Consider the following 57,671-nt stretch of genomic DNA (forward strand, 5'->3'; position numbering starts at 1 on the left):
CCGGAGGGGCTTTTTTTGTGTCCAAAGTCTATTACCCAATGACTTTAAAGGTCTTGCTATATACCCTTCATTCCACTCCGTTAAACTCCTTTAGAACCCTAAATCTGAATACCATAAGATCTCTGTTCTACACTACCAAATACACAAATTGAGGAAGAAATCCAAAGGGTCACAGCCTAAAGGCGATGTAGAAATGGGAAATACCTTTAGTACTTGGTCAATAAACTGAGTGGCTCCGCATCCGAGAGCCAGGACTAAGGCTACGTGCTCTTCCTGCTTATTCGTGAAGCACCTCCCTGAGCATTTTGAGTTTTGCAAGCAGGAGATCAATTTTCAAATCCATGCTGGTTCTGAGTACCACTAGTGAGAAACGTTTTAGCAAAGTGACTTACTGGAAACCAAGCTGGAGTACCAGACTCCAAACGCCTTCCTCTTTCTGAACCTTTTACTGACTGCAACAGTATAGCAAAAAATGAATAAATATTTGGTTTCCTTAATAGAGGCTTAGAAAAATATAGCTGCCGCTAACAATCCCTTTAGAGTCACCTCTTCTTAAAGAATTTACTTGAGGTAATTTACTTTATGTTGCAGCAATTGAATGGCAAATTTATATTGATTAAAAACCTTGTTTACTTCTGTTTAAAGAAAGCATAATAACCAAAAATGAAAAGTATAATGAAAAAAGCAGTTTTACTATTTTCAAGTGTGATTGCATTAAATGTGTTTACAATTCATGTGGCTTCTGCGCAAAGCAGTAAGTTCTGGAATAACATAAATTTTGGAGTAAAAGCAGGCTTCAACTGGACAAGTAGCAATGATGAAGATAGGGTGTCAGATAACAAGGTCAATCCCCGTCCAGGTTTCCACGTAGGTGGACTTGCCCATTATCATTTAACTGATAAATGGGCCCTACAAACAGAATTAATGTATTCTAAAGAAGGAGCATTATATGACTTTCCAGGATCTGCCACCATTGCACCTTATGAAGGCAAGACTGATTTGAATTTTATAAACATGCCTTTTTTAGTTCAATATATGATTTTGTCTGGCTTAAGAATACAGACTGGCGTGCAAATAGGATTAGTAAAAAGTGCCAAATACGAGGACCCCTATAACGATGAGTTTGAAAAAGATGATATCCAAAAAGGTAATGTTTCCTGGACTATTGGCTTTGGATACTTAACCAAATCTGGACTAGGTTTTGATGCTCGTTATAATGGAGGATTATCCAATATGTACAAAGAAGGGTTCTATCCAGGGCAATCTGCCCGTACCCGTGCGGGACAAATTGGGTTTTTCTACCAGTTTAAATAAGGACCTATTTTATTTCCTTTCATTAATCAAAAAAGGTATTGGTTATAAAACCAATACCTTTTTTGATTAATTGCCAATTCCTTTGAATCTTTTCATACCTATTCTTTAATATCCTTTTATTTCTTCATCCCGTAATTCTCGCCACTCCCCCGGCTCCAAATCTCCCACTTCCACATTCACCATGCGCACCCGTACCAACCGCTCTACTTCATACCCCAGCTTATAGCACATCCGCCGGATTTGCCGGTTAAGCCCCTGCGTGAGCACAATGGCAAACTGCTTCTCTCCTACTTTCTGTACTTGGGCTGGCCGCGTCTTCTGGCCCATGATCATCACCCCGGAGGCCAGTTGTTCTAAGGCTTCGGGGGTTAAGGGTTTGTCTACCCTCACCACGTATTCCTTTTCTTGGTGGCTTTCAGCGTGGCTGATGCGGTTGTAGAGGGCCCCGTCATCCGTGAGCAACATGAGTCCTTCAGATTCTTTGTCCAGCCGCCCTACCGGGAACACCCGCACGTTCATGTTCAGCGCTTGGGCCAGGTTGTTCTCAATAGCGGGGTTGAGGGTAGATTCCACGCCGCGGGGTTTGTAGTAGGCCAGGTACGTAAACGTTTGGGGTTCTTTGAGGACTTGTCCGTCCAGCTGCACCTCGTCTCCTGCGGATAGCGCCTGCTGGAGCAGGCCTTTCGCCCCGTTCACCAGCACCCTACCGGAGATGATGGCCTGAATGGCTTCTTTGTTAGACAGCCTCCCTTTCTGCACCACGAAATACTGAAGAGAAGAGGTAAGGGATTTCATGGGTAATGAACCGAAGGGTTGGCCACAAGTGCTGTTATAAAGAGACCGCAAAGGTAAAGGAACCGACCCATACTATTGACGAGAGGTGGAATGATTTGCAAGATCCCCGGCCGGGCGAAAGAAAGGAAGCCCCCCCACTCAGGCACCAGTTACACCTACCCTGCCCAGGAAGATGAAGGAGCAGGAAAAGGCAAAGCCTTGAGCCCTCCTGAAATTGCGTAGCTTCTAAGAACAAACCTCCGTTTACAGGGTTTATAGAAAGACCAACCTTTCCCGTCTGTGAAAAAGCTTACTCTACGTCCGCTTCTTTCCGCCACTTCCCTGCTTTTGGCGGTGTTGCCCCTGCTTTTCTCCGCCTGCGATGCGCAACCGGTGAAAAGCCAGGCGAAAAGTGCCGCTGTCTACACGTCCAAAACCCCGCACCCGGATGGCACCGGCAAGGTGTACCTGGGCCGCGAGATTGCGCATGGCATGTCCACGAGCGGTGGGGAGTGGCTGGAGCGGGATACCCGGCAGGAAGAAGAAAACGTGGCGCTGGCCATCTCCAAACTACAGCTCCAACCCAACAGCGTGGTCGCTGATGTGGGCGCCGGCACAGGCTACTACACCTTCCGGATCGCGCCCAAGGTTCCGCAGGGAAAGGTGTACGCCGTGGAAGTGCAGGAGGCATTCGTGAAGGCCTTGGAGGCCCGCAAAAAGGAACTGGGCCTGAGCAATGTAACGGTGGTCAAAGGCAGCGCCCAGTCGCCTAACCTACCCGAGGTTTCGGTGGACCTGGCCATTATGGTGGATGTGTACCATGAACTGGAATACCCCCGCGAGATGCTGCAGGCCCTGCACCGGGCCCTGAAACCCACCGGCAAGCTGCTCCTGCTGGAATACCGCGCCGAGGACCCGTCGGTACCCATCAAAGCCCTCCACAAGATGAGCGCGGCCCAGGCCAACAAAGAACTTTCCGCCAACGGCTTTACCCTCTCCCGCCGCGAGGATTTCTTACCCATCCAGCATTTCCTGCTGTATGAGAAAGCCAAGGAGTAAACGGCTCTTACACAAAGCCTTGGACTTACCACTCGGGAGACGCCAGAGGTTGTATTTGAATGGCAGACTCCGGTACAAGTCCGGTTTCATATTCAGATTACTAAAGCATGGAAGAATTATAACCAATTGACCGAATCTCCAGGGGTGATTATTGGTGCTTATCTTCATCAAGGCGGGCTCCTTTGCAAGGCTTTTGCCGGAATTTCCTATAGTTGATTTTGGCTTGTTTTTGATATAATGAGCCAAAAGGAGGAACCCACCCCAACCCCTACCAGGTGGGGAATTCTGGAATGCGTCATGTAGGTATTTGAGCCGTAATTTTGGTCCTTGGTGATAACACCAACAACGGCGGGCAGGGCGGGTGAGGCTTGTAGGAGAACGACGAGGAGAATGTAGGGGCACCTCTTGTGGGTGCCCTTTCCCGTTGCTCCCGGTTAATTCCTATAGTTGCTGGCTATTGCGGAGGACCCGTGGGAGACAAGGCATGCCTTGTCTCTACATTCAAAAACCAAATATTACAAGATGAGAACAGCTGGATTTCCAACCCGTCCGGCAGGACGATGCAGGCATTGCAGCGGCTCTAAAACCAAAGCAGGACCATGCAGGGAGGCGGAGGTTGGGCGCATGCGTAACCCAACCACCGCCGAGCGTAAGTAGTGGCTTCACCAACGGCAGTGGCGTAAGCCAACTATGCAACAAAGGACGGTAGCGAGGTGGTACTGGATTGAAGCCTCACTGTCCGAGCGTCAGCGAGTTTGAGGCTTCTTGATTCTTTTGGTTACTTTTCTCATCAAGGAGAAAAGTGACAAACGTCCGCAGACCGCGGCTGCAGTTCTGATACTTGGTAATGGAGGAATTAGGAAGCATAGGCCCATATTACTTAAGAAGGGAATGCCATTACCGGCAGGTGTAAACACCCCTCTTTAGAGCTGCGCTCGCTGCCTTAAACTCTCGTTTGGGCAATCCTCAAGGGGAGAATCTCTGCCATGCTAGAAACTGAGGAAAAAGCAGTGAATTACCAGCTAGGCAGAGGAAAATATGATTTTGAGGCTCACGCCTCACTGAAGTTGCAAACTGCAGACCATGTGAAGTCCAAGTTGAAAACTTGAACCATGGAGAGAGATGAACCAGGGAAAGAGATTAGAATAGGATGGCAAAAACTCCTTAGCAAACCAACAAACAGAAAAGCTAAAACATAAAAAAGCCGTCCCGCTTTGCAGCAGGACGGCCTTCCATTTAAACAAACAACTCTCTAAAATCCGCTCACGTTCAGGCGACCGCCGGTGGTGCATTTACCGGCCAGCGAGGAGGTTGGAACCACGCTGTTCAGGATGGCCGCTCTGATGGCTTCGGCTGTGGAACCTGGGTGCGAGGCTGCGTACAGGGCCACACCTCCGGTTACGTGCGGCGTAGCCATAGACGTACCGTTGTAAGAAGAATAGGTGTTATAGGCAGTAGAAGAGTAGATGCCTGAGCCTGGGGCCCCGATGTCTACCGTAGTAGCGCCATAGTTAGAGAAAGAAGATCTTCCGCCGGTGGAGGTAATGGCCGCTACCGCGATGACGTTGTCATATCCGGCGGCAGACGCAGTGTTGTAGTTAGAAGGGTAGCTTCCTACGGCATCATTGTCATCACCCACGCCGTCTGAGCCACCGTTACCGGCTGCGGCCACAAACAGGATCTGGGCTTTGGCTGCACGTACTACAGCATCAGACAGGGCTTGGGAGAAGCCACCGCCACCCCAGGAGTTATTGCTCGCCACGATGTTCATGTTGTGGCGGGTTTTCAGGTCGGTTAAGTAGTCAACGGCTTTGATGGCGTTGGCGGTGGTACCGCCTCTGCGGCCCAGGAATTTCAACGAGATCATGGTCACGTTCCAGTTCACGCCTACTACGCCTTTTCCGTCATTTTTAGCGCCGATGGTACCGGCCACGTGGGTAGCGTGGTCGTCATAGGCACCACGGGTACCGCCGTCATAGACAGAGTTGTCGTTGGCGTCAAAGTCCCAGCCGTTCACATCGTCAATGTAACCGTTTCCGTCATCATCCACGCCATTCACCGGATCAAACGGATTTTTCCATACCTGGCCCACCAAATCAGGATGGTCGGTCTGCACGCCTTCGTCAATGATGCCCACCACTACCGAGGCAGAACCGGTGTGACCGGCAGCCCAGGCTTCACCGGCCTGGCTACCATACTGGTTAGCGGGGGTGGTAGCGTCGCCGTACATACCCCACAGGGAACCGTTGGTGTAGTACGGGTCTGAAGAAGCCGCTTGGTGGGTGTAGATGAAGTTAGGCTCCGCGAATTCAATGGCGCCCTCTCCTTTGATTTTGCTCAAGGCTTCCAGTGCGGCCATGGGGGTATGCACCAGCACTACGCCTTCTTTGTCCCCGAACCGAGCCATGGTTTTGGTGAGAATCTTTTCTTTTACTTTACCGCTGATGCGCGCGAGCACCGCGGCCCGGGCCTCAGCGGCGGCTCCGGCTCTGAATTTAACAAGCACCTCATTAGGGACAATCTGTTGTCCACCGGCAATTCCCGCATCGGCTTGGGCAGTAGCCGACAATTCCTGATCTTCTGTTAACTGGTCTGTGTTACAGGCCGTCAATAACGTCGCCGACAACATGGCTGCCGCTACGGCAGACTTTCCAAAGGCAAGGTACTTTTTCTTCATGTTTGTTAGATTGGGTTAGGGTTAATATTAAATCTTGGTCTAATTGACTAAAATAAAAGACCATTACAAAGGAAAAATCCTGCTTTTACTTAACATAAATAATTCTATATTAGAATTGTACTTTCCTTGTGAATTAGGCGTGATATGGGCCTTTTCTAAAGAACATTTCTAATTTACAGGCCTATTTTGGCTTGTCTGTAACTATATACTTTTTCTATATTTAAGAATTGGGCTGTAAATTTTTCCAAGGATTCCAAAGGAGATACACATACCAGATCACCGCATCATTCAGGCCAGGCTTTTCCTGCTTAGAGGCTCCTTCCCAAAAAATGGCCTAAAAACGCATGTAGCTGAACAGGGCCAACAAAAAGGGCTGCTACAATCAAAACCAGAACCAGATTATAGCAGAGGAACTGGTTTAACCAACTCCAGAGATAACCGGCCTTACTTGGCTTGGCCTCAAACCTTTGAAGCTTGTCTGACGGATTTCATCTAGCTAATATATTTTGCTAACCAAATACCTTTATATTTATCTCATGACTCCCCGCACCTTATAAAGAAACCACCAATGGTTAAAAAGATGACAACACTATTTGAGAAACGCACCCTTGGCCAGCGGCCTACCTGGCTTCTGTTGGTTAGCCTCCTGCTGTTCTGTTTGGCCTCCCCTCCCCTGATGGCACAGGAAGCGCCCTTCAAGAAGGGCGTGAACCTGACGGGTTGGTTCCAGGCTAACAGCGCCCGCGAGGTGCAGTTTTCGCGGTATACCCGCCAGGACTTTGCGCAGATCAAGAGCCTGGGCTGCGATGTCATCCGGTTGCCCATTAACCTGCACGCCATGACCAGCGGCGCGCCCGCCTACACCATTGACCCGCTGTTCTTCTCTTTCCTGGACGAGGCTGTGAACTGGGCCGAGGAACTGAACCTGCACCTTATCCTGGACAACCATTCTTTTGACCCCATCGCTGATACCCAGCCCCAGGTGGAAACCATTCTGGAGAAAGTCTGGCCCCAGATGGCGCAGCATTACAAAGACCGATCAGAACGCATCTACTATGAAATCCTGAATGAGCCCCACGGCATCTCAGACGCGCAGTGGAACGCCATCCAGGGCCGCATCATCCAGGCCATCCGCCGGCATGATACCCGCCATACCATTATAGTAGGCGCTACCAATTTCAACAGCTACCAGAACCTGGCCCAACTACCGGTGTACCCAGACAGCAAACTCATCTACACCTTCCATTTCTACGATCCGTTCCTGTTCACCCATCAGGGCGCCACCTGGGTAGCGCCTTCGCTGTTGCCGCTGGCCAATATGCCATTTCCTTACCGCGCCCAGGACATGCCACCCCTGCCTAATAGCCTGCGGGGCACCTGGATGGAGAGCGCCTACAATAATTACCGGCAAGATGGCACCGTAGCCAAAGTGAAACAGCTCATAGATATTGCGGCCCAGTTCAAGCAGACCCGCCAGGTGCCGGTGTTCTGCGGCGAGTTTGGGGTGCTCATGGACTATAGCCGCCCCGCCGACCGCGTGTTCTGGTACAACGAGGTGCGCCGCTACCTGGAGGAAAAAGGCATTGCCTGGACCAGTTGGGACTATCACTATGGTTTCGGGCTATTCAACCCGGGCGGGACCGATCTTTTTGAGCATGACCTGAACGTTCCGCTGCTGCAGGCCCTGGGCTTTACCGTGCCGCCGCAGACGCCTTATGTGAAACAACCCGAGGGCAGTGGCTTCGCGGTGTATTCTGATTTTATAGGTGCGCGCATTGTGAACGCCAGTTACGGCAGTGGTCCCCTGGATTTCTACGCTGCCCAGAAACCCAACAACGGCCGCTACAGCCTGGCCTGGACCGGGGCCGAGCGGTACAGCAGCATCGCATTCGACTTCAAGCCCGATAAAGACCTCTCCAAACTGAAACAGGAAGGCTACGCCGTGGATTTCCTGTTCCGGGGCACTGCCCCCGCCCTCAGTTTTGACCTCCGTTTCCTGGACTCTAAAACGGGACCAGAGGATCATCCCTGGCGGTCAGGCGTCACCATCACCTCAGATCAGGTTCCTTTTGATGGCCGCTGGCACCACGTACGCATTCCTTTGAGTTCTTTCACCGAGAAAGGCTCCTGGGACGGCGCCTGGTTTAACCCCGAAGGCAAGTTTGACTGGACCAGCGTGGACCGCTTGGAAATCACCGCCGAGCACGCCAACCTGGGCCAAACCAAACTCTGGTTCGATAACATCTACGTTTCAAACCAGGATACCGCAAAAGTGTATGAGACCTCGGTTTTCACCGGAGCCGTGACCGGCATCTCTCCCGCCATTAAAAGCGCAGACCTGAAGGTGTACCCCAATCCGGCCGCCGGGTATCTGCTCCTGGAAACCACCTTGCCCGGTAAACTCACCGCGGAGCTCAGCAACAGCGTGGGTACGGTGGTCCATCGGGAGGCTTTCACCCAAAAGTTAAAGCTTTCTACCTCCACGTTCCCTGCCGGCGCTTACTTCCTGAAAGTGACCCAACCCAACGGCCAGTCTACTACCCGAAAGGTCATGCTGCAACGGTGAGGCCGCTCTAAGAAGTAAATACAAGTACACATTTTTATCTACTTAGATAACTCGCTTTTATGACGTTAATTAGGCATCTGTACTTTAAGTAAATATCACCTTCACCAATGCTTTAAGCTTAGCGCCTACTCTTCCGCTGTAAAACAAAAAGGCCGCCCTGAAAAGAATCAGGACGGCCTTTGCGTTTAGGACCTGTTTTTACAGGAATAGCTTACATCTAGAAATTGCTCATGTTCAGGCGGCCGCCGGTCACGCATTTACCAGTCAGCGAAGACGTTGGGGTGGCGCTGCTCAGGATGGCATTCTTGATAGCCGCAGCAGTAGAGCCCGGATGAGAGGCCGCGTACAAAGCTGCGGCGCCGGTTACATGCGGGGTAGCCATAGACGTACCGCTGTAGCCTGAGTAAGTGTTATAGGCGGTGGTAGAGTAAATGGCAGCCCCCGGTGCCCCGATGTCTACCGTAGTGGCTCCGTAGTTAGAGAAAGAAGCCCGTCCGCCGGAAGAGGTGATGGCAGCCACCGCGATGACGTTAGGCAGGTTGTAGTTGGATGGGTAGTTAGCCACCGCATCATTGTTATCGCCTACGCCGTCTGAGCCACCGTTCCCGGATGCCGCTACAAACAGGATGTTCTTGGCGTTAGACCGGTTGATAGCATCATAAAGAGCTTGGGAGTAACCGCCGCCTCCCCAGGAGTTGTTGCTGGCCACGATGTTGATCCCGTGGCGGTTCTTCAGGTCGGTTAGGTAATCCAGGGCTTTGATGGCACCAACCGAGGTTCCCCCGTTCTGGCCCAGGAACTTGCAGGAGATCATCTTCACGTTCCAGTTCACGCCTACTACGCCTTTCCCGTCGTTTTTAGCGCCGATGGTACCGGCCACGTGCGTGCCGTGGTCATCTAAGCTGCCCCCGGTTCCGCCGTCATAAACTGTTTTGTTGTTGCCGGCAAAGTCCCAGCCGTTCACATCGTCAATGTAACCGTTGCCGTCGTTGTCAATGCCGTCTGCTTTGTCATAAGGGTTAACCCAAACCTGGCCCTGCAGATCGGGATGCGTATTTTGCACCCCTTCGTCAATAATGCCCACCACTACCGAGGTAGAACCAATATGCCCTTTGGCCCAGACTTCACCGGCCTGGCTGCCGTAGACGTTCTTAGGGTTGGTGGCATCGCCGTACAATCCCCAGAGATAGTTTTGGGTGTAGTAAGGCTCGGTGGTAGTAGCCTGGTGGGTATATATGTAGTTGGGCTCGGCGTACTCAATCATGTCAGCGCCTTTTACTTTGCTCAGGGCCTCCAGGGCAGCCAGCGGCGTGTGCACCAGTACCAGTCCTTCTTTGTCGCCGAGGCGTTCCATGGTCTTGGTCAGGATCTTCTCTTTCACTTTGCCTCCTATGCGGGCGAGCACGGCAGTTCTGGCTTCTTGAGAAGCACCGGCTTTGAACTTCACCAGCACCTCATTGGGCACCACGCGCTGCTCTCCGTCCATTCTGGCGTCCCCTTGCGTAGCAGTAGATACCTCCTGGTTTTCAATGAGTTGTTCTGTATCGCAGGCGGTAAGCATGGCAACTGAACATAGGCTTGCCGCCAAGGCGAACCTCCCGAGGGTAAAGGAATTTCTCTTCATGTTTGTTTATTGGATGAGGATTAGATAGGACAAATCAATTATCAGCCAAAGTAAAGATAGGCCGTTGTACTGTTTAAATACAAATTAAATATTGCCATTAATAAAAAATCGAGACCTCACACACAGTCTACAACAATCACACTAAAAGGTATTTACTTTATTTACCATCATTAAACTGCCTGTTTCACTCCTTTCTTCAAAATTGCCACCTTTATATATTTAGTTATATTATATCTTAATAAGCAATTACTCTCTTCAACACATCATTATTCTATTTATTTCCGCAAGGTTCCTCTTGAAGTTGTACAAACTGTTTCTTACCCTGGAATTTGCATTAAACAAATAGAAAACTACATCCTGATTTGGGAGCCATTTTTAGCCCGAATTATCAAATTGAGCCTCAAAACAGTTTCCTGCCAGAACAGATTCACCCGAAAATTGCCCGGCAGAAAGCCTAAGCTCCCATCAACCAAACCCTGGCGCAAACAGGACAGTTACCATCGAAAAATATTTTCACTCCCACGGTTGCCATAGGTCTCACTTTTCTGTTTTAGAGCCATTTTCAGGATTTAGGATACAAAACGACAGATGCTTCCCACGTGAAAGCCTCTCTGCTGGTGCAAGTGGGTATAAATACGGAACAGAATGGGTATAACTTCATTAGCCTGATCGCGTGAACAATAGGGCTGCGGGCAAGCCGCTGCGCCTTTTATTCATAACCGATTCTCCATCCCCCATGAAAATACCTTTACACCCCCCCTACCTGGCCACTCCTTCACCAAACTGGCACCATCCCGATTCACACCTTGCAGCAAGCTTCGCTGGTTCCACCTGGAAGAGCCAACCCGAGGTCTTCCAACAACCCTCCGCATTGGGCAAGCCGCTCATCAATGCGTTGCGGCCACGTCCTAGACAAGTCTTCGGTTTTATGTTTGTGCTGTTGCTTTGCCTGGCTCTGGGCGGATGCGCCACCTGGGAAATGGGTGCTTCGGGGCAGCGGAAAGTAGCGGGTAAAACCTTCGTGATTGTGGGGGCTTCCAGCGGATTCGGGCGCGGGGTGGCCGAGCAACTGGGAGCGTACAAAGCCAATGTGGTGCTGGCGGCCCGCCGCGGAGAGTTGCTGGAGGAGATTGCCACCAAGATACGGGCGGCGGGCGGCACGGCGCTGGTGGTGCCCATGGACATCAGCAAACCCGAGGATGTGCAGCGCCTGGCGGAGGCAGCGGTGCAGCAGTACGGCAAAATTGATGTGTGGGTGAACATGGCCGGCGTGGGCGCTATAGGAAGGTTTTGGGAAATTCCCATCGCAGACCAGGCCCGCATTGTGGACATCAACCTCAAAGGCTTCATCTACGGGAGCCACGCCGCCATCCGGCAGTTCCAGACCCAGGGCTACGGCACGCTCATCAACTTGGGCTCCATTGAAAGCGAGAACCCATTGGCCTACCATGCATCCTACGCCGCCACCAAAGGCGGGGTCCTCAATCTGGGGCAGGCCATCAACCAGGAACTGAGGCTCAGCGGGCACAAGAACATCAAAGTTGTCACCGTTGAGCCCTGGGCAGTGGACACGCCGTTCTGGCAGCACGCCGCCAACTACAGCGGCCACACCGCCCGCATGGCTGCCATGGACCCGCCCAGCAAAGTAGTGAATGCCGTGATCAGGATGTCTTTGCGGCCCCGGAAAGAACTGCCGGTGGGTTGGAAAGCCCGCGGCTCCTGGATTTCGCACCACCTGTTCCCGCATTTCACCGAGCGAATCTCGGCCAACGTGGCGCACAAGTCCCAGATGAAAAACGCCCCGCCCGCGCCACCCACTTCCGGATCGGCGTTCACGCCCATGCCCACCGGCCGAGGGGTGGATGACAATGTCCGCCAGCGGATGAAGGAGGAAAACCGGCAGCGCCGCCAGCAGAAGAAACAGAAGTAAGGATTCTTGCTTTCTTGCGAGGCCGTTTCAGCTGTTATTTTCTGGTTCAAGTTTCCAACTTGGACCTACTTTAGTCTGAAGTTTGCAACTTCAGTGAGGCGGCAGCCTCAAGGATCAAGTTTCCTCGTTCTTTTGCCAGGTAGAACAGCACGGGAAAAGAGTGAAACAGGTCAGCCCTTACCCAGCAGTACCATCCAGCAAACCACATTTTCCGTTTCGGGGCCGTTTTAAGAAAAACGGCCCCGAAACGGAAAATGCACCCGATTACTGCTTCTCAATACCGCGGATCTTTCTGGAACGGTAGCTTGGCCATTTTCTCCACCTCCATGCTGGGGAACCCGAACTCCTCTACCACTTTGCCATAGAGCAGGTACACGCCGTTGCCTTTGAAGGGCCAGGCCTTGAGCGAGGGCGGGAAGTGCACAGTATCAAAGAAATCGCCGGCGCTGTCCAGGAAGGTGCCAAACTGCATGACCTCGCCGCGTACGGTACGCACGTACTTGGTGGTCACCAGCAGACCCATCATGCGCACCTTCTGCCCCAGGAACGCCAGCAGGTCTTTGGCGGGCACATCACCCCGCGCGGAGGTCTGCAGCAGGTCAAAGTACGAGCAGGTCACCGGAAAACCCAGCAGCTCCATCTCATCATAGGCGTCTTCCACTAGCGTGTGGGTGAGCGCGGGCAACATGAAGGTTTTGACCGGCGTCTGGAACAGCAACTCCTGGCCGGGCGCGGCCACCTTGTGGCCCAGGTGCATATGGGCCTCCCAGAGCAGCGTCTTCTTGTCCTGGCCCGTGAACCGTAGCGCCTGCACTCGCACCAGAATGAGCAACTGCTCCAGCGTGATTTGGCTGCGCCGGATGAACTCCTCCAGCGAGGCGTAAGGCCCGTTCTCCTCCCGCTCGCTTACCAGTTTGAAAGCCACTTTCTGCTCCAGGTTCTGCACGTGCACCAGGCCCAGGTAAATGTCCGTGCCCGTGATGGAGGTGTAGTACCCGCTATGGTTCACGCAGGGCAGATGGATGGTGCCGCCCGCTTTCTGGGCCTGCTGCACGTACACCCACGTCTTGTAGAAACCCCCGAAGTTGTTGATCACGGCCACCATGAACTCTAATGGATAATAGGTTTTCAGGAACAGGCTCTGGTAACTCTCCACGGCAAAGGAGGCCGAGTGCGCCTTAGAGAACGAATACCCCGCAAAGGACTCAATCTGCCGCCAGACCTCCTTGGTGATAGCCTCGGGGTAGCCACGCTCCCGGCAGTTGGCGAAGAACTTGTCCACCAGTTTCTGGAACTCGGCGCGGGAGCGGTACTTGCCGCTCATGGCCCGGCGCAGCACATCGGCATCCGCCAGATCCAACCCCGCGAAGTGGTGGCAGACCTTGAGCACGTCTTCCTGGTAGACCATCACGCCGTACGTCTCCCCTAGCTGCTCGCCCATGACCGGGTGGATGTGCTGAATCTGATCGGGGTGGTGGAACCGGTGGATGTAGGCTTTCATCATGCCGCTCTTGGCCACGCCCGGCCTGATGATGGAACTGGCCGCCACCAGTGACAGGTAATTGTCGCAGCGCAGCTTGGTCAAAAGCCCCCGCATGGCCGGACTCTCAATGTAAAAGCAGCCAATGGTGTCGCCGGACTTCAACTGTTCCTTCACTTTCTCGTCCTGCTTGAAACGGGCCACATCGTGCGCGTCTACCTTAATGCCCCGGTTCTGCTGCACCAGCTGCACGCATTCTTTAATGTGCCCAATGCCCCGCTGACTCAGGATGTCCAGTTTTTCAAACCCGATGCTCTCCGCTACATACATGTCCCACTGCACCGTGGGCAGGCCTTTGGGCGGCAAATCCAGGGCGGTGTAACTGCAGATGGGTTCCTCAGAGATGAGCACGCCCCCGGCGTGGATGGAGCGCACGTTGGGGAAATCGGTGAGCATCTTTCCGTACTGGAAGATCTTCTGGGTGATGCGGCTGGTGTTGGCATGCGCCAGCGGCTGCGCCACCAGCGCATCCAGCTCGGCTTTGGGCAGCCCGTAGACCTTGCCCAGCTCGCGCAGAATAGAGCTCTGCTGAAACGTGACCATGGCGCCCAGCAAGGCCGTGTGCTGCTTCCCGTATCGCTTGAAGATGTAGTCCAGCACCTCATCGCGCTCATCCCAGCTGTAATCAATATCGAAGTCAGGTGGCGAGCTTCGTTTGGGGTTGAGGAAGCGCTCAAAGTAAAGGTCCAGCTCAATGGGGTCAACATCGGTGATGTGCAGGCAGTAAGCCACCACGCTGTTGGCGCCGCTCCCCCGCCCCACGTGGTAAAAACCCCTGCTCATGGAGTACCGGATCACGTCCCAGGTGATGAGGAAGTAGGAACTGAAACCCAGCTTGTGGATGATGCCCAGTTCATGCGCCACCCGCTGTTTGGCCACTTTGTGCTGCGCGCCGTAGCGGTTCCGGAGCCCGTCCCAGGCCAGTTTCTCCAGCAGCAGCCGATCGTCCTCGTCAGAGCCGGTGAACGTGAGTTTATTCCTTCTTTTCTGAAAATCGAAGGTAAACGTAGCCTCCCGCGCCAGCTTCTCGGCGTTCTGCACCAGCTCCGGGAACTGCGCGTATTGTTTCAGGATGTCTGTGCAGGGCTTGAAACAGGCCTCCTCCCCGGTCACGCCGTGCGGAGTATCCAGCTGACTCAGCAGGATGTTGTTATCGATGGCCCGCAGATGCCGGTGCAGCGCCACGCCCTCCGCGTCCTTGCAGGTGAACTGCGGATACATAAGCAGCGGAGCCCCCTGCCGCCGCAACTCCGAGAACAGCAACTGGTTCACCTCACCGGGCGCCACCCCCACGTACTCATTCTCGCGGAGCGGCTGTTGCCCCGCCATCCCACTGGCCCGCGCGAACGGATAAATAATGAAAACGTGTGAGAAAACCGGCGGCACCTCGGGCAAAGGGTGGTGCTGCAGCAGGTAGTTGCTCAGGAACGCATTCAACTCCTGGAAGCCCTCCTGGTTTCTGGCGATACCCGTGTACAGCCACCGGTGATCACGCCGGAACTCAATGCCTACCAATGGCTGAAGGCCCTGCGCCTGGCAAGCCTTGATAAAAGGAAACACCCCCGAGGTGGTATTGATATCGGTCAAAGCCAGCGCCGCATACCCCCGCGCCTTCCCCTCCGCCGCCAACTCCTCCACCGACAGCGTGCCGTACCGCAGACTATAATAAGAATGGACAAAGGCTAACATACATTGGTATCAAGTAGCACGCAGCATGCAGCACGACTAATTAACATACTTATTCAGATTAAAGACCTCTCTTCCAACTTACCTCCTAGCATCCTGCAGATGCGGTTCTAGCCTGATTTCCGGAAAACAGCCTCTTAACGGCAACCTTGCCTGATTGCAGGATTCCGATTTTGGAGAACTGTTTCATGCTTTTTGATTTAGCCTTTGTTGACAGCCAATTCATTCTTCGAAGAACATGGTTCAAGTCTTGGACTTGGACCTAAAATGCCGGAAGTTTGCAACTTCCGTGAGGCCCAAGCCCCAAACTGGCTTTGCTGATTCAATCTAATTTTTCCTTTCGCTGGCGCGAGCCTCCGGCTCGTGTCCGCACGCATACCAAAAGCCTGACCAGATCAGCAATGTGAAGGCACGAGCCAGAGGCTCGCGCCAGCGTTCTACCTCAGGAAATGATGAGCTCTCGTTTCCTTGGCCTGTCCCCTGACAGGCCAACCCAGTGGTGGCTAACTTTTGGTTCTAGTTTTCGGTCTGTCAGGGGACAGACCGAGGAGAATAGGATAGACCAAGGAGCGTTTTTGAACTGCCGTCTTCCCCAGTGATTTTTGAGGCTGTCGCCTCACGGCAGTTGCAAACTGCCGGTCATGGTAGGTCCAAGTCGCAGACTTGAACCATGTGCTTTGTTTTGTTTTGCTTTGTTTAGCGGCTGTTTTCCCAAAAAGAGGCTGAAAACTGTTCCCCGCGAACCGTCAGCCAGTCAGCCAGATCTACTTTAAAGCGGACTATTCTCTCAAGTACACATTCCCCATTAGCACATCAGCACATTACCTCATTAGCACATTAACCCCAGCACATTACAACCCCACCGCCCGTTTCACCGCGCTGTCGCCGTAGCGGTGCCTGATTTTGTCCATGGCCTGGTAGAGGCTGGCCAGTTCGGCGGTATCCTCAAAGAGGTCTATCTGCTGGAAACCCTGCACCAGGTGACTCAGGCGCACGCCCAGCAGCCTGATGAGCAGGCGGCGGTTGTAGAGCTTCTGGAACAGTTCTTTCGCTTTCTTGATGAGGAGGTGGTCTGAGGCGGTATAAGGGATGGAGATCTGCTGGGTGTGCGTGTCAAAGTTGGCGTACCGGATCTTGACCGTGATGCAGCCGGTAAGCTTGCCCTGTTGGCGGAGGTCAAAGGCCAGCCCCTCAGTCATGGACACCAGCAGGTTGTTCAGGAAAGAGATATCGGTGGTATCAGAGGCGAAGGTCTTCTCCGTGCTGATGGATTTCTGCTCGGAGTACGGCACCACGGGCGCGCGGTCAATGCCGTTGGCTTTCTCCCAGATATGTACCCCGTCTTTGCCCAGCACCTTCTGGATCATCTCCACCGGCACCATGGTGAGCACCTCAATGGTAGGGATACCCATGTTGCGCAGCAGTTGGTAATTCTTCTGCCCCACCCCCGGGATTTTCCGGATAGACAGCGGTGCCAGGAACGGCTTTACCTCCTCCTGGCAGACCTGCAGCGCTCCGTTAGGCTTGGCCTGCCCCGTCGCGATTTTAGAGACCGTCTTGTTCACCGACAACCCGAAGGAAATAGGCAGGCCCGTTTCCTTCATGATGGTGCTGCGGAGCTCGTTTGTCCATTTCCAGGTCCCCACGAATTTGTCCATCCCGGTCACATCCAGGTAATGCTCGTCAATGGAGGCCTTTTCATAAACCGGTGCCTTATCGGCGATGATCTGGGTTACTTTGTGGGAATGCTGGCTATAGGCCTCCATGTCACCGCGCAGCACGATGGCCTCACTGCAGAGTTGCCGCGCCATTTTCATGGGCATGCCCGCGTGCACCCCGAAGAAGCGCGTCTCATAACTGCAACTGGCCACCACCCCTCTGTCTGAGAGGCCACCAATAATGATAGGTTTATGCTGGAGCTGGGTGTTGCGCAGGCGCTCCACCGACACAAAAAAGGTATCCAGATCTAAATGGGCAACGGTACGGTTCTCTGTTAACAACATACTTTTCCGGAAAAGCTAAAACCACAAGGCTTACAAATACTAAATATTTTAGCAATTACGGTATAGGCATATAGATAAGCTAAATATATGAGAAATATTTATTCACATATTTACTAACATAGTTAGCATAAAACTTGTCATAGAAGGAGGTAAAATCAACTACTATTGTGCCTTATGATGGCGATAGAGGGTTTTCAGAGAGGATATTCAGGTTGTTGGTGAGAACACCAACAACGGCGGACAGGTTGGTTATAGAGGAAAAGGATAGTGATTTACTAAAGAAGATAGCAGCGGCAAGGCACTGTCGTTTGTTGCGGAGGAGCCGTTGGAGACAAGGCGGTGCGTGGTCTCTACATCGGATAATAATTCAATTGAATGCCATGAACGGCAGGTGTAAACACCTCCCTCGCCCCCTCAAGGGGAAGTCTCTGCTTTAGGTAGATATGTACTAACGGCAGTTGCAAACTGCCGTTCATGGTAGGTCCAAGTCACAGACTTAAACCATATCCTATATAGAAGACGCTCGCAGGACCTCCGGACGCTGCGAGGTCTGAGCCGTCCCTGCCGGCGTATTCCTGTTTCCAGCCTTTCGGTGGAGCGCCTTGTGATTTTCCGGTGTTGGGCAAAGCCCAACATTCCGATGGCTTTAGCCGAGGAAAGGAAAAGAACACAGCGCGAGGCCGGAAGGCGGGGCCTCGCGGCCGTGAGCGCACGGAGCTTAGCGATGCAACAATCCAACTCGTATACCCACGCACACAGCGGTCCTTCGCTAGAACAAACAGACTACGAATTCATAAGAAAACCCATCAAAAAAGGAAGATACAAACCCTTCATCTTTCCCTTCACCTCTCCTATTTTTTACCTAATTTCGTCAAAACACCCCATAAACGCGGAGGGCTTAACCAAAGCCTCCACCTGACTTTACCCATGCCTGCATCCTTTAAAATATACTCCTCCTCAGCCGGTTCCGGCAAGACCTATCATCTTACCAAAGAATACCTGAAACTGGCGCTGCAGAGCGAGGATGTTTCTTATTACAAGAACATCCTGGCCATCACCTTCACCAATGATGCGGCGCAGGAGATGAAGACCCGGATTCTGGGCGCCATGCGGGGCTTCAATGATCCGTTGTTGCCGGTGAAGGAAAAAGCCAAGAGCGACTTATTGCTGCTGAACATATTAAACGAGATACAGCACGAGTATGATCAACCCAACCTGACGAAGGAAGCTTTGCGCGGGCGGGCGGCTAAGGTGTTTGATCACCTGCTGTTCCATTACTCTGAGTTCGCGGTGAGCACCATTGACTCGTTCGTGAACCGGGTGGTGAGCGCCTTTACCACGGAGCTGAAACTGCCGCACAATTTTGAGGTGGACATGGACGCGCAGACACTACTAAGTACGGCTGTGAGTCTGTTGCTGAACAAGGTGAACCTGCGCGAGGAAAACCGGTTACTGGCTGAGACCCTGCAGCAGTACGCCCTGGAGAAAGCCGAGGAAGGCCGCAGCTGGAACAACCTGCCCGAGGAACTTGCCGATTTTGCCCGCCACCTGCTGAACGAGCAGACCTATGAACACCTGCTTGACATAGGCACGCTTACCCTCCAGGACTTCAAGAAGATACGCATCTCGCTCTATACCCAGAAACAGGACATTGAGAAGCAGATCAAAGGCTGCGCCGAGGAAGCCATGCACCTCATTGGTTCCAGCGGCCTCTCCCCCGCCGACCTCTCCTACGGCGACCGCGGCATCTACTCCTACTTCCGGAAATGGACCCGCGACTTTGACATTACCACCGCTAACAGCAACGCCGCCAAAACGGTATCGGATGACAAGTGGCCCAGCGGCAAGGCCAGCGCCGGCGCCAAAGCCAGCATTGAGCAGATCAAGCATCGGTTGTCAGAGCTGTACCGGCAGATTGAGGAGCTGAAGGAGCGCGAGTCGCAGAACTACATCATCATCTCGGCCATGCTGCCGCACCTCTATAAACTGAGCGTGCTGAGTGAGTTGGAGCGCTGCATCCAGGAAATCAAGCTGGACAAGAACCTGGTGCACATCTCGGAGTTCAACAAGCGCATCACCGAGATTGTGCTGCAGGAGCCTATTCCGTTCATCTATGAGCGCCTGGGCGAACGCTACCAGCACATCCTCATTGACGAGTTTCAGGATACCTCGGTGCTGCAGTGGAACAACCTGTTGCCGCTGGTGGAGAACGCCCTGGCCAGCGATAACTTCAACATGGTGGTAGGCGATGCCAAGCAGGCCATCTACGGGTGGCGCGGCGGCGAGATGGAGCAGATCCTGCACCTGCACCGCAACCAGACGCAGCACCTGTACGCCAACTCGCGCTTTGAGGAGAACGTGGCGCCGCGCTATGACACCCTGCGCTGGACGCTCTCGCCGGAGCACCTGAACACCAATTACCGCAGCGCACCCGAAATCATCACCTTCAACAACGAGCTGTTCGGGTTCATCAGCCAGGCCAATCCGCAGTTCCCGTTGCTGCAGGCTATATATGATGATAAATTCCAGCAGGAATCGCCGGCCGGCAAGATTACTGGACAGGCCCACCTGCAGGTGCTGTTCACCTATGACGATGACAGCCCGCGGAAATATGACCTGGATTCCTGCACCCGCATCGAGGAAATCTACGAAGGCTACACTTCTGATGACCTGCTCTCTTACCAGGAAAGCACGCTGCAGTTAGTGTTGCAGATGGTACAGCAGGCCCAGGCCGATGGGTATGCGCCGCGCGACATCGCCATCCTGAGCCGCACGAACCGTAATAGCAAGCTGGTGGCCAATTTCCTGAAGCAGAAGAAATACGACATCATCTCGCAGGACTCGCTCTCGCTGCAGTTTGCCGAGGTCATCAACCTGATCATCTCGTTCTTCAAACTCCTGAACCAGCCGCAGGACAGCCTGGCCCGGTCACAGGCCTTGTACCTGGTCTACAAAGTGGTGCACCAGCAAATGCCGGACAACGTGACTACCGGCAAGATCGCGGAACTGGCTACCGATCCCAGCATTGAGCCGTTCTTCCGGTTTCTGCAGGGCCAGGGCTTCGACATAGATTATAAATACGCGGGCAACCTGTCTATTTATGAACTCACTGAGAAGCTCATCAGGGTATTTGACCTACTTGGCAAGAACAATGAGTGCGAGTACCTGTTCCGGTTCCTGGACCTGGTGCTGGAGTACACGCTCAAGTACAGCAACAACCTCAACAACTTCCTGCAGTATTGGGACCTGCATAAGGAGCACCTGAGCATCAACACGCCCAAAGACCGCGATGCCATCACCATCACCAGCATCCACAAGTCAAAAGGCCTGGATTACCCCGTGGTGATTGTGCCGTTCTGTGACTGGAGCCTGGAGCCGCAGACCTCCTCGCTCCTCTGGGGCACGCTGCCCGAGAGTGTGGCCGGGGACAGCAAACTGCGCACCGCCGTGGTGACCCTGAACAAGAAGCTGGAACAGACGGCGCTGCAGGAACAGTATGCCCAGAAGCTGGAGAAGACTTTTATTGAGAACCTGAACATGCTTTACGTGGCCCTTACCCGTCCCGTGGACCGGCTCTACCTCATTGCCAAGGCGCAGGATTTCAAAAAGGCCAATTACCAGAAAAACGTGAGCTACTGGCTCTACCGCTACCTGGAGCAGAAAGAGCTATGGCAGGAAGGGAAATACTGCTATCAATTGGCCAAAGGCGCACAGCAGGCCGTGAGTCACAAACCTCTTACCGAGGAAGTCTACGTGCTGGACAAATTCACCTCGGCGGACTGGGCCCGCAACCTGAAACTGAAACAGCACGCCAACAACGTATTCGATTTTGAGACCCAGCAGGAACACCGCCGCTGGAACCGCAAGCTGCACTACGCCCTGGCCCGCATCACCTACGCCGAAGAAGCGCCCAAAGCCCTGCGCCAACTGGTACACCAGGGCATCATCTCGCAGCGTGAACTACCTACCCTCACCCAGATGGTGCAGCACGTGCTCAACCATCCGCAGATGAAGCGCTATTTCAGCCGCGCTATGACCGTGGAGAACGAGCGCGAAGTCCTGGACGTGCGCACCAACCGCTACAAACCAGACCGCATCGTGTTCGGGGAGGCCGGCGACGTCACGCTCATTGACTACAAACTCCCGCCCGCTAAGCAGGAATACATTGACAACCTGAACTCCTACGCCGCCCTGTTCCGCGAGCTGGTGTTCAGCAAAATCACCTGCGTGGTCTACTACTTTGAAGAGGAACGCGTGGAAGAATGGGAGTATGTGGGTGAGGTTTTAAAATAAACTAATATTATTTAATTGAACCACTGATCTTATAAATTAAGAAGTAACATGCGACAAAACGAAATTGATAACATCCTTACACAAATAGAAGCTTTCAAGAAATTAGAATTAGAGGAAATACTTTCAAAAGCAAACCCCAATGAAACAGATTTAGGAAATTCTATAATCAGCAGGATGTCGGTTCTGGAATTCGTAAGTTTGAGCAAACGACTAATAAAGCAACTTGAGTTAGCTTTAAACGGACCAAACAAGTTGATTCTACCGAGCAGTTTTTCTACTGCGGAATTTGGCCAATATGATGTTAATACATGCATCACCTATCTGATAAACTACATCAATTCCAACCAGTTATCAGCAGCTGAAAACATGTTATTATGGCTAGCCCACTATGAATTGCAGAATAGCATTTTAGAAAAAACAAATTCTAAGCCTAACTTAAATGAATTAGAAAACCTACAACAGAAATCAGACTCTATAAGATTAATAGAAACAGATATTAAAAAGCTTAAAGAACAATATAACAATTTAATAAAAGACATTAAAGAAAGTCTCACTTCATTAAACAACTTTAGAAATCAAAAAGAAGTTGAGCTCCAACAAATTACAAATAATCTCAATTCTTCAAACACAAATACAAACCAAATCCAAAATCTATTAAACACATCAACTCAATATGATACAAGAATAAACTCCATTCTAGGTGAAGTAGAAAAATCGCAATCTAAGATTGAAAGCACGGAGGAAAATATAAATTCAAGCTTTTCTAAGTTTAAATCAGAATTTTCTGATTTGATAAGTAAGCTTAATAAAACAGAGAAAAACTACTTAGGCTTATACACGGACTTTGAAGAAAAACTTTCTTTTGTAGAATCAAAGCATCAATATTTCACTGATAGAAACTCTTACTTAGACAATCTAATAGGCAGAGAGGTTGGAGCATCTTTATTTGAGACTTTCAAACAAAGAAAAAGCGAGCTTAACGGTCCTTTAGAATTCTGGAGGTATGCTGTTGGTGTTATGGGAGTGTTAACATTCCTTGCAATTCTGGGAATATTTACCAACTTCTTTGGTTTGATAGGAGAAATGCATGGCATTGAAGCTTCTTTAAAATGGGAAAGCATTTTAATCAACTCTTTAAAATCTTTACCATTTTTCTTTTTACTCTACTACTCAATATCTCAGTATAATAAAGAAAGGAACTTTCAAGAAGAATACGCATTTAAATCAGCTGCTGCATTAACGATAAAGGCATATGCAGACATCTTAAATGATGACAAAAACAAGGATGAGCTGATACTTCATGCAGTTTACGGCATCTACCGTAGCCCAATTAGTGAAAACTCGAAAAGTATAAAAGATGTTAATTCAGCTTTAGATATAGCTAGAGATGTAATTGACAAAGGTTCAACTTTATTACAAAGAAAAGAGTAACACCTCATTTTACGTTAACTTGAGTATCAAGCGCTTCTCAACAGAAAACTAGAACATGTCTATTAAGCTTTTGGCCGTGTTTTAGCCTAAGTAAAATACAAAGCATATAACTGAAGTCAACAAAATAGCCTCCTCTAGGTTTTCAACCCAATTTTCAAAAATGGGCCTAAAACCAGAGGAGGTAAACACGCTACTTTACTCCTGCACACTCACTTTCCGCTTCATCACATAATGGCGGAAATCTGTTTTTTCTTCCCGCACAACGTAGACGTGCACCAATTCCCAACCCTGTCGGTTCATATAATTTAAGGCATCTATGGGCGAGATAAATTCCAGGGGGTTACCGGAGGCGTCCAGCAGTTTTTCACCGCGTTTCTGCTGGGCATTGCCGAAGTCTACAGACATGTAAAACTGTTTCCCGAAGGTCTTTTCCCACATAAAGGCATCGCAATATTCCTCGGTTCTTTTGGCGGGTTGGTCCTGGGCAACAGAGATACTGGTGAAGCATAAGGTGAACAGGAGCGGCATCAATAGCTTTTTCATAGTAGTTTGGGTTAAGGTGAATTGAATGGATAGGTGAAAGAAGTAGTTTGTTCGCCGGACAGCCCTTTCCACAGCTTTCTACCTTTTAAGCCTCTTTTCTTTAAAACAGGGTAAAAACAGCAAGAGCGACCACTTTAAAGCGCCGCAAATATTAAGCCAATCATATATAAAGAAATGCTATCCTTTAGGCTAGGAGAAAGATTCATACAGCTGCACCTCGCCAGGATTTTGAACAACTCCTTTAACAAGGGCAAATTCAGCCTATAAAGCCCGTCAGGAACCTACTTTCCCCGAGTATACCGGCCTGAAATAACCTATTGCTCCTATCATGGTGATAGACAAGAACTAAAGCATGACCTGGCCCCAGCGTGCAAAAGCCCTCACCTCTTTGATATTCAATTCACAACTTCCTTATTTGGGCAAAACACTTTCTGTTGGTTTCTTCGTACTCTAGGAAGTATATAACCTAATACCATGGACAAAATAGTAACCGAGCCAGATGTAGTGTTGATTGGCGCTGGCATTATGAGCGCCACCCTGGGCGTGATGCTGAAGCAACTGCAACCGGATTTGACCATAGAAATATATGAGCGGCTAGACGAAGTGGCCGCCGAAAGTTCCGATGCCTGGAACAACGCCGGTACCGGCCACTCCGCTTTCTGCGAACTCAACTATACCCCTGAGAAACCCGATGGCTCCATTGATATCTCCAAAGCCGATGTCATTGCCGAATGGTTTGAGCAGTCGCGCCAGTTCTGGGCGTACCTGGTAGAGCGCGGCATTCTCGCAGACCCCAAGATGTTCATCCGCAGCGTACCGCACATGAGCTTTGTCTGGGGAGACAAAAACGTGAACTTCCTGCGCAAGCGCTATGACGCCATGACCAAGTCACCGCTCTTCCAGGGCATGCAGTACTCAGAGGATTTCAGCCAACTGGAAGAATGGATGCCGCTTATCATGAACGGCCGGAACAAAAACATGAAAGTGGCCGCCACCCGCATGGAAGTAGGTACCGATGTAAACTTCGGATGCCTTACCCGACAGCTCTTCAAACACCTCAAAGAAATGGGCGGCGTAGAACTCTACCGTAACCATGAGGTGCGCTCCTTCCGGCACAAGGACGATGGCAAGTGGCGCGTACGGGTCAAAGACCTGACCACCGGCCAGAAACGCCGCGCCCGCACCAAATTCGTCTTCATTGGCGCCGGTGGCGGATCACTGCCCCTCCTGCTGGCCTCCGGCATCCCCGAAGGAAAAGGCTTCGGCGGGTTCCCGGTAAGCGGCCAGTGGCTCAAATGCACCAACCCAGACGTAATCGCGCAGCACCAGGCCAAAGTCTATGGGAAAGCCGCCGTGGGCTCGCCGCCAATGTCGGTGCCTCACCTGGATACCCGCGTGATCAACGGGGAAAAAGCCCTGCTTTTTGGTCCATACGCTGGTTTCACGACCAAATTCCTGAAGAAAGGCTCTTTCTTTGACTTGCCTTTCTCCATCAAGATGAATAACCTGCGTCCTATGCTGGCGGCGGGCTACACCAACATTCCACTCACCAAATACCTCATCAACCAGGTAAGACAGTCGCCGGAAGACCGTTTGGATGCCCTGCGCGAATACGTGCCTACTGCCCGTGCTGAGGACTGGGAGCTGGAAGTAGCCGGACAACGCGTGCAGGTGATTAAGAAAGATCCAGTAAAAGGCGGTGTCCTGGAGTTCGGAACCGAGGTGGTAAGCGCCGCCGATGGCTCTATCGCCGCGCTGCTGGGTGCCTCCCCGGGTGCCTCTACCGCGGTATCCATCATGGTGAACCTCATCCACAAGTGCTTCCCGCAAAAAGCAAACACCCCTGAGTGGCAGAACAAGATCAAGGAAATGATCCCCTCCTTCGGCATCTCCCTGGACGACAACCCGCAGCTTTGCGAGGAACTAAGGGCGCACACTGGTCGGGTGCTCCAATTGCAGGAGCCGCAGCCGGTACAACGATAAATTTAGAGTAGGAAAAGCCTCAGAAGATGTTCTGAGGCTTTTTTGATGAGGTTTAGAAAGTGACGGTACCTTGATGGCTTACTTTGTTCTCTTCTGCTTGAATTAACGTAGTCTTGGGCAATTCCACGTGATTTCTTAGGAGGGCGTAGTCCGCTTGTCCTGGCGAAGGGCTGTTGTTTGCGTAGGCTCATGAGCTGGGTTGTTCCATGGCTGGGCTCCGAGCGCTCACGGCCGCGAGGCCCCGCCTTCCGGCCTCGCGCTGCGCCAGCTTCCTTTGCTCCCTTACGGTCGCAATGCCTTCGGCACCGGAACCTGACAAGGCGCTCCACCGAAAGGCTGGAAAAGGAAATGCGCCGGTAAGAACGCCGCAGACCTCGCAGCGTCCGGAGGTCCTGCGAGCGTCTTCTCTGCTGAGAGATTCTCCCCTTGAGGGGAGCGAAGAGGGGTGTTTACATTTACTGATCATGGCGTCTGCTCTCCACTTACCATGGTTCTAGTCTGTGACTTGGACCTACAATGACAGGCAGTTTGCAACTGCCGTGAGGCGCTAGCCTCAAAACCTGGTTTTAGTCTGCTTTAAGCTAATCCGCTACTATCACCTGCCCTTCTTTCTTTCCTGAAATTCCCACCTTTTCAAGGAGGTGAAGGAGGATGTTCACACCTGCCGATCCATGCATTCCAACATTTGCAAAAATGGTAGAGATCAGGCTATGCCTTGTCTCCTACGTTTACCACCGCAATTTCAACGACTTCCAACAAACCCTTCAATCCTCCCTATTTGCCACGGTGTGCAGTTCCAGGGTATCCAGGTTTAGAGCGGTGAGGTAGCCCATTCTGCCTTTGAAGACGCAGCCGCCGTCAATGTTGATCACATCAGGGACGGGTTTTACTAGGGAAGCTTTCATTTGGTCCAGGGTGATGGGTGTATGGCCGTGAACGATTTTCCGGTTGCCAAGTTTGCGTTTGTCTACTTCAAAATCGCGGGACCAGAGCAAGGTGTGCCGGTCAGAGGCGGGGTCTGCGATGGAGAAGTTGTAGCCGGCATGGACCAGCAGGTAATCGTCAAGTTCAATGTAGAGCTCCAGCTGGGTCATGAACTCCCAGTACACAGGCCTAATGTCCTCAATCTTCTGGGCCCGGAAACTCTTCAGGGCCTCTTTTCCGCCGTTGAACATCCAGGAGGTATGGTAAATAGAATTGTCGCGGGCTTTCATGGCCATGTCCTCGTGGTTTCCGCAGAGCGCTTGCACCCGGAAGTTGTCCTGCAGTTTCATGATGTAGTCCAGCACGCCTTTGGAATCCGGCCCCCGGTCAATGTAGTCGCCCAGCAAATAGAGCCGGTCCCGGTACTTTAGCTTGATCACCTCTTCCACCAGATACCGGAAAGTTTTAAGGCATCCGTGGATGTCTGAAATGGCGTAACGACTCATAACCTGCGAATTAGTGGTAAAAGTCATTTTACGGATTCTGGGCGGGCACAGCTTTCCAGTTTACTGATTTAATGGTTCTGGAATTTGCCTGAAAACTGTTTCAAGCGTGTTTTTGGAATAAAGGCACTGAAACGAAGATAAGCGCTTAGGCGAAGGTGTCTGCGTCTTCCCGGTTCTTCAGGGCGTGCAGTTCCAGGGTGTCCAGGTTGAGGGCCGTAAGGTAACCTAAGCGGGAGGTGAAGACGCAGCCGCCGTCAATGTTGATGACATCAGGAGCCGGCTTTTTAACTGAGGCCGCAATCTCGGTTAAATAAGTGGGTGTATGCCCGTGCACAATGCGTCTCCCTCCCATCATCTTGAGATCAGGTTCAAAGTCCCGGATCCAGAGCATGGAATAGGTGTCATCAAACGGATAATCATGGGAGAAGTCAAATCCGGCGTGTACCAGCAGGTAATCGTCCAGCTCCACATACATCTGCAGTTCATTCAAAAAGGTCCAGTACTTCTCGGGGATTGCTTCAAGCGAGAGCGTATCGAAGCTTTTCAAGGTCTGTACGCCTCCGTTATACAACCAATCCTCGGGGTACTCCGGATCTTTGCGGGCGTCCAGCATCATGTCTTCGTGGTTTCCGCAGAGGGTAATGACCTGGTAGCCGTCTTCCCGCAGATCCAGAATGAAGTCAATGACGCCTTTGGAATCGGGGCCGCGGTCAATATAATCGCCCAGGAGGTAAAGGGTATCAGTTTTCTGCAGTTTCAGTTCTTTCTCCACCATGTACCTGAAGGTCTTGCAACATCCGTGAATATCTGAAATGGCGAATCGGCTCATAGTCTTAGCTTCCTTGTTCCCTTGCCTTTTACGAGTGCATTCGGTTTCAATCCACCATCGGCATTAGTATTTATCCTGATGAGGTACCCGCGGCCATGTTTCTGGCTTGTTTTGAGAAATTCGGGCTGAAAACGTCGTATCTTGCTTCTTTATCCAGACCAGATACTGCCCCGCTCCATGCAATCTTTCCTGCGGCAAACCGCTGAACATATTTACCAGACCTACACCGATCAACTGAGCGAGCTGTGCATCGTGCTTCCCACCCGCCGTGCCACGTTGTACTTCAAAAACGCTTTGGCCCAGGCTGCCCCTACCGGTATCTGGTCGCCGCAGATTTACTCTATGGAGGAGTTTGTCTGCAATATGGCCAACGTGGAGGTGCTGGAGCCACTGCACCTGCAACTGGATCTGTATGACCTTATGCTGCGCTTTGACCCGCACCTGGACTTTGACCAGTTCGTGGGCTGGAGCGCCACCCTGCTAGAGGATTTCTCGCGCATGGACATGGAGCTGGTCAACGCCCACGAGGTGTTTGAATACGTGAGCGAGGCCAAGGCGCTGGAGCGCTGGGACCCGGCCAAGCCGGGCAGCAGCGTGCCCACGGCCAACGTGAAGCAGTACTTCCAGCTCTGGAGCAACCTGGAACGCACCTACCATGCCCTGCAGGATAAACTAAAAAAAGACAAACAGGCCTATACTGGCATGGCTTTCAGGATGGTAGCCGACCGCATCAAAGACATTGCTAGAAGTGAGAAAGGTTGTTTCCGGTACATCTTCGTGGGCTTGAACGCGCTCTCCAAAGCCGAGCAGAAGATTATCCAGACGCTGCTGGAAGCCGGCAAAGCCGAGGTTTTCTTCGACTCCGATGACTACTACATGAGTCCGGAGGCTGAGAAACGCGCCGGTCATTTCCTGAAACGCTATAAAGCCAAATGGCCGCTTCCTGAGTGGAACTGGCAGCAGAACCTCCTCTTAACTGATACCAAGGAGATCAACGCCATCGGGGTGGCCAACGCCAGCATGCAGGGCAAGATTGCTGGCCAGCTGCTCCGCGAGATCCGTCAGCAGGACCCCACCGCCGAGATCGCGATTGTGATGCCCGATGAGACCCTGCTCCTGCCCGTGCTGCACTCCATCTCAGACGAAGTCACCGATTACAACGTAACCATGGGTTTGTCCTTCAAAGGCACGCCGCTGTTCAACCTCATAGACCTGCTCTTCGAGGTACACCTCACGGGCGTGGTGCAGCCCACCGATACCGGCTACAAGGTGAACCGCTACCATCACCTGGCGGTCACCAAACTGCTGCAGCACCCGTTCCTGCGGCGTTATGAACAGTACCTGAACAGCATCGCGGAGCGCGAGGTGGACCTGGACCTTTTCCAGCACGTTCTGAACGAGATGGTGGCCCGCAACAGCGTGCTGCTCACCGCTGAGGAGATCATTCGGCTGGGCCGCGAGCATCCCATGTTCATCACCCTCTTCCGGACCTGGAACGACTGCAACGATCTCATTGACTCGCTTTATCATCTGGTGGACGCGCTGGGTCGCATTTACCGCGTGGAGTCTGAAAATCCCATTGAGACCGAGTACCTCTTTATTCTCTACACCATTGTCAAGCGCCTGGACACCTTGTTTGACTGCCGCGAGCACAAGATCTCGGTGCGCAGTTTCAAGAAGTTCCTGTATGAGCAGATCGGCAATACCAAGCTCCCGTTCAGCGGCGAACCCATCTCGCCCACGCAGGTGATGGGGATGCTGGAGACCCGCGCCCTGGATTTTGAGAACCTTATCATCCTGAGCGTAAACGAGAACGTGCTGCCTCAGCCCAAGAAGCAGCATTCGCTTTTTCCGTATGATGTGCTGCGTACCTTCGGGTTGCCTACCTACGCTGAACAAGAGAGCATTACCTCTTATTACTTCTACCGTTTGTTGCAGCGGGCCAAACGCGTAAACCTGCTGTACGTGCTGCCATCAGACACCTACGGGTCGGGCGAACGGAGCCGCTTTATCCTGCAGCTGCAGCATGATTTGGCACCGCGCAACCCCAACATCACCTTCCGGGAGATGACGGCCGTGGTGGAACAGCTGGACACGAAGGAGTATGAGCCGGACATCATCATCCAGAAAGACGGCGAAGTGCTGGAGAAACTAAAAGAGCAGCTCAAACGCGGCCTCTACCCTTCGCACCTGAACCAGTACGTGAACTGCTCTTTGCAGTATTATTTCAGCCGCATCGCCAAGCTGGAGGAAGTAGACGAGATAGACGAACTGGTGGGCGCCGATACCTTCGGGACGATTGTGCACCAGGTGCTGGAGGATTATTTCCGGCCCTTTGCCGAGGAGGCGCGGCCCATTGAAGTAGCCGATGTAAACCAGATGCTGGCGGGTCTGCCCAAGAAAGTGCAACTGGAATTCAAGCGCGGGACACTGGGCAACCTGCCCGAACAGGGCATGAACCTGATCCTGTACCAGGTGGCCGTACAGTTGCTCACCCGCTACCTGGAAGGCCTCCGGGACTCTGAGGAACTGCCGCTCTACATCCTGCAACTGGAAGAAACCCTTCTTACCGAGCTGGAGGTGAAACTCCCATCGGGAGAGAAAGTGCCCGTGCGCATCGCCGGGAAGGCCGACCGCATTGACCTCAGTGGCCACACCCTGCGCGTAATTGACTATAAGACGGGTAAAGTGGAGGCCCGCAATCTCAAAGTAAACCACGAGGACCTGGAAAGCACCCTCCTGCATGACCGGCACCTGGACAAAGTACGCCAGCTTTGGCTCTACCGCTACATTCTCGCCAAAGAGATTCAGAAAGGCAGTTTGCTGGAAAGCAAAGTCCTGAACCTGCCCAAAGCCAGCTATGATTTCGAGGCGGGCATTATCTCGTTCCGGAACCTGGGTGCCGGGGTGCTCACCTCAGAACTCCCGTTTGTGGATGCCTTAGGCGAGCCCGCCGATTTCATGGAGACCTCTGAGCGCCTGCTCAAGGACCTGGTGCGACACATGCTCAACCCCGAGGAACCCATCAGGAAAACCAATGACCTGGAAACCTGCCAATACTGCGCCTATAAAAGCATCTGCGCCCGAGGCTAGTTAAGATTGCGATATTCTGGTGGCTGGTTCCTGGTAGGCTGGCGCATAATAGTCTTTGATGGCCTGAATCTGTTTCCGGCGCTGGAGGGCCATTGCCAAGCCCATGGCTATCCACAGTAAGCCCGATGGTAGGAAGTGCATCTCAAAGGAGGCATAGGTAGGCAGCATTGAAAGTACTTTGGGCAGTGCGAAACCCAGTGGCGCGGTGAACAACCCAAAAGCCATGAGACCGAACTGAACCCAGGTGGGCAGCAGGCGCGCCTTCAAGGTGGCAATGCCCAGCAGAATGGCGCTGATGAACATGGTAAGGCAGGCTATGGGCATCACGTACGGGATCATGTGCCAGAAAGTAACGGCCACAAAACCGGTCATGGCCCCCAGGAGCGCCACAATCCCGAAGAACAGCACGCCAAACTTAAGCCCGTTCAACTGCCGGTAATAGGCCATGGCCAGCGCAATCAGGGTCAGGTCAATGGTGGCAAAGGCAGCCGTGAACAGAGACCCGTCAATAACACCTAACGGACTGCCCATGTCATCCCAGAGGATTTTGCCGGTTTCCACCCCGTACGCCAGGTGTAAAAAGTAGTGAATGGCCAGGAGCGTCCCTCCCAACACCCCGATCATTGGAACCGGCTTTGACAAAATGGTTTTCTGCAATTGCATTTGGTTTCTGTTAAGGATAAATACTGTACACTTTTCCGCTCTCACACGCTACCCAGGAAGTAGCTTAGCACCGGTGATTTCAACTTGGCAGAAGCTTTGGGTGTAGAAAACCAAAACTTCTTATAAATATCTTTTCTCTAGCCTTTTACCTCTCATTCCCTGCAAGTTCAGTTGAAGCAAAGATCCACACTCTCCTTTCTAAGACTTGTAAGATTAAGACAGAGCACGCTTGCCTTTACCCTATGCCAATTGAAAAATTAGTTTTGGCCCTTCCTTCTGGAAAATAGTCTAAAAACAATTTCAGGTCGGAAACCAGTGAAAAGGAAAAATGGAGGTGGAGAAATCTACCTGTAAAGGATTAGAAGTTTTTCTTAAGTGACCAGCCTATAATCAGGGAGGGCAAATCTATCATAAGAAAATGGGCCATAAGGGCAAGCCGGGAAGTCCTTGGTTCAGGTTTAAGGGCGAGCCGTTTCAATGCTGATTTAGCTAAAACTAGCTTAAAACAAAGAGCTCCTGCCAGGAGGGCGGCAGGAGCTCTTCGGGTAAATATGTACGGGCAATCTACACGTGGTGGAAGGGGCACTTGGAAAGCCGGTTCACATCTCCCTCCTCGGCATGTTCTACGGCGCTTACGTTGTGCATGATGAACTTGCTGTTGGGGTAGGTGGGCATGCGCTCCAGGCTGAAGCTCAGGTCCTGGGGCGGCACCTCGTACTCCATGTACCTGGAGAGGAAAACCATGGACACTTTCATGGCCTCAATGGTCACCCATTCGCCGGCACAGCGGTGGCCCGTGAAATGGTCGCCTCCGCCCTGAGGGATGAGGTTAAACGCACTTCCGTCCCAATCGCGGAACCGGTACGGGTAGAACTCATCGGGGTTTTCCCAGATCTGCTCATCATGCAGGGTGCCGTAGATATCCAGGAAGACCAGGGTGCCTTTCTTGAACTTGTGTCCACCCCAGGTGAAATCCTTTTTGACCAGATTTCCCAAAAACGGCCCGAAAGGATAATACCGGCGCACCTCCTGCACAAACATTTCCACGTAGCCTTCTTCGCCCTCGGCGATTTTGCGGCGTGTCACCGGGTGCTCATGCAGCGCCACCGCACCAAAGGTGATGTACCAGGCAATAGCCACAATAGGCCGTAACAGGTTGATCAACTCCACGGCCGCCATGTGCACGTCCAGGGGTTTGTCTTCAATATCACGGTGGAAGGCAATGACATGGGCCGGTGAATTTTCCGGTACCTTCAGTTTCCCGTTCCTGATTCTTTCGATGACGTCTTCTATCCAGGCCTCGGCCCTTTTACGGGCTATTCTGCCGCGCATATGCCGGGGACCAACCGCCCCGAAGGCATCTACCATGGCGGCAAAATCGCTGGCCCGGCGCCGCACATCCTCCTGAATCAACGGAACGCCGGTCCAGGCGCAGGCCACGCGGCAAAGCAGGTCCTGAGTTTCCTCAAACAAAACTACCTCTTCCATGTGCTCCCACCGGTGAATGGCCGCCTGCCATTGCTGCGTCAGAAGTCGGTTGAGCTTATACAGGCTGTCAGGTGTCATCAGAGACATGAACATGGCTTTGCGGTGCAGATGCCCTTCCTCGTCCATGGTCTGGATGGCATCTTTGCCCATCAGCGTCCGCTGGATGCGGTTTGGGATGGCCTGATACCGCATGAACTTATCCGGGTCATAGAACACCTTGGCGGCTTCCTCACCGTGGAGGCAGATCACGTTCTGGAACATGATCCTGGTCTTGAAGATGTTGGAGTTGAAGCGCTTCACCCGGTTATGAATGAACGGGAAGCCTTCCAGCAGAAGATTGAGGGAGTTATCAAGTACTTTTTCGTGCGGAATAGCGCTCATGACCTTGCTTTTTATGGAACGATGGCCCCTGCCGGAGAAAGAAGAGGAATTTTCCTCCGGACAGGGATTTAGCCTTGGTAAAGCGTACGCACAGAAAGCCCCGGTGTTCCTGATGAAAAAGCCCGGAGCTGAAATAGGGTATAAACCACCAGCCTTCCATTGAAAAGCCAGGTGCTTATAGGTAAGCGGAAAGCAAAATGATTAAAGCCCGATTGGCAGAAAACAGGCGCTAAATGCTACGCCACCTGCCGTACCGGCAGCAAGCGGTGCAATACCGTGCGGCTAGAGAAATACATGGCCAGCCCGAAGGGAATAAAGCAAAGAAGCCAGGCCAGAATACCTACCAGGTTCGCAATCCAGAGCTGCTGCAGGGCAGTAACCCAATCTGCCTGGAACATGGTGGTGAGTTTTTCCAGAGAGAAAGGAATGGGCGTTACCGGGAAAATAGACTGACCCAGATCCACGAATGGCACATACAAAGCCAGCTGCACCGGTTGCATGACGTAGCCAATGAAAATAGTAAAAGCCACGTTGAGCCGGAACCTGATAGCCCAGAAAGTACACAGAACGGTGGTCAGCCCCAGAAAAGGAACCATGCCAAACCCGGCGCCCAAGGTAATGGTCAACGCAAGCTGGTGCGGGGTAATGCCTTGCTTCACCAGATTGAGCATGGGTTCCCACAGCTTGCGCCGGATAAAATGCTTTATTCCTCCTCTTTTGAATAGTAACACGTTCATTCAATAATTTTCGACTTTAGCGTTAAGTGTTCTGCCTTACGTTGGTAACGGCAAAAGTTGTGCTAAAATCCCCGGTTCCGGAAAATATATCACTTTCCTCCAAGAAACCAGTTCCCTCTCCCTGTGGGGAAGCAACTTTGGCGTGTCATACGCACAAAACCTTCTAGTCACAGGAAGAGGAACCGGTACATTCGTTAATACCGGAAACGCCCGGAAGTAACCACTCTATTACAGCTTAAAAAGAGAAAATCTTCTGCTGTTTCTTTAAAGACAGCCAAAACGCTTGCTAACCCTATTACTAATTGCGAAAAATTTTAGGCTTGGGCACTATTGTCATATCTTTAGGTGTTGATTCTGCTGACTTACCCTTCACTCCTATGGATATAACCCTCTCTCTGCTCACCTTTGTTGTAGGCGGCATCATTACCTATTTCCTGGTCCAGGGGAAACTTTCTGCGCTGAAAACCACCCTGCAGAACCAGGAAGCCGACCGCGTCTTTGCCCTTAAACAGCAGGAGGCCGCCCAGGCCGAGATGCAAAAGCTGCAGGAGCAGTTGCGCCGGGAGAACAGCAAGGTGATGGAACTGCACGCCGAGGTAACTCGGGCCGAGAACGACATCTACCACCTGAAACAGAAACTCTCTGATGAAAGGGCCGAGCTGGCGCACCTGCGCGAAACCTTCATGCAACAATTCACGCAGGTTTCAAATCAGGTACTGGTGACTAACGCCGAACATTTCAGGAAAGCCTCTGCCGAGAACCTGGAGCAGGTTTTGTCTCCTTTGAAGGAACGCATCAAGGAATTTGAGCACAAGGTGGAGGAAACCTATGAGAAAACGCTGAAAGACAGCACCTCGCTCAAAGAACAGATCACCTACATGGCCAGCCTGAACCAACAGATGAGCCAGGATACCATCAACTTGACCAAAGCCCTGCGGGGTGAAAAGAAAGCCCAGGGAAACTGGGGCGAATACCTCTTGGAAAACCTACTGGAAAAATCTGGCCTGGAGCGCGATGTCCATTACCGCCGCGAGCAGGTGCTGCAGCACGATGAATCCAAGATCTTCCGCCCTGATGTGATCATTGACCTGCCTGACAACAAACACCTCATCATTGACTCCAAGGTGAGTCTGGTCGCCTATGATGCGTACTGCAACTGCGAGGATGAAATCCAGCAGCAACTGCACCTGAAGAGCCACATCCAGGCACTCCGCACCCACTTCACTGATCTGGGCCGCAAAAACTACCAACACCTGCACGGCATCCAGTCACCTGACTTTGTGCTGATGTACATTCCTATTGAGCCGGCCTTTAACCTGGCCATTCAGCAGGACCGCGACCTTTTCCTGGAGGCCCTTGACCGCAACATCGTGTTTGTAACCACCTCTACCTTATTGGCCACCCTGCGCACCGTGGCCAGTGTCTGGAAACAGGAAAACCAGAAGCGCAACGTACTGCGCATAGCGGAGGAAAGCGGCAAACTCTACGATAAATTCGCCAATTTCCTGGAAGACCTGAAAGACATTGGGGTGAACTTGGACAGGAGCCAGCAGAAGTACCACGCCGCCATGAACAAACTGTCTGAAGGCAACGGAAACCTGCTGAAGAAAGTGGAATTACTTAAAAAACTGGGCGCCCGCACCAGCAAGACCATGGAAACGCAATGGCTGCAAAATGCCCCTAACGTGGCCACCAGCTTATTTGAGGCTCAGCCTCTGCTCAATGCCCAGCCTCTGGAAGAAGAAAATCTGGAGGAATTGTAACCAGGAGACTGTAGCCATCAACTTACAATAGGAATCTTTCCAGTATTCTAAAACAGAAGAGGCAGAAATGTGGGTGGCTGCCTCTTCTGTTCTGCCTCTGAAGTTAAGAACCAAATAAATCAGGTGGTACTAGTAGTATAGGTTGTACTGGTAGTTGAACCTGTGGTCGTGGCTGTGGTAGTACCGGTGGTTGTGCCTGTAGTGGTAGTTCCAGTGGTAGTACCTGTTGTTGTTCCTGAAGAATCGTCGTCGTCATTGTCGCATGAAGGTGCCAAAGACACACCAGCTACAAAAACGGGGGCAATCAGGAATGAAATCCATTTCTTTTTCATGATCCTTCCCAATTTACATTTGAACGCTTATCCTTATAGATATACGAGTTTAAAGTACCAACCGGGAAGGTCTATGAATAGAAAAGCACGGATCTTACCCGCATCCTCCTTATCAATGAGAATGCGGGTAAGGTATTAACCAAAGAGGACTCAACCACTATTCTACCTATGGGTTACTATTTACCTCTGCTTAGCATGAGTAAATCGTCCAGAGAAAAAACAGCAATTGAATCAGGTAGTACCAGTAGTGGTGCCCGTGGTAGTTCCCGTTGTGGTTCCGGTAGTAGTTCCCGTGGTGGTTCCGGTAGTAGTACCCGTGGTGGTTCCGGTAGTAGTACCTGTTGTTCCAGTGGTGGTACCTGTGGTTCCGGTGGTGGTACCTGTGGTTCCGCTGGTAGTACCAGTGCTGCCGGTAGTGGTACCTGAGGTGGTACCTGTGGTTGTACCGCTTGTAGTTCCGGTAGTACCAGTAGTAGTTCCTGTGGTTCCTGAAGTAGTGCTTGTTGTTCCGGTTGAACCGGTAGTGGTGCCAGTGGTGGTTCCTGTAGTGGTACCCGTTGTCGTGCCCGTCGTAGTGCCGGTAGTGGTAGAACCTGAGGTGGTTCCGTTGGTAGTACCTGTTGTTGTTCCTGAAGTGTCGCTGTCATCGTCATCATCGCAAGAGGATGCCAGGGACACCCCCGCTACAAACACGGGAGCCATCAGGAATGAAATCCATTTCTTCTTCATAATCCTACCTTATTAAATTTTAAAAAGTTAACAAGTAAGATTATACGGGCTTAGACAATTAATTAAGCGCCTATGTTTTACAATTTAAATACGGAATTTAACACGTACAAATTTTTACATTTTTAAAGTATTTATTACCATTCAGGTTAAATACTCATGTGGCTATTAACCACATATAAATATTTATTACTATATACCAAGAGATTAATAAGCAATACTTTACGAGGTTTTAATTTTTATACAAGCTATTGCTAAGCCAAACAAATTCTTTTATATCTAAATAACCGCAAATTATCAATCACAATATTGAATTATAAATCAACATAAACAACCCCATTTAACATTTATCCATTTTTAATTTATTATAAATAAAAGCAGGTAAAGAAGCCATTTAACCACCATTTATATTTCAATACAAATAGTATAAATTCACCTCTTTTATCAATTCACTTGTTGACCTTTTAGTTTAGCCAACAACTCCTGGGTTTGTTCCCATTCCTCTATTGCTTTTTTATCCGAGGTCTGAGGATTCTTGGCTTTGGCATAGAAGGCTAATAGGTTTTGTTTCAATTCTGGTCTTAGGGAGGCAAAGCCTTCCTTATCCAGTTTCCTGAGCCATTCAGCGTAGGTTTTGTCGGCTTTTCCGTATTTGCCAACGGCACTGCGGTCTCCGGTGTCAAGGTCTGTGTTAAGGAGTGTGGAAGTTGTTATAGGTAAGTTCTGCAACCCCTGGCTGTAGTGTTTAGAGGTAGCATTGAAACTCTCCATGAAAAACTTCTCGGCCTCTGGGGTAGGCGGCTTGAAAGCGAAAGTGCGGTTAGGCCCAATTTTGGGCAGCATCCGCAGGAGCCAACTCAGGAACTTCTGAAACAGATTGGGTTCTTGGTATTCCCGGCCCCAGCGCTGGTGATAATCTGTTTTCCTGATGCGGTACAAATACTGCTTACGGGTAACGCTTGGTTTGCTGGCTCTGATATCTGATTCCTTCAGGTTCCAGGCGGCTTTTGTAAGGCTAGGAATCAAAGTGCTCACCGACCTCCTAAAGGTCCCGATGGTAAGCTTCAGGCTTACAAACAAGCTGCTCAACTCCAATCCGTAAGTTTTTTTGAAAGCCCGCTCCAGGGACTCCTGACTTACTTCAAACCCGATGAAATCATGGTAGGCTTCTGGAGCGTAATTTCCCCTGGCCACCTGCAGAACATCAAAGCCAAACTCCATTTTTATGTGCGCGACAGGGTTTTCCTCATAGGTAACGGAATTGCCATACTGCGCCTTCATCTCGGGGTACACCAGCGGCACGGACCGGTTCGTGCCTATGGGATGACCATAGTTATCGGCGTAGTAATGGGCCAGGGCGCCTAAGGCGAAGGCGTATTCCTCTAGGGTATGCGCCTCTTCCAGCAGGGCAATGATAAAATCACCGCTGCGTACATAGTGGGTTAGGTCAGTGAAAAAGGTGTTCCCGAAAGGGTAATACCCCATGTCCTGGATAATGGCCCCACCGTAGGCATGGGCGTGGGCTTTTCGCAAATTTTCCTCTGTAACCCCGGGAAACCGTTTCTTTAAGATGGGCACAATGGAAGGCTCCCACGCCACATCAATAATGGCCTGGTGCGTTAACACACCATAGGCCTTTCCCTCTTTTGGGCTGGCCAGGAGCAATAGAAAAAGAAAAGATAAAAAGAAGCCGTATCGGTTATGTTGCATAGAAAGAAGGCTACAGCAGGCAACCAGATCATTGGTGCTGGCATGCCTTCTTACGTGAAATACGGATATAAGGTAATGAGCATAAAGATGGTTCTACCTTCCTGTTCATTGCCATCCATTTTAGAGACTATTTTTGCAAAAGCCAGCCAAAAACAAAAAGTATATTGAACAGGATAAACTACTATCAATCTTTGGAAAGCAACCTTGGTGAGTGTCTATAAACAGCAAAGGCGCTCATTTTCTGAGCGCCTTTGCTGTTCGTTTATATTGAATTCTATTAGTAGTTTGCCTCTACGCCCGGTAAGTCAATAAGGATGAAAGTACTGTCTGCGGTGGCTTTTATCCGGAGGGCGTCCACGTCGGCAGATCTTACCTGGTCATTTTTCTGCACCTGTACCCCGTTCACGAACAGTTCTCCGGTGGTCACGTAGATGAATCCCTTCCGGATGGGGAAAGTCTTGAAGTCGATTTCCTTTCCTTCTTTGAGGTTGGCGTAATAGATGGTGGAATTGGAGTTGATGTACACCACGTCTTCCAACACTTTCTGTCCAGTTACCAGGGGCACCAGCTCGTTTTTCTCATCGGTGAAATCAATGGCCTTTTGCTCATAGCTGGGGGCAAGCCCTTTCTTGTTGGGGAAGAACCACAGTTGATACAGGTGGAGATCTTTGTCTGAACTGTTGTGCTCTGAATGGCGCACGCCGGTACCCGTGGTCATGCGCTGCACTTCCCCGGCCCTGATCACGGTGTTGTTGCCCAGACTGTCTTTATGGGTTACCTCCCCTTCCAGCACAATGGTCACGATCTCCATTTCAGAGTGCGGATGCTCTGGGAACCCGCTGTTCCCTTTGATGTAATCGTCATTGAAGACCCGCAAAGGCCCCCACTGCACATTGTTCATATCATAGTAGTCTGAAAAGGAAAACAGAAAGTAAGAATCAAGCCATCCGTGGGAGGCATGGTGTCTATCTAAGGCAGGAATCACTTTGATCATGGGAAAAGGTCTTGATGTTCCTTCGTAAATACGTACCCAGGCTCCGGAGGTTTATTATGGGTTTACTATATAAAAAAAGGGTCCGTTTAGAAGCCGATTTCTGAAAAACAGCTTCTAAACGGACCCTGATAAAAAATTGCCTTGAAATTACTTAGTGGTCTTCAATTTCTTCACCTCCTGCTGCAGGTCAAGCACCAGGGAAGTCAGTTTGTCCAGGGAGATCTCAGCCATCGGGAAAGTGGTGCTGATGTAGGCCTTGGCTTCCCACAGTTCCACAATATCATCCAGAGACACATCGTAAGGTTCGTAGCTCGGGTTGTCTGAGTGCAGGCGAAGCGCCGTTTGCTTCTGCTGGTGGTAAATGCGCTTGAACACAATCCCTTCCTGCAGGCTCACCACAATACAAGGAGTACCGTCTTTTATTTCCTGCCACTGCTCTACGTAACGCCCCACAATCACCGTACCCGATGGGATAGGCAACATGGAGTCTCCTTTTATCTCAAACGCCCGGTAGGTGCCGGGGCTCTGGATCATAGGCAAGCGGAACTTGGGAAGTTCCTCCATGAACTCTGGGTCTGAGTAGCCATTGAGGTAACCAGCACTGGCTTTGTAAGGCACCAGTTCAATATTCTCGCGGTCCTGGGCATCCACGGTGATGGAAAGCACCTTTACGTTGGCGTTGCGCTTAGAAGAACCGTTTTTAGAGACGTTGGGCAGGTCCGGGTTGATCAACTCATCTACTGATAAGTTGAACACCTGCGCCATTTTCACTAAAGTGGCCAATTTAGGCTCGGCCCGCCCTTCTTCATAGGCACCAATCAAGGACCGTTTAATCTCCAGCTTCTCCGCAAGTTGTACTTGGGTGAGGTTAAGCTGCTTTCTAAGATATTTTAGGTTCGTGCTAAGCATAGGAAGGTCCGTTGAATGTTTAATAAAGTAAAAGTACTAATTCTTTAGCAAACAACTAAAATTTTTGGCATCTGTTTTTTTTCATTTGGCTATTCTTCTGCAAAACACAAGATGGCAAAGCCCAAATCATTAATTCTCAAGGGAATAAAGACTAGATTTTACCTTTACAAAGCACTATATTAATATATATAAAGTATTTAATATCAAGCTTTTATTTATTTATCGTTTTGGATACTAATTGGATTATTTACTACATTTGAAAAAATGCATCAGTATTCACAACATTGAAGGTGTTTTACTTAGCTCATCTCTATGCGTAATTTTTACTAACCAAAAGTGTATGAATTCAACTACGTTTAAGAAAGCAGTGTCCTTTTTTGCACTGGCCTCCGTGTTTTCAATGTCTGGTTGCCAACAAGATGAATTAATGGAAGAAACGGCCAAGGTGCCCGTTGAACCCACCGCAACCTCCAAAGCCGTAGCCGGTAAGTTCATTGTGATCCTGAAAAACGGTTCTTCCCTCTCTGCCTCCCAGCTGCGCGAAAAAGTTTTAGGCCGGAACGGATTGGAAACCACCAGAGCCCGCGAGATATTCCAGGGTGCGGTAAACGGTTTTTCAGGCGCTTTTTCCAAAGAGGAGATAAACCTCCTGAAAGAAGACCAAAACGTAGCGTATATTGAGCCTGAGCAAGCCATCATGCTGGGCAAATCCACCGGAACCACTTCTACCACCACCACCACCTCCACTACTACTTCTACCCAAACCATTCCATGGGGTGTTTCCCGCGTGGGGTACGGTGATGGCACCGGCAAAACCGTTTGGGTTATTGACTCAGGCGTGCAGTCCAGTCACCCAGACCTGAACGTGGACAAAACCCGCAGCAAGTCATTTATCTCCGGCGATGCTTCTTTTGAGGATGGTTACGGACACGGTACCGGCGTTGCCGGAATCATTGGCGCCAAAAACAACAACGAAGGCGTGGTAGGCGTGGCCGCCAATGCCACCATCGTGGCCCTCCGCGTATTTGACAACACCGGATACGGTACCCTTACCCGCATTTACTCTGCCCTGAACCACGTGTACCAGTACGGCAAGCCCGGCGATGTGGTGAATATGAGCCTGCGCGTAGCTGCCTCCACCATGCTGGATGACTTGGTTAAGAAAACCGCCGCCCGCGGTATCTTTATCGCCATCGCCTCCGGAAACAGCTACATTGACTGCAAGGTAGATTCTCCAGCCCGCGTGATTGCACCAAACGTATTTGTGGTCTCCAACATGGATTCTTACGGCAAGTTCAACCCTACCTCTAACTTCGGGGCTTCGGTTAAATATGCAGCACCGGGTACCAACATCCTGACCACCTGGAAAGGCAGCGGCTATACCACCGGAAACGGTACCTCTTACGCCGCCCCGCACGTAGCCGGTATCCTGGCGCTCACCGGAGGCAAGGTAAACGCCCAAGGCCTGGTGACCAGCGACCCAGACGGCACCCCAGATCCAATCGCTTTAAAATAGTTTTTTCATAGGTAATACCCATAGTATCCCCCAAAGAAAGGCCCGGCTAATAGCCGGGCCTTTCTTCTTTTGTAGTAGTTATGTTTTCTGTATTTGGGAAGGTAGCGTAGTGCCCTTTCATCCTGCCGAATGACGTCGTAGCAGTGCTACGACGCTATATATTACCCTGTAGCGACGTTACACTGTAACGTCGTACGCATTCCGTCAGAACAGCAGCAAGGATTCTAATTCTGGCCTGTTTTCAGGAAAACAACCTTAAATCATAACTTTGGTTTTTTCCCTAAAAAGGAAAAAAATCTAGCTTTTAATCAGCTATCTTCTTTGTTGAACCGACCAATTCCGAGACGTATTTTCAGGTAATCAATTTCACCTTCCAGGTACTCAAAGATAGGTTTTAAGGCTGCGGTCTGCTTTGTCTGCAGGATGGCTTCGCGTACGCGGCTGTACTCCCAGTCAGAGAGGTATGGCTTCAGGTCTACGTCATAGCCCTGCTGGTAAAGCGTGGCCAGGTGCGAATACACCGTATTGATCTGCACCTGCCTTTGCTCGGAGATCTGCTCCGGCGTTTTGCCTTGCCGCAGCAGTTCATAGGTCACCAGGTGCGTGGTTCCTTTCAAACGGGCCTGCTGCTGCTCGGCCTGCTGGGCCAGGAAACTTAGAATGGCGTTGATGAAAATCTCGCCGTACTGCTCGTACTTGGCCTGCGCCACCCCTGAGATAGCCAGGAACGCCGGACGGTTGGTGGGCCGTTGCTCCACAATCTCCTGCAGGGTATTATCGGTGAAGACCACGTAAGGCGGAATGTTGCGTTCATTGGCCAGCTGTTTCCGGAGTTGCCGCAGGTGCTCAAACAAGGCCGTCTCTACCCCGCTCCTGGATTTCTTCTGGCGTTTCTCTTTCTCCTCTTTGGGCAGCGGCGCCTGGAATTTCACCAGTTCCACTTTTTTGCCCCTGAAAAGCACCTCCTGGCTCGCGTTGGTCAACTTCAAGGCGCCGTGCTCATCATAGGCTACCTCCAGGATTCCCTGATTGATCAATTGGTGGATGTAGCGCTGCCAGTCCTGCGAAGGTACATCGCGCCCCGCCCCGAAGGTTTTGAGCTGGTCATAGCCTCTGGTCAACGTAAGCTGGTTGCGGGAACCCCGTAGAATGTCCACCACCTGCGCCGAGGCCACCGTCTCTTTGGTTCTGGCTACCGCCGATAGAATCTTCTGGGCCAGTTCGGTGCCGTTGAACGAAGTGGGCGGGTTGTCGCAGATGTCGCAGTTGCCGCAGTCCTTGGAATACTCCTCGCCAAAATAGTGCATCAGCGTCTTGCGGCGGCAACTGGTGCTTTCCGCGAACTGCTGCATCCGGTCCAGCTTGGCCAAAGACAAAGCCTGCTCTTTGCTGCTCTCGCCCTGGGTCACAATATCACGCAGGGTCATGACATCCGCCAGGCTGTAGAACAACAGGGCTTCGGCGGGGGCACCGTCGCGGCCACCGCGGCCTATTTCCTGGTAGTAGCTCTCCAGGTTCTTGGGCAGGTTGTAGTGGATTACCCAGCGCACGTTGGACTTGTCAATCCCCATCCCGAAGGCAATGGTGGCGCACATGATCTGGATGTTGTCCTGCAGGAATTTCTCCTGCACGTTTTCCCGGTCGCGGGCCGAGAGGCCGGCGTGGTAATAATCTGCGTTGTAGCCTTTCTCCTTCAGTTTGGCCGCCAAAGACTCGGTGGCTTTCCGGGAAAGGCAATAGATAATGCCCGGCTGAAAAGGCCGCTCCTCCAGAAAATCAAGGATGGCTTCCATGCGTTTCTGGCCGGGCTGCACCTGCAGGTAGATGTTGGGCCGGTCAAAGGAGGAGATGAAAACCTTGGGGTCCTGCAGGTACAGCTGCGTGAGGATGTCGCGTTGGGTCAGGCGGTCCGCGGTGGCAGTGAGGGCAATGATGGGCACCTCGGGGAACTGCAGTTTCAGGTTCTTCAGCTGCAGGTACTCCGGTCGGAAATCATGGCCCCAGGCCGAGATACAGTGCGCCTCGTCAATGGCAAACAGGTTGATTTGCAACCGCTTCAGAAAAGAAAAGAACCCAGCGGAAAGGAGTTTCTCCGGGGAAACGTAGAGCATTTTCAGGCGGCCGTCAAAGCACTGCTGCTCAATAAGCTGCTGCTCTTTGGCTGATTGGGAACTGTTCAGGTATCCGGCATTCACGCCGTTGCCCAGCAAAGCCTCCACCTGGTCTTTCATGAGAGCAATCAACGGAGACACCACCACACTGAGGCCAGGCATAACCAGCCCCGGTACCTGGTAGCAGACCGATTTACCCCCGCCCGTGGGCATGAGCACTACCGTGTCCCGCTTCTCCAGTACATTGGTGACGATATCCTCTTGTCCCGGTCTGAACTGATCATAGCCAAAATATAGCTTCAGCGCTTCCCGTGCTTCCCTTACTCCCATTTTCTAATTGTTTTGACAAAAATAAGGCAAAAACGCCTCTTTTCCTTCGGCACCCGGGTCAATAAACAGAAATAGCCCGGAAAAACTCCCGGACTATCTAAATTCATTAGCAAAAAGGATGCAGCCTACAAGATGGCGTCTATAATGGCGGTGACAATGGAAAGCACCAGACTAAACAGAATAGCCGTGATGATGCCGTTGATGTCAAACCCGGTGAGCAGGTAATCTGCCAGGTAAATGATGATGGCGTTGATCACCAGCAGGAACAGGCCCAGCGTTATGAACGTGATGGGAATGGTGAGGAACACCAGAATAGGCCGCACCACGGCGTTCAGGATGGCTAGTACCAGAGCCAGCAGTATGGCGCTGGTGATACCGTCAATCGTCACGCCCGGGAAAAACTGGGCCAGCACCAGGGCCACAATGCCCGTGATGATAATCTTGAGGATGAATCCCATAGTTTTAGGTGGTTCGTTTATAAGGAAGCTTCTAATCTTTTCTGAGATACGGCCATCCAGTTGCAGAGTTTGTAAAGCAGGCGCGCGCCTACGTTCCCGTTCCACTCACTGTCACCGGGGGCTACTTCACACAGATCAAACCCTATGATCTCACGGCCGGATTTCACCAGAGCCTTGATCAGGTAGACCGCTTCCTCAAACTCAAACCCGCCGGGAACCGGGGTACCGGTGCCGGGGCACAGCTTAGGGTCCAGCCCGTCAATGTCAAAGCTGATGTACACCTTCTGCGGCAGCTGCGCGATGATTTTCTTGCACTGCTTGCGCCAGGAGTTGCCTTCGTACATCTTGCTTTTGATCTTGCTGTCATAGAAGGTGGTGATGCGTCCGTTGCTTTGGTCCACCAGTTCGGCCTCGGCCTGGCACAGGTCCCTAATGCCTACCTGCACCAGTTTTTTCACCTGCGGCAGTTTCAGGGCATTGAACATGATAGAGGCGTGCGAGTAGGTGAATCCTTCGTAGGCATCGCGCAGGTCGGCGTGGGCGTCTACTTGAAGAATGCCGTATTCTTCGTGCTTTTCAGCCAAAGCATGCATAAAACCCAGCGGAGTGCTGTGGTCTCCGCCCAGAACTCCCACCAGTTTGTTTTGCTCCAGCAAGGCCAGAGTTTCTTTTTTGGACCATTGCAACAAGTCCTGGCCCCGGCGGTTCACTTCCTCAATGGTGGCTTCATGGATAGCCGCATCACCTTTGCTGCCGTTCTCCAGGAACTCAATGTACGCCTCAGTTTTCTCACGCAAGCGCTGGCTTTCCTGGGCCCAATCCTCAGGCACGGCCGGCATATGGATGCCCAGGTGCCAGGCGTTGGGTAACTCGGGGTCAAACAGGTCCAGTTGCGGGGAGGCATCGCGCACGGCAGCCGGACCTTCGGCGGTACCGGCGTTGTAGGACACGGTCACTTCCCACGGAATGGGGAAAATCACTACCTCAGATTCTTCTTCGGTGAACGGAAGCCCGAAAAGGCCGCTGCCAACTTCCCCTACGCCATTCTGGTCAAAAGCGGAAATCTTCTTGTGTTTGGAATCACACATGGTGGGCATGTTCATGCTCATAGTACTAGGCTTTAGAGGAAAGTAAATCTTTTACGAAATTAGGTAAGGCAAACGCCGCCAAATGGATGTCTTCATTGTAATAGCGTAGCCCCTGCTCTCTGGAGAAGGCGGCCGCAACCTCCTGGTTGAATTTCTTAGGGTGTACGCTGCCCTTTGAGCTGAACGAGAAGCTCCAGGTGCCGGTGGGGTACGTAGGGATGGCGGCCAGGTAACAGTGCACGTTGTCCTGCCCGAAGATGCCTTTGTAGGTATCATAGATCTCCACGAATACCTCGGTGTTGAACCTAGGCGACTCGCTTTGGGTAATCATCACGCCCTCAGAGGTGAGGCAGCGGTACACCTGGCTGTAGAATTCGGCGGTGAAGAGTCCTTCTCCTGGACCAACCGGATCAGCGGAGTCCACTATAATCAGGTCAAAAGCAGCATCAGCACAATCTTGGATGTATTTGATGCCATCTTCCACCAGCAGTTTCAACCTTGGATGACCAAAAGCACTGGCTGTTTCAGGCAGGTGCAGTTTGCAGGCCTCAATCACCAATTCGTCAATCTCCACCAGCACCACTTCCTGAATGCTGTCATGGCGCAGCAACTCCCGCACGGTACCACCGTCACCGCCCCCGATCACCAGGGCGCGTTTCACGTTCCCGTGGCTCAGGACCGGCACGTGGGTGATCATCTCATGGTACACGTACTCGTCTTTCTGGGTGCACATGACCATGCCGTCCAGTGTGAGCATATTGCCGTAGGCCAGCGTCTCAAACACCTCCACTTTCTGGTATGGCGATTGTTTCTTGTAGAGCTGGGTGCCGGAGTGTTTTAAGGAAAGGGCGATGTTCTCGTCACGCTCGGTGAACCAGACATCGCGGGTGATGCGCGGAATAGTAGCAACCGGCTGACCGGAGTCGCGGGCCTCCACGTTGAAGTCGGTGCGCTTCAGCAGGCTTTGCTGTCCCCGCAAACATTCCATGGAGGAGCCGTGGCTGGCCTCAAATGCTTCAATAAGGTAGTTATAGGATACCCAGGGATCCACTGAGTCACCGCAGGTGAAAAGGTCCACGGCGGCGTACCCGTACTCGGGCCAGGTATGGATGGCAAGGTGGCTTTCTTGGATCACCACTACCCCGGAGACGCCATAGGGAGAAAAATGGTGGAACGTGCTGTTGATGACGGTGGCCCCGGCGGTTTCGGCGGCCGCCACCATGCTGTTTTCAATATGCACCACATCGTTCATCAACTCCGGCGAGCAGTTGTAAAACTCCACCAGGATATGTCTTCCTAAAGCATCCATAAGCGATTATCTAAGTCTGTTATTTGTTCAGACGCGCAAAACAACAAAAAAGATACTGGATTGGAAAGCTTGCAGGCTCTTCCGTTTAGCGGCTGGTTTTCTGAAAACAACCTTTAAAAGGAACTAAAAGCCTTTGTATAAGCGAATGAGCCGCACGGGGCGGCTCATTCGCTTAGGGGAAAAAGATGGTATGGTTTACTTCGTGAGGAAGTTATAGGAACGAATAATCTCCAGGATCTTGATAAAAGTATTGGTATCAAAGAACAGGAGCAGCGGCAACTCCACCATCTGGGTATTGTTTGTAAACTGAGTGATTACAGTGAACACCAGGGGCTGAAACAGAGGATGATCGGTGAAAATACCTTTCAGTGACTCCGCAATGTCATGCTTGGGCGCTACCGGCGGCGAGCCGTAAATGTTGGATTTGAGGATGTTCGCCAGCTGGGTCACCAAGGCACCGGTGATAATGTTACTCACCTCCAGGAGCAAAGATTCCTGCATCTCGGTGAGCGGGTCGCTTCCCTTCACCGTGAGGCCCAGGCATACTTTAGAGAGTTGCTCCACGTGCAGCTCAGAGAACAGCATAAGGGTAGAGCCATTGAGCTCCCCTTTGATATCTGACTGAATAATGGTATGCGAGTTCTCATAGGCCCGTACAATCTTCAGAAGCTCTTCTGCCTCCATCAACTGTAGGTCTGGCACTTTCAACAAAACCCGGTCCTTTGCGATCACCGCAAAAGAATCCGCTGCCCTGGCCAGGCCTATGTTCAGGATTTCTTTGATAATATCCCGCTCTAGTTCATTTACTTGAAGCTCCATGAATCAGGCTATAAAATGTTGTTACCCATTGGCTGTTACCTCCTGGCAATAAAATAGCGCGTAATGGCGGCCACATCCAGGACCAGGCAAACCTTGCCCGATCCTAAAAGGGTTACCCCCGCGTAAATCTCAATAGTATTGACCGGTTTGCTCAAAGCCTTGATCACGATGTCCTGCTGCCGCAGCAGCTTGTCTACAATCAGGCCAAGTTTCCGGTTGTTGTACGTCACAATGATGATGTTCTGCGCATCACCATCCAATTGGTTTTTCTTTACGCTGTACTGGGTGATGTCATTGTTGAACAACTCCCGCAAAGAGACAATGGTAATGGTCTCCCCGTTGATGTCGGCCACCAGCAACTCCCCCACCTCATGCAGCTCGCTGGTGGGCAGTGCCACCACTGAGTCTGTGTGCATAAGCGGAATAGCGTAAAAATTCTCCTCCACCTGGCAAAGCAATGCGCCTTTCACCGCAATAGAGGTAGGCAAAAACAGCGTGAACGTGGTGCCTTCCCCTTTCTTGGAATCCACCTTGATTCTGCCGCCAATGGAATCAATGGCGTTTTTCACCACATCAAGACCTACGCCCCGACCAGAAACCTCGGTCACTTCCTTCGCCAGGGAGAAACCCGGCTCAAAAAGGTACGAGAGCACTTCGGTGTCGCGCAGGTCCTCGGCGGCATCAGCAGACAGGAAGCCCCGCTGCACAATGGCCCGCCTTACTTCCTGCTGGTCAATGCCTTTTCCGTCATCAATCAGTTTCAAAATCACCGTGTCGCGGTCATTCTGCGCCGAAAGCGTGACGTTACCCTGTGGCGTTTTCTTGGCCTTTTTCCGAATATCGGCCTTTTCTATCCCGTGCGAAATGGCGTTCCGCATGAGGTGCAAAAGCGAATCGGTGATGATCTGCAGGATGTTCCGGTCAATCTGGATGTCAGACCCTGAAATCTCCAGGTTAATCTCCTTTTTCTCAGCCACCGCAATATCACGCACAATACGGGGGAACTTATTGAACAGGGAGCCCACATTTACCAGGCGGGCATCCATGACGCTGTATTGTAGTTCCTCGGTAATGCGGTACAGGTGCGCGCTTACGCTTTTAAGGTCATCGTGGTCCAGTTCTTTACTGATGGAAAAGATCCGGTCCCGGTCAATGATCAACTCGCCCACCAGGTTCAACAGATGATCCAGCTTCTTGATCTGGATGTAAATGAGGTCTGAGAGCGAAAGGTTTTTAGACGTATAGTATTTCTGAACCTTTGACAGCTCAGACGTATTCTCCCCCTGCGAATTGATGATGATGTCCAAGTTCCGGAGCAAAGCAGGGCTTGGCTCCACTTCCTTAGTACCATCAATATTGGTGATCATCTCCCCCAACAGGTCAATGCCGTCAAAAAGCACGGTCACTACCTCATCGCTGAAAATCAGCTCTTTGTTACGGATGAGCCCAAAAGCCGTCTCCAGTTTATGGGAAATATCAGCTATGGTTTCATAACCAATGGCTTTGGCGTTGGCCTTGAGGTTATGCAGTAACCTGAACACCTCTGCCAGTAATTGTTCGTCTTCCGGGCTTTTCTCCAGATCACTGATGTGCCGGTTCAGCGCATCATAATACTCGAGAGCCTCGGCTATAAATATCTCTTTATATTCCTGATCTCTCGACTTCATCCTACCAATTTCTGTTGAAGCACGTGGCTCATACTACGGTTTGCGACAAACCGGCTAATAATGGAATTTATCTGCCCTAAGGGGAAAACTCCACTTACCACCCCACTTTCAATAGCCGATTTGGCCATCCCGAAAATGGTGGAGGTTTCTTCGTTCTGGGCAATCACGATACCGCCCCTGTCCACTATCTCGCGGGCACCCATGGTACCATCCTGCCCCATACCGGTCATGATGATGCCCAGCACCTGCGTTTGGGCACTCTGCGCCGCAGAATGCATTAAAATATCCACGGAGGGTGAGTCCATGGCGGCGGAAGGCTCCAGCTCCAGAAAATACTGGTTGGGCTGCAGAGACCTGCTTTTTACCCGCATGTTCTGTCCGCCCGGGGCAATCACCACTGTACCGGCGGAGAGTGGCATTCCTTCGTACCCTTCCTCTACCCGCCAGTGGGTGAGCCTTTGCAAGCGCCGGGCCAGGCGTCTCGTGAATCTTTCCGGCATGTGCACCGCCACCAGTACCACGGCTGGTTGTTGAACATCCAAATCCCTGATCAGGTACTCAATGGCCGCAGACCCTCCGGTAGAAGCCCCTATCACCACCATGGCAAGCGGCGATTTAACGGGCGGCGCCATCTTCACCAAAAGGTGGTTATTTCTCTGCCTCAACTCCACTGCCTCTTTCCACTTAGTCTGCACTGAAGCGGGTGAACTGGTGAAATCCTGCCCTAACAATTCACGCAGCTTGGCCATGAGGCCTTCTTTTGCCTTTTCCCTTGCGGATACCTGGGTACCCTCAGAGGCTTTTACCTGCTTGCCATTGATATCACAGCTGGTGGATATAGTATAGGTGTGCTCGGCCAGTTGCTGGGAAACCATGAGAAGCAGCGAGAATTTTTCGCCATAAACGGGTTTGAAAAAAGGTACCCGTCCGCTCATGGTTAGTCCGTAATGCGTAACAATCAAGTCCGGCTTATACGTGAAGGCCTTGTGCAGCAACTCCTCCTGAGAACGGGCAGTATCCACCACCTCCAGCCGGGGCTCGGCATCAATCATGCCGGAAAGCACCAGTCTTGAACGGACGGATGAATCCCCAATTAGAACTCTGATTTTAGAAGGTTGTGTTTGCTGCACGGGAAGAGACGTGGCGGAATGATGTAAATTATTGATTAGTCTTCTTTGAAAGCATTGTTCAACGCTTCCAGGACTTTGTCCTCAGAGAATGGCTTAATGATGTAATGAAGCGCCCCGTATTCAGCGGCTTCGTTCATGATAACTTCCTGGCCTACGGCACTCACAATTACCACTTTCATGTCTGGGTTGTCCTGCTTAATGCCTTTCAACACATCAAGGCCAGTGTTGTCTGGCAAGATCACATCCAGGGTAACCAGGTCCGGAATTTTTTCTTTGGCCAGCTGAAGGGCGGTCTTGCCGTCTGGGGCTTCTCCTACCACATCATAGCCAGCATCCAGCAGCATGTTTTTCAACATAGTGCGCATGTAGAAGGAATCATCTACAATCAATATTCTTTTTTTATCCGTGATTTCCATAAGTAATGAGGTCAAAAAGTAAGCACTATGATTTCAATTGTAACACCTCATCTGAGGTCAGGATCTTGAAGATGTCCAGCACAATAATGAGCCGGTCTTCATGCTTCCCAATGCCTTCAATGAAGTTTTCATTGATGTTGATGTCCTGGATAAACGAGGGCGCTTTGTCTATGTTGGAAACCGGCAAAGTCAGGGACTGCGGTACCTCATACACAATAAAGCCCATGGTATAGTCTTTGGCCTCCATCACCAGGGTGTAGGAATGCGTAGGAATTTCCCCGGAAGGGCGCTCAATTCTAAAGCGCTCTTCCAGGTTCATGATGGCTATGATATCACCCCTGATATTAGAAACTCCTTTGATAAAGGATGGGGTTTTGGGCATACGGGTAATTTCCGGAGTAATGGTTACTTCCTTTACCTGGTCAATCCGTACCCCGTACTCCTCATTGCCTAACTTAAAGACAATCAGGTGCACCCTCTCCTCTGCTACTTTATCCTTTTTATCTCTGATGTTCTGAGATTCCATTAGTCAAGATCTCTGTTTTTAAGCGACTTCTTGCCACCTATTTTTTTGTCAAAATCAACGTCGTTTGCGTCATCACCGGTAAAAGAGCGCTTACGGGCAGCTGGTACCGCCGATAATTTGCGCGTATTCCGGTTAGGGAAAACGAGGTTGCCATTTACAAGTTTGAAGGCAGAGATACTGATCTGCAGGTCATCAGCGATGTCATTCAGACGCTGGCTGGAAGAAGTCAGCTCTTGCATGGACGCCGACAATTGCTTAGCGGTTCCTGCTACCTGCTGGGTACCGGAGGCCGTCTGTTCCGCAATGGCTACCACCTCTTCCACGTATTTCACTACGTCTCCAATGGAGGTTTTCTGCACTTCTGTAGACACCAGAATGTCCTGGGCACTGCGCAGTGTCTCACCGCTGGAAGTCGCAATGTTTTTAAAGGCGCCGGATGCTTCAAACGTGGCATTCTTTCCTTTCAATACCCGGCCTTCCATGGTTGCGATAGCGGCGGCGGCGGAAGATGTATCTTTCTTCACATCGTCTACCAGGGTGCTAATCTCACTCGCTGATTTACGGGAGCCTTCGGCCAGTTTCCGGATTTCCTCGGCTACTACCGCGAAACCACGTCCTGCCTCACCTGCTCTGGCCGCCTCAATGGCCGCGTTCAAGGCCAGCAAGTTGGTCTGAGCCGCAATATCTGTGATTACGCCCAGTGATTTGGAGATTTCCTGGCTGCGGGTACTCAATACTTCAATGGTTTTGGCAGTCAGGGCAGCGGAAGAAGAAATCTCCTCCATGTTACGCACCACCTCGGCCACTGTTTTCAGACCCAGCTGGGAAGTTTCCTCACCCATCACCGCTGAACGGTTCACCACATCGGCTTTGTTAGCAGTTTCTTTCGTTGCCTTCATGATTTCCTCAATCAGTTTGAAGGCCTGGTCTGTTTTCAAGGCTTGGTTCTGCGCACCTTCCGCCATTTGTTGCATGGCCAAGGCTACGTCTACCGTTACCCGGTTCATCTCCAATCCTTTGGCCGCCATCTCTTCAGAAGACGAACCCACAATGAGAGAAGAATCATTGATCTCGCCTAACAGGGCATTCAGGTTGTCAACCGCCAAATTCAAGGCGTTAGACATGGCCAGAATATCACCAGCGGTATGGATCTCCACTTTTTGGGTTAAATCACCCTCAGAGATAGACCGTACCACACGTGACACTTCCAGAACCGGCGTTACAATAGACTCTAACAGGTCATTCAAAGTATCTACCAGTTCTTTCCAGCTACCAGATACACCATGTACCGTGGCACGCTCGGTCAGTTTACCTTCCACACCAGCTACTCTGGCCACCCGGCTTACTTCACCCGCTAAGCGGTTAAGGTCTTCCACCATGCTGTTGATGGTGTCTGCCAAATCTGCCAATTCGCCTTTAGCTTCCAGGGTAAGTTTCTGGGTTAGGTCACCTTTTGATACCGCGGTTACTACTTTCACGATCCCACGTACCTGAGTTGTCAGGTTAGAAGCCATGGTGTTCACGTTATCGGTAAGGTCTTTCCAAACCCCGGCCACATTCGGCACGGAAGCCTGGCCACCCAACTTACCTTCGGTACCTACCTCAAGCGCCACCCGAGTTACCTCACCGGCAAAGATGTTAAGAGAGTCCACCATCTGGTTCAGGTTGTCCTTCAACTCGGCTAACTCACCACGCACACCCACAGTTACTTTCTGGGTCAGATCCCCTTTCGCTACCGCGGTCGCCACATTGGCGATGTCGCGTACTTGTAGCGTCAGGTTAGACGCCATGGTGTTCACGTTTTCAGTAAGGCCTTTCCAAACCCCACCTACGTTAGGTACCGTTGCCTGGCCACCCAATTTACCTTCGGTACCTACCTCAAGCGCCACGCGGGTTACCTCACCCGCAAAGATGTTGAGGGAGTCCACCATCTGGTTCAATATATCTTTCAGTTGAAGGATTTCACCTTTCACATTTACCGTCATTTTTTGGCTGAGGTCACCCTTCGCTACCGCTGTCGCTACGTTGGCGATGTCACGCACCTGAGAGGTCAGGTTGGAGGCCATCGAGTTCACGTTATCGGTCAGCATCTTCCAGGTTCCTGCCACGTTTGGCACAGCCGCTTGTCCGCCCAGTTTACCTTCCGTACCCACTTCCAAGGCTACCCGGGTTACCTCACCGGCGAAGATGTTCAAAGAGTCCACCATCTGGTTGAGGATGTTCTTCAGCTCTAACAACTCACCTTTTACATCTACCGTGATTTTCTGGGTCAGATCCCCTTTCGCTACGGCGGTTGCCACGTTGGCAATGTCACGTACCTGAAGCGTCAGGTTGGAGGCCATGGAGTTCACGTTATCGGTCAACTCTTTCCAGGTACCGCGTACTTTCGGCACTGAAGCCTGACCACCCAGTTTACCTTCGGTTCCTACCTCTCTTGCCACACGGGTTACTTCGTCGGCGAAGATGTTGAGGGAATCCACCATCTGGTTCAGGTTGTTTTTGAGTTCAAGCAGCTCGCCTTTCACGTCAACTGTGATCTTCTGGCTCAAATCTCCTCTTGCTACCGCTGTAGCTACGTTGGCGATGTCACGTACCTGCGAGGTAAGGTTACCCGCCATGTAGTTCACGTTATCGGTAAGGTCTTTCCAAACCCCACCCACGTTAGGCACATTGGCCTGGCCACCAAGGATACCCTCAGTACCTACTTCTCTTGCCACCCGGGTTACCTCACCGGCAAAGATGTTCAGGGAGTCCACCATCTGGTTCAGGTTGTCCTTCAACTGGAGGAGCTCGCCTTTCACGTCAACCGTGATTTTCTGGCTCAGGTCACCACGCGCCACCGCTGTGGCCACGTTGGCAATATCACGTACCTGCAGCGTCAGGTTAGACGCCATGGAGTTTACGTTATCTGTAAGCGCTTTCCAGGTACCGGCTACGTTAGGTACTGCGGCTTGTCCACCCAGTTTACCCTCGGTTCCCACCTCACGGGCTACCCTGGTTACCTCACCAGCAAAGATGTTCAGGGAATCCACCATCTGGTTCAAGTTGTCCTTCAACTGGAGGAGCTCGCCTTTCACGTCAACGGTGATTTTCTGGCTTAGGTCACCTTTCGCTACTGCGGTTGCTACGTTGGCGATGTCCCGCACTTGCAGCGTCAGGTTAGATGCCATGGAGTTTACGTTATCTGTAAGCGCTTTCCAGGTACCGGCTACGTTAGGTACTGCGGCTTGTCCACCCAGTTTACCCTCGGTACCCACTTCAAGCGCCACACGGGTTACCTCACCGGCAAAAATGTTGAGGGAGTCCACCATCTGGTTCAGGTTGTCCTTCAGCTCGGCTAACTCGCCTTTTACCCCAACGGTGATTTTCTGGCTCAAATCTCCCCTCGCTACCGCGGTCGCCACGTTGGCGATGTCACGTACCTGCAGGGTAAGGTTGGAGGCCATGTAGTTCACGTTGTCAGTCAGTTCTTTCCAAACGCCGGCAACTTTTGGCACATTGGCCTGGCCACCCAAGATACCTTCGGTTCCTACCTCTCTTGCCACACGGGTTACCTCGCCAGCGAAGATGTTGAGGGAGTCCACCATCTGGTTCAGGTTGTCCTTCAGCTCGGCCAACTCGCCTTTCACGTTTACCGTGATCTTCTGAGTAAGGTCACCTTTCGCCACCGCGGTTGCTACGTTGGCAATGTCACGGAGCTGGGAGGTAAGGTTGCTGGCCATGGTGTTCACGTTGTCTGTGAGGTCTTTCCAAACCCCGCCTACGTTAGGCACTTTGGCCTGTCCACCTAATTTTCCTTCGGTACCCACTTCACGGGCTACCCGAGTTACCTCGTCCCCGAAGATGTTTAAAGAGTCCACCATTTGGTTGATGTTCTCTTTCAATTGGAGCATTTCCCCTTTCAGGTCCACTGTTACTTTCTGGTCCAGGTTACCCTGGGCCACCGCCGTAGTTACCTTCGCGATGTCCCGTACCTGAAGGGTCAGGTTAGACGCCATCGCGTTCACATTATCAGTGAGTTCTTTCCAGATACCGGCTACGTTTGGCACGGAGGCCTGTCCACCCAGTTTCCCTTCGGTACCTACCTCAAGGGCCACCCGGGTTACCTCACCGGCAAATAGGTTCAGGTTGTCAATGGTACGGTTGATGGTTTCGGCCATGACCTTGAAGTCACCGGACACTGGAATCTGGAACGTCTCGTCCAGGTTACCCCGCGAGATGTTCTTCAGTACCTTACCTACCTCCAATACCGGAACGGCGATGGAGTCTACCAGGCCGTTGATGTTATTGATCATGTCTTTCCAGAAACCGGAGGCGCTCTCAGCAGAGGCACGGGCTTTGAGGTTACCCTCCACCCCGGCTACTTTAGAGATACGTGACACCTCACCACCTACCCCACCAATCATCTCCACCATGGAGTTGTAGGCTTCGGCTATCTCTGAAAAGATATCGTTATTCTGTTTTGTAAGGCGCACCGAAACGTCTCCTTTTTTAAAGGCGTCAAGGGCATAGAGCACGCGGTTAAGCTGCTCATTAATATAGTCTGAATCCTGGGTCTGGGTAGACTGGCGCGGCGAATTGCTTTTCCGGGCCTGGTCTGTTGCTCCCACATCCGGCAGATTTTTATCTGATCTATCTGTTTTCTCCAATGTTTTTCCTCCTGCACGGGCTTTAGCAACTGTGGATTTCCCATTTTCCACGGCCAAAGGGAAGTCCGCCACCGGGGTGGTTTGTTCCTGTATAGGCGTTTCCTCAGGCCGCTCTGGCACCGGGGCTACTGCCGGCTCACTGGCAACGGCATCCATTGGTGTGTCAGCAGTTGTCTCGGCCTCCGTCTTCCCAATCAGTTTATCCTTGTTGAGTTTCAAGTTTTTACCTAAAGCCATCTTATAATGTATTGAAGAGCGTTTTTATCTTCTGTGGCAAAAAAGTTTGCCGGTCTGTTTATTTCTGATGTCCACTAACTCAGACATCCTCGCAATTTACAAAAAATACAAGACTTCTGAAAATGCCCTGCCTATGGAATAGTGACAAATTCCTTGGCCAATCCCAAATAATCCTTAGCCCCGTAGGATGATGCATCGTAATCTATCACACTCTGCCCAAATGAGGGCGCCTCGGCCAGTTTCACATTCAGCCTGATGCGTTGCTGGAAAATGTATTCATCCACGTTCTCCTTCAGGTAATCCTCAATCTCGGTGCTCAGTTTGCGGCGTTTGTCATACATGACTACCACAATGCCCTTCACCTTCAGTTTGGGGTTCAGGGTCTTTTTGATCTGTTGCACCGTGTTCAGGATCTGCCCCAATCCTTGCAGGGTGAGCACCTCCATCTGCAGGGGAATCAGCACTTCGCGGGAGGCTGCCAGGGCGTTCACCGTTAGCAGCGACAAAGAGGGCGGGCAGTCAATAAGGATGTAATCATAGCCTTTCACCTCTTTTAATAAATGCTGCAAAAAACGTTCCCGTTCCTCATGGTTCACCAGGGAGATCTCCACATCCACTAACTCATTGGAGCCCGGAGCCACAAAAAGGCCGTTCTTTTCCTGGATACAGTTGGTCAGTTTATCCTTACCGGTGAAAACATCCGCGAGGGTGCAGGACGGCTCTGTAATTCCTAATGAATATGAGAGGTTAGCTTGGGGATCAAGATCGATTAACAACACGCGTTTACCCAGTTTTTGCAGGGCGCTTCCCAGGTTGATTGTAGTGGTGGTTTTACCCGTCCCCCCTTTTTGGTTGATGACCGATACGATAGTTGCTGCCATAGGTTACAGAAAAAAGAAAAAATATTTCTTGGTGTGGTGCGAGCCGCTAAACTACA

The 57,671-nt window shown here is 51.4% G+C and carries 37 protein-coding genes; 10 read left to right on the plus strand and 27 right to left on the minus strand.

Translation table 11 applies throughout. The features are described from left to right. Positions 1-675: 675 nt before the first annotated feature. A complete protein-coding gene (locus tag J3P35_RS13095) occupies positions 676-1,314 on the plus strand; it encodes a porin family protein (protein ID WP_210465033.1) in 639 nt (212 codons plus the stop codon). A gap of 105 nt (positions 1,315-1,419) precedes the next feature. On the opposite strand, the gene J3P35_RS13100 is transcribed toward J3P35_RS13095, so the two are convergent. After that, positions 1,420-2,109, minus strand: a complete 690-nt coding sequence (locus J3P35_RS13100; protein ID WP_210465034.1) for a pseudouridine synthase — start codon at positions 2,107-2,109, stop codon at positions 1,420-1,422. Between the two features lie 279 nt (positions 2,110-2,388). Between J3P35_RS13100 and J3P35_RS13105 the strand changes: the two genes are divergently transcribed. Beyond that, positions 2,389-3,147, plus strand: a complete 759-nt coding sequence (locus J3P35_RS13105; RefSeq protein WP_317195381.1) for a class I SAM-dependent methyltransferase — start codon at positions 2,389-2,391, stop codon at positions 3,145-3,147. A gap of 1,252 nt (positions 3,148-4,399) precedes the next feature. On the opposite strand, the gene J3P35_RS13110 is transcribed toward J3P35_RS13105, so the two are convergent. After that, complete coding sequence (locus J3P35_RS13110) at positions 4,400-5,824, minus strand: S8 family peptidase (protein WP_210465035.1); 1,425 nt, start codon at positions 5,822-5,824, stop codon at positions 4,400-4,402. A gap of 580 nt (positions 5,825-6,404) precedes the next feature. On the opposite strand from J3P35_RS13110, the gene J3P35_RS13115 reads away from it, so the two are divergent. Continuing rightward, positions 6,405-8,390: a cellulase family glycosylhydrolase gene (locus J3P35_RS13115; protein ID WP_210465036.1), complete on the plus strand. Its 1,986-nt coding sequence runs from the start codon at positions 6,405-6,407 to the stop codon at positions 8,388-8,390. Positions 8,391-8,607: 217 nt separating this feature from the next. Here J3P35_RS13115 and J3P35_RS13120 read toward each other — a convergent pair whose 3' ends face one another. After that, positions 8,608-9,951: a S8 family peptidase gene (locus tag J3P35_RS13120; RefSeq protein WP_246850201.1), complete on the minus strand. Its 1,344-nt coding sequence runs from the start codon at positions 9,949-9,951 to the stop codon at positions 8,608-8,610. A 799-nt stretch (positions 9,952-10,750) separates the two neighbouring features. On the opposite strand from J3P35_RS13120, the gene J3P35_RS13125 reads away from it, so the two are divergent. Continuing rightward, positions 10,751-11,944, plus strand: coding sequence for an SDR family NAD(P)-dependent oxidoreductase (locus J3P35_RS13125; RefSeq protein WP_246850203.1), 1,194 nt, complete (start codon positions 10,751-10,753; stop codon positions 11,942-11,944). Between the two features lie 274 nt (positions 11,945-12,218). On the opposite strand, the gene J3P35_RS13130 is transcribed toward J3P35_RS13125, so the two are convergent. Further along, a complete protein-coding gene (locus J3P35_RS13130; protein WP_210465038.1) occupies positions 12,219-15,173 on the minus strand; it encodes a DNA polymerase III subunit alpha in 2,955 nt (984 codons plus the stop codon). A gap of 848 nt (positions 15,174-16,021) precedes the next feature. Beyond that, positions 16,022-17,173, minus strand: coding sequence for a DNA polymerase IV (gene dinB / locus J3P35_RS13135; RefSeq protein ID WP_210465039.1), 1,152 nt, complete (start codon positions 17,171-17,173; stop codon positions 16,022-16,024). Positions 17,174-18,100: 927 nt separating this feature from the next. Between dinB and J3P35_RS13140 the strand changes: the two genes are divergently transcribed. Next, the gene (locus J3P35_RS13140; protein WP_210465040.1) at positions 18,101-21,466 is read left to right on the plus strand and encodes a UvrD-helicase domain-containing protein; all 3,366 of its coding nucleotides are present in this window, start codon (positions 18,101-18,103) and stop codon (positions 21,464-21,466) included. Between the two features lie 48 nt (positions 21,467-21,514). Next, the gene (locus tag J3P35_RS13145; protein ID WP_210465041.1) at positions 21,515-22,897 is read left to right on the plus strand and encodes a hypothetical protein; all 1,383 of its coding nucleotides are present in this window, start codon (positions 21,515-21,517) and stop codon (positions 22,895-22,897) included. Positions 22,898-23,092: 195 nt separating this feature from the next. Here J3P35_RS13145 and J3P35_RS13150 read toward each other — a convergent pair whose 3' ends face one another. Beyond that, the gene (locus J3P35_RS13150; RefSeq protein WP_210465042.1) at positions 23,093-23,440 is read right to left on the minus strand and encodes a hypothetical protein; all 348 of its coding nucleotides are present in this window, start codon (positions 23,438-23,440) and stop codon (positions 23,093-23,095) included. Between the two features lie 474 nt (positions 23,441-23,914). Here J3P35_RS13150 and J3P35_RS13155 point away from each other — a divergent pair, with 474 nt between their 5' ends. Next, positions 23,915-25,423 carry a malate:quinone oxidoreductase gene (locus tag J3P35_RS13155; protein ID WP_210465043.1) on the plus strand — a complete coding sequence of 503 codons (1,509 nt, stop codon included), beginning with the start codon at positions 23,915-23,917 and terminating at the stop codon, positions 25,421-25,423. A gap of 764 nt (positions 25,424-26,187) precedes the next feature. On the opposite strand, the gene J3P35_RS13160 is transcribed toward J3P35_RS13155, so the two are convergent. After that, positions 26,188-26,853, minus strand: coding sequence for a metallophosphoesterase family protein (locus J3P35_RS13160; protein ID WP_210465044.1), 666 nt, complete (start codon positions 26,851-26,853; stop codon positions 26,188-26,190). 145 nt (positions 26,854-26,998) lie between these two features. Next, positions 26,999-27,682 carry a metallophosphoesterase family protein gene (locus J3P35_RS13165; RefSeq protein ID WP_210465045.1) on the minus strand — a complete coding sequence of 228 codons (684 nt, stop codon included), beginning with the start codon at positions 27,680-27,682 and terminating at the stop codon, positions 26,999-27,001. Positions 27,683-27,823: 141 nt separating this feature from the next. On the opposite strand from J3P35_RS13165, the gene J3P35_RS13170 reads away from it, so the two are divergent. Beyond that, positions 27,824-30,775, plus strand: a complete 2,952-nt coding sequence (locus J3P35_RS13170; protein ID WP_246850205.1) for a PD-(D/E)XK nuclease family protein — start codon at positions 27,824-27,826, stop codon at positions 30,773-30,775. Here the strand turns inward: J3P35_RS13170 and J3P35_RS13175 are convergent, their stop codons facing one another. The 3 genes from J3P35_RS13175 to J3P35_RS13185 all read right to left on the minus strand — a co-directional run bounded on the left by J3P35_RS13175 (position 30,776) and on the right by J3P35_RS13185 (position 34,044). Further along, positions 30,776-31,438 (minus strand): hypothetical protein, encoded by a 663-nt coding sequence (locus J3P35_RS13175; protein WP_210465046.1) that lies wholly within the window; start codon positions 31,436-31,438, stop codon positions 30,776-30,778. It abuts the gene before it with no gap. Between the two features lie 564 nt (positions 31,439-32,002). Beyond that, positions 32,003-33,307, minus strand: a complete 1,305-nt coding sequence (locus J3P35_RS13180) for a cytochrome P450 (RefSeq protein ID WP_210465047.1) — start codon at positions 33,305-33,307, stop codon at positions 32,003-32,005. A gap of 236 nt (positions 33,308-33,543) precedes the next feature. Continuing rightward, complete coding sequence (locus J3P35_RS13185; protein WP_210465048.1) at positions 33,544-34,044, minus strand: DUF2062 domain-containing protein; 501 nt, start codon at positions 34,042-34,044, stop codon at positions 33,544-33,546. Positions 34,045-34,421: 377 nt separating this feature from the next. Here J3P35_RS13185 and rmuC point away from each other — a divergent pair, with 377 nt between their 5' ends. Continuing rightward, complete coding sequence (rmuC, locus tag J3P35_RS13190) at positions 34,422-35,807, plus strand: DNA recombination protein RmuC (protein WP_210465049.1); 1,386 nt, start codon at positions 34,422-34,424, stop codon at positions 35,805-35,807. Positions 35,808-35,926: 119 nt separating this feature from the next. Here the strand turns inward: rmuC and J3P35_RS13195 are convergent, their stop codons facing one another. From J3P35_RS13195 to J3P35_RS13215, 5 genes are all read right to left on the minus strand, one after another. Next, positions 35,927-36,139, minus strand: coding sequence for a hypothetical protein (locus J3P35_RS13195; RefSeq protein WP_210465050.1), 213 nt, complete (start codon positions 36,137-36,139; stop codon positions 35,927-35,929). Between the two features lie 231 nt (positions 36,140-36,370). Next, positions 36,371-36,868, minus strand: coding sequence for a hypothetical protein (locus J3P35_RS13200; RefSeq protein WP_210465051.1), 498 nt, complete (start codon positions 36,866-36,868; stop codon positions 36,371-36,373). A gap of 441 nt (positions 36,869-37,309) precedes the next feature. Further along, positions 37,310-38,491, minus strand: coding sequence for a zinc dependent phospholipase C family protein (locus tag J3P35_RS13205; protein ID WP_210465052.1), 1,182 nt, complete (start codon positions 38,489-38,491; stop codon positions 37,310-37,312). A 361-nt stretch (positions 38,492-38,852) separates the two neighbouring features. Then, positions 38,853-39,569, minus strand: coding sequence for a pirin family protein (locus tag J3P35_RS13210; RefSeq protein WP_210465053.1), 717 nt, complete (start codon positions 39,567-39,569; stop codon positions 38,853-38,855). Between the two features lie 147 nt (positions 39,570-39,716). Next, on the minus strand, positions 39,717-40,478 hold the full coding sequence (locus J3P35_RS13215) for a LexA family transcriptional regulator (RefSeq protein ID WP_210465054.1): 762 nt from the start codon (positions 40,476-40,478) through the stop codon (positions 39,717-39,719). A gap of 340 nt (positions 40,479-40,818) precedes the next feature. Here J3P35_RS13215 and J3P35_RS13220 point away from each other — a divergent pair, with 340 nt between their 5' ends. Then, entirely contained in the window at positions 40,819-41,994 is a 1,176-nt protein-coding gene (locus J3P35_RS13220; protein ID WP_246850208.1) for a S8 family serine peptidase, read from the plus strand. 308 nt (positions 41,995-42,302) lie between these two features. Here J3P35_RS13220 and recQ read toward each other — a convergent pair whose 3' ends face one another. The 11 genes from recQ to J3P35_RS13275 all read right to left on the minus strand — a co-directional run bounded on the left by recQ (position 42,303) and on the right by J3P35_RS13275 (position 57,615). Then, a complete protein-coding gene (gene recQ / locus J3P35_RS13225; RefSeq protein ID WP_210465055.1) occupies positions 42,303-44,435 on the minus strand; it encodes a DNA helicase RecQ in 2,133 nt (710 codons plus the stop codon). Between the two features lie 125 nt (positions 44,436-44,560). Beyond that, positions 44,561-44,893 (minus strand): phage holin family protein, encoded by a 333-nt coding sequence (locus tag J3P35_RS13230; RefSeq protein ID WP_210465056.1) that lies wholly within the window; start codon positions 44,891-44,893, stop codon positions 44,561-44,563. 17 nt (positions 44,894-44,910) lie between these two features. Further along, on the minus strand, positions 44,911-46,002 hold the full coding sequence (locus tag J3P35_RS13235; RefSeq protein WP_246850209.1) for an agmatinase family protein: 1,092 nt from the start codon (positions 46,000-46,002) through the stop codon (positions 44,911-44,913). Positions 46,003-46,006: 4 nt separating this feature from the next. Beyond that, positions 46,007-47,290 (minus strand): polyamine aminopropyltransferase, encoded by a 1,284-nt coding sequence (gene speE, locus J3P35_RS13240; protein ID WP_210465057.1) that lies wholly within the window; start codon positions 47,288-47,290, stop codon positions 46,007-46,009. 195 nt (positions 47,291-47,485) lie between these two features. Continuing rightward, positions 47,486-48,109 (minus strand): chemotaxis protein CheC, encoded by a 624-nt coding sequence (locus J3P35_RS13245; protein ID WP_210465058.1) that lies wholly within the window; start codon positions 48,107-48,109, stop codon positions 47,486-47,488. Positions 48,110-48,144: 35 nt separating this feature from the next. Next, the gene (locus tag J3P35_RS13250) at positions 48,145-49,776 is read right to left on the minus strand and encodes a chemotaxis protein CheA (protein ID WP_210465059.1); all 1,632 of its coding nucleotides are present in this window, start codon (positions 49,774-49,776) and stop codon (positions 48,145-48,147) included. Further along, entirely contained in the window at positions 49,773-50,906 is a 1,134-nt protein-coding gene (locus tag J3P35_RS22215; RefSeq protein ID WP_210465060.1) for a chemotaxis protein CheB, read from the minus strand. The genes J3P35_RS13250 and J3P35_RS22215 overlap by 4 nt, the downstream gene beginning before the upstream one ends. A gap of 35 nt (positions 50,907-50,941) precedes the next feature. Then, positions 50,942-51,322, minus strand: coding sequence for a response regulator (locus J3P35_RS13260; RefSeq protein WP_149091069.1), 381 nt, complete (start codon positions 51,320-51,322; stop codon positions 50,942-50,944). Positions 51,323-51,347: 25 nt separating this feature from the next. After that, entirely contained in the window at positions 51,348-51,848 is a 501-nt protein-coding gene (locus J3P35_RS13265) for a chemotaxis protein CheW (protein ID WP_210465061.1), read from the minus strand. Then, a complete protein-coding gene (locus J3P35_RS13270; RefSeq protein ID WP_246850210.1) occupies positions 51,848-56,716 on the minus strand; it encodes a methyl-accepting chemotaxis protein in 4,869 nt (1,622 codons plus the stop codon). Before J3P35_RS13270 ends, J3P35_RS13265 begins: the two co-directional genes overlap by 1 nt. 149 nt (positions 56,717-56,865) lie before the next feature. Then, positions 56,866-57,615, minus strand: a complete 750-nt coding sequence (locus J3P35_RS13275; RefSeq protein ID WP_210465062.1) for a ParA family protein — start codon at positions 57,613-57,615, stop codon at positions 56,866-56,868. Positions 57,616-57,671 lie beyond the last annotated feature (56 nt).

Origin of the sequence: Rufibacter roseolus, assembly GCF_017916365.1 — a bacterium.
In the GTDB taxonomy this organism is placed as follows: domain Bacteria; phylum Bacteroidota; class Bacteroidia; order Cytophagales; family Hymenobacteraceae; genus Nibribacter; species Nibribacter roseolus.

Excerpts from the sequence above, each read along its gene's own strand:
- J3P35_RS13095 (WP_210465033.1), top strand. The coding sequence starts at position 676 with ATGAAAAAAGCAGTTTTACTATTTTCAAGTGTGATTGCATTAAATGTG.
- J3P35_RS13100 (WP_210465034.1), bottom strand. The coding sequence starts at position 2,109 with ATGAAATCCCTTACCTCTTCTCTTCAGTATTTCGTGGTGCAGAAAGGG.
- J3P35_RS13110 (WP_210465035.1), bottom strand. The coding sequence starts at position 5,824 with ATGAAGAAAAAGTACCTTGCCTTTGGAAAGTCTGCCGTAGCGGCAGCC.
- J3P35_RS13115 (WP_210465036.1), top strand. The coding sequence starts at position 6,405 with ATGACAACACTATTTGAGAAACGCACCCTTGGCCAGCGGCCTACCTGG.
- J3P35_RS13120 (WP_246850201.1), bottom strand. The coding sequence starts at position 9,951 with ATGCTTACCGCCTGCGATACAGAACAACTCATTGAAAACCAGGAGGTA.
- J3P35_RS13125 (WP_246850203.1), top strand. The coding sequence starts at position 10,751 with ATGAAAATACCTTTACACCCCCCCTACCTGGCCACTCCTTCACCAAAC.
- J3P35_RS13130 (WP_210465038.1), bottom strand. The coding sequence starts at position 15,173 with ATGTTAGCCTTTGTCCATTCTTATTATAGTCTGCGGTACGGCACGCTG.
- dinB (WP_210465039.1), bottom strand. The coding sequence starts at position 17,173 with ATGTTGTTAACAGAGAACCGTACCGTTGCCCATTTAGATCTGGATACC.
- J3P35_RS13140 (WP_210465040.1), top strand. The coding sequence starts at position 18,101 with ATGCCTGCATCCTTTAAAATATACTCCTCCTCAGCCGGTTCCGGCAAG.
- J3P35_RS13145 (WP_210465041.1), top strand. The coding sequence starts at position 21,515 with ATGCGACAAAACGAAATTGATAACATCCTTACACAAATAGAAGCTTTC.
- J3P35_RS13150 (WP_210465042.1), bottom strand. The coding sequence starts at position 23,440 with ATGAAAAAGCTATTGATGCCGCTCCTGTTCACCTTATGCTTCACCAGT.
- J3P35_RS13155 (WP_210465043.1), top strand. The coding sequence starts at position 23,915 with ATGGACAAAATAGTAACCGAGCCAGATGTAGTGTTGATTGGCGCTGGC.
- J3P35_RS13160 (WP_210465044.1), bottom strand. The coding sequence starts at position 26,853 with ATGAGTCGTTACGCCATTTCAGACATCCACGGATGCCTTAAAACTTTC.
- J3P35_RS13165 (WP_210465045.1), bottom strand. The coding sequence starts at position 27,682 with ATGAGCCGATTCGCCATTTCAGATATTCACGGATGTTGCAAGACCTTC.
- J3P35_RS13175 (WP_210465046.1), bottom strand. The coding sequence starts at position 31,438 with ATGCAATTGCAGAAAACCATTTTGTCAAAGCCGGTTCCAATGATCGGG.
- J3P35_RS13180 (WP_210465047.1), bottom strand. The coding sequence starts at position 33,307 with ATGAGCGCTATTCCGCACGAAAAAGTACTTGATAACTCCCTCAATCTT.
- J3P35_RS13185 (WP_210465048.1), bottom strand. The coding sequence starts at position 34,044 with ATGAACGTGTTACTATTCAAAAGAGGAGGAATAAAGCATTTTATCCGG.
- rmuC (WP_210465049.1), top strand. The coding sequence starts at position 34,422 with ATGGATATAACCCTCTCTCTGCTCACCTTTGTTGTAGGCGGCATCATT.
- J3P35_RS13195 (WP_210465050.1), bottom strand. The coding sequence starts at position 36,139 with ATGAAAAAGAAATGGATTTCATTCCTGATTGCCCCCGTTTTTGTAGCT.
- J3P35_RS13200 (WP_210465051.1), bottom strand. The coding sequence starts at position 36,868 with ATGAAGAAGAAATGGATTTCATTCCTGATGGCTCCCGTGTTTGTAGCG.
- J3P35_RS13210 (WP_210465053.1), bottom strand. The coding sequence starts at position 39,569 with ATGATCAAAGTGATTCCTGCCTTAGATAGACACCATGCCTCCCACGGA.
- J3P35_RS13215 (WP_210465054.1), bottom strand. The coding sequence starts at position 40,478 with ATGCTTAGCACGAACCTAAAATATCTTAGAAAGCAGCTTAACCTCACC.
- J3P35_RS13220 (WP_246850208.1), top strand. The coding sequence starts at position 40,819 with ATGAATTCAACTACGTTTAAGAAAGCAGTGTCCTTTTTTGCACTGGCC.
- recQ (WP_210465055.1), bottom strand. The coding sequence starts at position 44,435 with ATGGGAGTAAGGGAAGCACGGGAAGCGCTGAAGCTATATTTTGGCTAT.
- J3P35_RS13230 (WP_210465056.1), bottom strand. The coding sequence starts at position 44,893 with ATGGGATTCATCCTCAAGATTATCATCACGGGCATTGTGGCCCTGGTG.
- J3P35_RS13235 (WP_246850209.1), bottom strand. The coding sequence starts at position 46,002 with ATGAGCATGAACATGCCCACCATGTGTGATTCCAAACACAAGAAGATT.
- speE (WP_210465057.1), bottom strand. The coding sequence starts at position 47,290 with ATGGATGCTTTAGGAAGACATATCCTGGTGGAGTTTTACAACTGCTCG.
- J3P35_RS13245 (WP_210465058.1), bottom strand. The coding sequence starts at position 48,109 with ATGGAGCTTCAAGTAAATGAACTAGAGCGGGATATTATCAAAGAAATC.
- J3P35_RS13250 (WP_210465059.1), bottom strand. The coding sequence starts at position 49,776 with ATGAAGTCGAGAGATCAGGAATATAAAGAGATATTTATAGCCGAGGCT.
- J3P35_RS13260 (WP_149091069.1), bottom strand. The coding sequence starts at position 51,322 with ATGGAAATCACGGATAAAAAAAGAATATTGATTGTAGATGATTCCTTC.
- J3P35_RS13265 (WP_210465061.1), bottom strand. The coding sequence starts at position 51,848 with ATGGAATCTCAGAACATCAGAGATAAAAAGGATAAAGTAGCAGAGGAG.
- J3P35_RS13275 (WP_210465062.1), bottom strand. The coding sequence starts at position 57,615 with ATGGCAGCAACTATCGTATCGGTCATCAACCAAAAAGGGGGGACGGGT.